52 protein-coding genes and 4 pseudogenes are annotated in these 50,087 nt (G+C 45.4%); 45 read left to right on the top strand and 11 right to left on the bottom strand.

The window, feature by feature from the left end; all coding sequences use genetic code 11:
• The first annotated feature begins 353 nt into the window (after positions 1-353).
• Genes JCM19039_RS18065 through JCM19039_RS18050 form a run of 4 tightly spaced genes read left to right on the top strand, consistent with a single transcriptional unit; the run spans position 354 to position 2,716 of the window.
• The gene (locus tag JCM19039_RS18065; protein ID WP_042429820.1) at positions 354-734 is read left to right on the top strand and encodes a DUF4440 domain-containing protein; all 381 of its coding nucleotides are present in this window, start codon (positions 354-356) and stop codon (positions 732-734) included.
• The gene (locus JCM19039_RS18060) at positions 695-1,591 is read left to right on the top strand and encodes a GNAT family N-acetyltransferase (protein ID WP_081834605.1); all 897 of its coding nucleotides are present in this window, start codon (positions 695-697) and stop codon (positions 1,589-1,591) included. The genes JCM19039_RS18065 and JCM19039_RS18060 overlap by 40 nt, the downstream gene beginning before the upstream one ends.
• Before the next feature lie 14 nt (positions 1,592-1,605).
• Positions 1,606-2,298, top strand: a complete 693-nt coding sequence (locus JCM19039_RS18055) for a peptidase E (protein WP_042429812.1) — start codon at positions 1,606-1,608, stop codon at positions 2,296-2,298.
• Between the two features lie 7 nt (positions 2,299-2,305).
• Positions 2,306-2,716 (top strand): GNAT family N-acetyltransferase, encoded by a 411-nt coding sequence (locus tag JCM19039_RS18050; protein WP_042429809.1) that lies wholly within the window; start codon positions 2,306-2,308, stop codon positions 2,714-2,716.
• Between the two features lie 86 nt (positions 2,717-2,802).
• Here the strand turns inward: JCM19039_RS18050 and JCM19039_RS18045 are convergent, their stop codons facing one another.
• On the bottom strand, positions 2,803-3,723 hold the full coding sequence (locus JCM19039_RS18045; protein WP_042429806.1) for a macrolide 2'-phosphotransferase: 921 nt from the start codon (positions 3,721-3,723) through the stop codon (positions 2,803-2,805).
• A 99-nt stretch (positions 3,724-3,822) separates the two neighbouring features.
• Between JCM19039_RS18045 and JCM19039_RS28190 the strand changes: the two are divergent.
• From JCM19039_RS28190 to JCM19039_RS17975, 16 genes and pseudogenes are all read left to right on the top strand, one after another.
• A pseudogene (locus JCM19039_RS28190) lies at positions 3,823-4,658 on the top strand (SDR family NAD(P)-dependent oxidoreductase).
• The gene (locus JCM19039_RS18035; RefSeq protein ID WP_052398922.1) at positions 4,645-6,156 is read left to right on the top strand and encodes a class I adenylate-forming enzyme family protein; all 1,512 of its coding nucleotides are present in this window, start codon (positions 4,645-4,647) and stop codon (positions 6,154-6,156) included. Before JCM19039_RS28190 ends, JCM19039_RS18035 begins: the two are co-directional and overlap by 14 nt.
• A gap of 91 nt (positions 6,157-6,247) precedes the next feature.
• Entirely contained in the window at positions 6,248-7,027 is a 780-nt protein-coding gene (locus JCM19039_RS18030) for a YncE family protein (RefSeq protein ID WP_042429803.1), read from the top strand.
• Positions 7,006-7,338 carry a YncE family protein gene (locus JCM19039_RS18025; protein WP_042429800.1) on the top strand — a complete coding sequence of 111 codons (333 nt, stop codon included), beginning with the start codon at positions 7,006-7,008 and terminating at the stop codon, positions 7,336-7,338. Before JCM19039_RS18030 ends, JCM19039_RS18025 begins: the two co-directional genes overlap by 22 nt.
• A gap of 65 nt (positions 7,339-7,403) precedes the next feature.
• The gene (locus tag JCM19039_RS18020; RefSeq protein ID WP_193744285.1) at positions 7,404-8,927 is read left to right on the top strand and encodes a helix-turn-helix domain-containing protein; all 1,524 of its coding nucleotides are present in this window, start codon (positions 7,404-7,406) and stop codon (positions 8,925-8,927) included.
• A 201-nt stretch (positions 8,928-9,128) separates the two neighbouring features.
• Positions 9,129-10,004: an ABC transporter substrate-binding protein gene (locus tag JCM19039_RS18015; RefSeq protein ID WP_238545129.1), complete on the top strand. Its 876-nt coding sequence runs from the start codon at positions 9,129-9,131 to the stop codon at positions 10,002-10,004.
• 8 nt (positions 10,005-10,012) lie between these two features.
• Entirely contained in the window at positions 10,013-10,513 is a 501-nt protein-coding gene (locus JCM19039_RS27525) for an iron chelate uptake ABC transporter family permease subunit (RefSeq protein WP_307190292.1), read from the top strand.
• Positions 10,468-11,022: an iron ABC transporter permease gene (locus JCM19039_RS27520; RefSeq protein WP_307190293.1), complete on the top strand. Its 555-nt coding sequence runs from the start codon at positions 10,468-10,470 to the stop codon at positions 11,020-11,022. The genes JCM19039_RS27525 and JCM19039_RS27520 overlap by 46 nt, the downstream gene beginning before the upstream one ends.
• Complete coding sequence (locus JCM19039_RS18005; RefSeq protein ID WP_042429797.1) at positions 11,019-12,059, top strand: iron ABC transporter permease; 1,041 nt, start codon at positions 11,019-11,021, stop codon at positions 12,057-12,059. The genes JCM19039_RS27520 and JCM19039_RS18005 overlap by 4 nt, the downstream gene beginning before the upstream one ends.
• Positions 12,060-12,071: 12 nt before the next feature.
• Positions 12,072-12,884 (top strand): ABC transporter ATP-binding protein, encoded by an 813-nt coding sequence (locus tag JCM19039_RS18000; protein ID WP_042429794.1) that lies wholly within the window; start codon positions 12,072-12,074, stop codon positions 12,882-12,884.
• 20 nt (positions 12,885-12,904) lie between these two features.
• Complete coding sequence (locus tag JCM19039_RS17995; RefSeq protein WP_042429791.1) at positions 12,905-13,627, top strand: IucA/IucC family C-terminal-domain containing protein; 723 nt, start codon at positions 12,905-12,907, stop codon at positions 13,625-13,627.
• Positions 13,628-13,772: 145 nt separating this feature from the next.
• Positions 13,773-13,913: a lmo0937 family membrane protein gene (locus JCM19039_RS23975; protein WP_152550267.1), complete on the top strand. Its 141-nt coding sequence runs from the start codon at positions 13,773-13,775 to the stop codon at positions 13,911-13,913.
• A gap of 60 nt (positions 13,914-13,973) precedes the next feature.
• Positions 13,974-14,915 carry a hypothetical protein gene (locus tag JCM19039_RS17990; RefSeq protein ID WP_042429788.1) on the top strand — a complete coding sequence of 314 codons (942 nt, stop codon included), beginning with the start codon at positions 13,974-13,976 and terminating at the stop codon, positions 14,913-14,915.
• 390 nt (positions 14,916-15,305) lie between these two features.
• Positions 15,306-15,797 carry a GyrI-like domain-containing protein gene (locus JCM19039_RS17985; protein ID WP_042429785.1) on the top strand — a complete coding sequence of 164 codons (492 nt, stop codon included), beginning with the start codon at positions 15,306-15,308 and terminating at the stop codon, positions 15,795-15,797.
• On the top strand, positions 15,794-16,306 hold the full coding sequence (locus JCM19039_RS17980) for a DUF402 domain-containing protein (protein WP_042429781.1): 513 nt from the start codon (positions 15,794-15,796) through the stop codon (positions 16,304-16,306). Before JCM19039_RS17985 ends, JCM19039_RS17980 begins: the two co-directional genes overlap by 4 nt.
• A gap of 328 nt (positions 16,307-16,634) precedes the next feature.
• A complete protein-coding gene (locus JCM19039_RS17975; RefSeq protein ID WP_238545128.1) occupies positions 16,635-17,093 on the top strand; it encodes an NUDIX pyrophosphatase in 459 nt (152 codons plus the stop codon).
• A gap of 7 nt (positions 17,094-17,100) precedes the next feature.
• Here the strand turns inward: JCM19039_RS17975 and JCM19039_RS17970 are convergent, their stop codons facing one another.
• Together JCM19039_RS17970 and JCM19039_RS17965 are read right to left on the bottom strand one after the other, a co-directional pair.
• Complete coding sequence (locus JCM19039_RS17970; RefSeq protein ID WP_042429777.1) at positions 17,101-17,826, bottom strand: sulfite exporter TauE/SafE family protein; 726 nt, start codon at positions 17,824-17,826, stop codon at positions 17,101-17,103.
• A gap of 54 nt (positions 17,827-17,880) precedes the next feature.
• Positions 17,881-18,120 carry a hypothetical protein gene (locus JCM19039_RS17965; RefSeq protein WP_238545127.1) on the bottom strand — a complete coding sequence of 80 codons (240 nt, stop codon included), beginning with the start codon at positions 18,118-18,120 and terminating at the stop codon, positions 17,881-17,883.
• Between the two features lie 85 nt (positions 18,121-18,205).
• On the opposite strand from JCM19039_RS17965, the gene JCM19039_RS17960 reads away from it, so the two are divergent.
• The 3 genes from JCM19039_RS17960 to JCM19039_RS24585 are packed head-to-tail and all read left to right on the top strand — an operon-like array spanning position 18,206 to position 19,721.
• Positions 18,206-18,742 (top strand): GNAT family N-acetyltransferase, encoded by a 537-nt coding sequence (locus JCM19039_RS17960; protein ID WP_042429774.1) that lies wholly within the window; start codon positions 18,206-18,208, stop codon positions 18,740-18,742.
• Positions 18,739-19,548, top strand: coding sequence for a bifunctional 2-polyprenyl-6-hydroxyphenol methylase/3-demethylubiquinol 3-O-methyltransferase UbiG (locus JCM19039_RS17955; RefSeq protein WP_042429772.1), 810 nt, complete (start codon positions 18,739-18,741; stop codon positions 19,546-19,548). Before JCM19039_RS17960 ends, JCM19039_RS17955 begins: the two co-directional genes overlap by 4 nt.
• 2 nt (positions 19,549-19,550) lie before the next feature.
• Positions 19,551-19,721 (top strand): hypothetical protein, encoded by a 171-nt coding sequence (locus tag JCM19039_RS24585; protein ID WP_193744284.1) that lies wholly within the window; start codon positions 19,551-19,553, stop codon positions 19,719-19,721.
• Positions 19,722-21,473: 1,752 nt separating this feature from the next.
• Here the strand turns inward: JCM19039_RS24585 and JCM19039_RS22545 are convergent.
• Positions 21,474-21,668 (bottom strand): glycine betaine ABC transporter substrate-binding protein, encoded by a 195-nt coding sequence (locus JCM19039_RS22545; RefSeq protein ID WP_152550266.1) that lies wholly within the window; start codon positions 21,666-21,668, stop codon positions 21,474-21,476.
• 17 nt (positions 21,669-21,685) lie between these two features.
• Positions 21,686-22,363, bottom strand: coding sequence for a glycine betaine ABC transporter substrate-binding protein (locus JCM19039_RS17945; protein ID WP_052398917.1), 678 nt, complete (start codon positions 22,361-22,363; stop codon positions 21,686-21,688).
• 280 nt (positions 22,364-22,643) lie between these two features.
• Between JCM19039_RS17945 and JCM19039_RS17940 the strand changes: the two genes are divergently transcribed.
• Positions 22,644-23,654 carry a PTS transporter subunit IIC gene (locus JCM19039_RS17940; protein ID WP_042429766.1) on the top strand — a complete coding sequence of 337 codons (1,011 nt, stop codon included), beginning with the start codon at positions 22,644-22,646 and terminating at the stop codon, positions 23,652-23,654.
• A gap of 869 nt (positions 23,655-24,523) precedes the next feature.
• On the opposite strand, the gene JCM19039_RS28185 is transcribed toward JCM19039_RS17940, so the two are convergent.
• On the bottom strand, positions 24,524-24,703 hold the full coding sequence (locus JCM19039_RS28185) for a nuclease-related domain-containing protein (RefSeq protein WP_081834602.1): 180 nt from the start codon (positions 24,701-24,703) through the stop codon (positions 24,524-24,526).
• Here JCM19039_RS28185 and JCM19039_RS24580 point away from each other — a divergent pair.
• Positions 24,617-24,841, top strand: coding sequence for a hypothetical protein (locus tag JCM19039_RS24580; RefSeq protein WP_193744286.1), 225 nt, complete (start codon positions 24,617-24,619; stop codon positions 24,839-24,841). The two genes, JCM19039_RS28185 and JCM19039_RS24580, sit on opposite strands and share 87 nt — an antisense overlap.
• A gap of 324 nt (positions 24,842-25,165) precedes the next feature.
• On the opposite strand, the pseudogene fmdA reads toward JCM19039_RS24580, so the two are convergent.
• Positions 25,166-26,349 (bottom strand): annotated as a pseudogene (gene fmdA, locus JCM19039_RS17925) (formamidase).
• 135 nt (positions 26,350-26,484) lie between these two features.
• Here fmdA and JCM19039_RS17920 point away from each other — a divergent pair.
• From JCM19039_RS17920 to JCM19039_RS17855, 16 genes and pseudogenes are all read left to right on the top strand, one after another.
• On the top strand, positions 26,485-26,808 hold the full coding sequence (locus JCM19039_RS17920) for a 2Fe-2S iron-sulfur cluster-binding protein (protein ID WP_042429760.1): 324 nt from the start codon (positions 26,485-26,487) through the stop codon (positions 26,806-26,808).
• A gap of 151 nt (positions 26,809-26,959) precedes the next feature.
• Positions 26,960-28,117: a Na+:solute symporter gene (locus JCM19039_RS17915; RefSeq protein ID WP_238545126.1), complete on the top strand. Its 1,158-nt coding sequence runs from the start codon at positions 26,960-26,962 to the stop codon at positions 28,115-28,117.
• The gene (locus JCM19039_RS25935) at positions 28,032-28,454 is read left to right on the top strand and encodes a hypothetical protein (RefSeq protein ID WP_238545125.1); all 423 of its coding nucleotides are present in this window, start codon (positions 28,032-28,034) and stop codon (positions 28,452-28,454) included. The genes JCM19039_RS17915 and JCM19039_RS25935 overlap by 86 nt, the downstream gene beginning before the upstream one ends.
• Before the next feature lie 17 nt (positions 28,455-28,471).
• On the top strand, positions 28,472-29,725 hold the full coding sequence (locus JCM19039_RS17910; protein WP_052398916.1) for an AGE family epimerase/isomerase: 1,254 nt from the start codon (positions 28,472-28,474) through the stop codon (positions 29,723-29,725).
• Positions 29,706-30,947, top strand: a complete 1,242-nt coding sequence (locus tag JCM19039_RS17905) for a neutral/alkaline non-lysosomal ceramidase N-terminal domain-containing protein (RefSeq protein ID WP_042429759.1) — start codon at positions 29,706-29,708, stop codon at positions 30,945-30,947. The genes JCM19039_RS17910 and JCM19039_RS17905 overlap by 20 nt, the downstream gene beginning before the upstream one ends.
• A complete protein-coding gene (locus JCM19039_RS17900) occupies positions 30,941-31,705 on the top strand; it encodes a glucosamine-6-phosphate deaminase (RefSeq protein WP_042429758.1) in 765 nt (254 codons plus the stop codon). Before JCM19039_RS17905 ends, JCM19039_RS17900 begins: the two co-directional genes overlap by 7 nt.
• Positions 31,706-31,791: 86 nt before the next feature.
• Positions 31,792-32,874, top strand: coding sequence for an N-acetylglucosamine-6-phosphate deacetylase (locus tag JCM19039_RS17895; RefSeq protein ID WP_152550265.1), 1,083 nt, complete (start codon positions 31,792-31,794; stop codon positions 32,872-32,874).
• A gap of 2 nt (positions 32,875-32,876) precedes the next feature.
• Positions 32,877-33,629, top strand: a complete 753-nt coding sequence (locus tag JCM19039_RS17890) for a sugar isomerase domain-containing protein (protein WP_042429755.1) — start codon at positions 32,877-32,879, stop codon at positions 33,627-33,629.
• Positions 33,630-33,696: 67 nt separating this feature from the next.
• Positions 33,697-34,758 carry an ROK family transcriptional regulator gene (locus JCM19039_RS17885; RefSeq protein WP_042429754.1) on the top strand — a complete coding sequence of 354 codons (1,062 nt, stop codon included), beginning with the start codon at positions 33,697-33,699 and terminating at the stop codon, positions 34,756-34,758.
• Between the two features lie 155 nt (positions 34,759-34,913).
• Positions 34,914-36,080: a Gfo/Idh/MocA family protein gene (locus tag JCM19039_RS17880; protein ID WP_042429752.1), complete on the top strand. Its 1,167-nt coding sequence runs from the start codon at positions 34,914-34,916 to the stop codon at positions 36,078-36,080.
• A gap of 1 nt (position 36,081) precedes the next feature.
• Positions 36,082-37,248, top strand: a complete 1,167-nt coding sequence (locus JCM19039_RS17875; protein ID WP_042429750.1) for a dihydrodipicolinate synthase family protein — start codon at positions 36,082-36,084, stop codon at positions 37,246-37,248.
• Between the two features lie 13 nt (positions 37,249-37,261).
• Entirely contained in the window at positions 37,262-38,068 is an 807-nt protein-coding gene (locus JCM19039_RS17870) for a sugar phosphate isomerase/epimerase (protein ID WP_042429749.1), read from the top strand.
• Between the two features lie 79 nt (positions 38,069-38,147).
• Positions 38,148-39,067, top strand: a pseudogene (locus JCM19039_RS28180) (TRAP transporter substrate-binding protein).
• Entirely contained in the window at positions 39,016-39,201 is a 186-nt protein-coding gene (locus JCM19039_RS25930; protein ID WP_238545124.1) for a hypothetical protein, read from the top strand. The pseudogene JCM19039_RS28180 and the gene JCM19039_RS25930 overlap by 52 nt, the downstream one beginning before the upstream one ends.
• Positions 39,202-39,229: 28 nt before the next feature.
• Complete coding sequence (locus tag JCM19039_RS17860; protein WP_238545123.1) at positions 39,230-39,712, top strand: TRAP transporter small permease; 483 nt, start codon at positions 39,230-39,232, stop codon at positions 39,710-39,712.
• Entirely contained in the window at positions 39,709-40,980 is a 1,272-nt protein-coding gene (locus JCM19039_RS17855; RefSeq protein WP_042429747.1) for a TRAP transporter large permease, read from the top strand. Before JCM19039_RS17860 ends, JCM19039_RS17855 begins: the two co-directional genes overlap by 4 nt.
• A 56-nt stretch (positions 40,981-41,036) precedes the next feature.
• Here JCM19039_RS17855 and JCM19039_RS17850 read toward each other — a convergent pair whose 3' ends face one another.
• Positions 41,037-42,095: an ABC transporter substrate-binding protein gene (locus JCM19039_RS17850; protein WP_052398914.1), complete on the bottom strand. Its 1,059-nt coding sequence runs from the start codon at positions 42,093-42,095 to the stop codon at positions 41,037-41,039.
• The gene (locus JCM19039_RS26735) at positions 42,095-42,637 is read right to left on the bottom strand and encodes an ABC transporter substrate-binding protein (protein WP_052398913.1); all 543 of its coding nucleotides are present in this window, start codon (positions 42,635-42,637) and stop codon (positions 42,095-42,097) included. Before JCM19039_RS26735 ends, JCM19039_RS17850 begins: the two co-directional genes overlap by 1 nt.
• Positions 42,638-42,858: 221 nt before the next feature.
• Here JCM19039_RS26735 and JCM19039_RS17845 point away from each other — a divergent pair, with 221 nt between their 5' ends.
• The 4 genes and pseudogenes from JCM19039_RS17845 (at position 42,859) to tnpB (ending at position 47,541) form a co-directional block, all read left to right on the top strand.
• On the top strand, positions 42,859-44,139 hold the full coding sequence (locus tag JCM19039_RS17845) for a Zn-dependent hydrolase (protein WP_042429745.1): 1,281 nt from the start codon (positions 42,859-42,861) through the stop codon (positions 44,137-44,139).
• 62 nt (positions 44,140-44,201) lie between these two features.
• Entirely contained in the window at positions 44,202-45,263 is a 1,062-nt protein-coding gene (locus JCM19039_RS17840) for a RapH N-terminal domain-containing protein (RefSeq protein WP_042429743.1), read from the top strand.
• Positions 45,264-45,533: 270 nt separating this feature from the next.
• Positions 45,534-46,160 (top strand): hypothetical protein, encoded by a 627-nt coding sequence (locus JCM19039_RS17835; protein ID WP_042429742.1) that lies wholly within the window; start codon positions 45,534-45,536, stop codon positions 46,158-46,160.
• 226 nt (positions 46,161-46,386) lie between these two features.
• Positions 46,387-47,541: pseudogene (gene tnpB / locus JCM19039_RS17830) on the top strand (IS200/IS605 family element RNA-guided endonuclease TnpB).
• 87 nt (positions 47,542-47,628) lie between these two features.
• Here the strand turns inward: tnpB and JCM19039_RS17825 are convergent.
• Both JCM19039_RS17825 and JCM19039_RS17820 read right to left on the bottom strand, forming a co-directional pair.
• Positions 47,629-48,309 carry a hypothetical protein gene (locus JCM19039_RS17825; RefSeq protein ID WP_152550263.1) on the bottom strand — a complete coding sequence of 227 codons (681 nt, stop codon included), beginning with the start codon at positions 48,307-48,309 and terminating at the stop codon, positions 47,629-47,631.
• Between the two features lie 196 nt (positions 48,310-48,505).
• Positions 48,506-49,690, bottom strand: a complete 1,185-nt coding sequence (locus JCM19039_RS17820; protein WP_042429741.1) for an MFS transporter — start codon at positions 49,688-49,690, stop codon at positions 48,506-48,508.
• Positions 49,691-50,087 lie beyond the last annotated feature (397 nt).

Genomic DNA, 50,087 nt, shown 5'->3' with positions numbered 1-50,087 from the left:
GATTGTTCCAACTTGCGCGCAGATTCAAGGCTGAAGTACCGACGACTCGTCGGCCCCTTCGGGGCCGAACCGAGTGCGGCCCGCGCCGACAGGATAATTAGATTTGGAAGATTTTAGGGTTTCGGCGATCTAGATCATGGCCTTTTCGAGGAAGTGCACGCAATCGACAGGGAAGTGCACATCACCGACACCGGAGCGCCCACTTCCGACAAAGCAACAACGCACGATCGAGCGCACCCTGTCCTTTATCATGTTGCAAAGTTCCAGCATCCGAATAGACAGTCGCTACCTCTCCGTATCGTTTTTCTGTAACTGGTGGATGAGGTATAATAACGACAAGAGGGGGAAAGCAGATGGAAGAGGTTTGGCAAGCGGTAGAGGCGTTTCGTAAAGATATGAATAGTGGTGATGTTGAACGGATCAATGCTTGGGTTTCGGACGCTTTTGTTGGGTATTTCGGTTATTACGATGATGTGGCTTATCGCATTTACAACGGTGAGGAATATCGGAGTGATAATATTCAAACCTTTCAATCATATGAAGGGAAACGTGTCGAATTTCGGTATACTGATTTGAAAACTAGCCTAAGAAAGCCGGATGAGCTGATTTTAACTGCAACGATTGATTTTCATTTAGATAGTCAGTTGTTAACGACGGTGCTTGCTGTCGAAGTGTTCAAAAAGGAGCAAGCGGGGTGGATGTTGTACCGTCAACATATGGAGCACTTTGCGTGAACAATTCATACAAAGTTGAGCGTTTAACTGAAACCGATGTGAAAGCGATTCACGCGTTTATCCGTGATTTTGATTGGGACTATAGTGAAAGTGACGTGCGGCAAATTCTCACTACGGGTCATGTGTTTGGGTGTAAGGACGAAAAGGGTGTTCTGTTAGGGTGTGCAGCACTCATTACATATGAAAAAGAAAACATTGCGACGCTCGGTCTTGTGATGGTCGACCCGACGGAGCGAGGGAGAGGCCTGGGACGACAGTTAACTGTCGCTTGTGTGGACGCTGTGCCAGAAAGTGCGTCTACGATATTGATTGCGACAGGGCAAGGGCAACCGCTTTATGAAAAATTAGGATTTGTTCCGGTATCTGAAGTGTCGAGCTACGTATGCCAGGACGTTGGTGTGTGGGGGCGTGTTGACGAACGCAATCATCCGAATATTCGTGCGTATGATGCCGATGACTTCGAAGCGGTAGTGCGTGTTGACGAACGAGCCTTTGGGGACTCACGACATGAATTTCTAAAGAGAAGGATCGCTGCAGCAAAGCGGGCGTTCGTGTGGATCGAAGATGAAAAAGTTGTAGGGTATGGACTGTCGGTAAGTGCGAGAAAAAATGTCATGCTTGGACCGATTGTTTGCCAAAACGTGCGCCAAGTGACAGATATGATTTGTTCCCTCGTTCATGGAGAAACGGGATCTTTTCGAATGGATACACCGCATTTTGAACCTGAACTTGATCACTGGCTACACAACAATCATTTCAAATTGTACGCCACTGCGCAAATGATGGTGAGAAATGGTCTAAGTAGTAAAGAAGAACCGAGCACGCGTTACGCCATTGCGGCGCAAATCTTTGGATAAAGAAGGTTTTGAACATGAAGCAAATTATTGCTCTTGGCGGTGGGGGATTCTCTATGGAGCCTGACAATCCGTTGCTCGATGAGTATATTTTGAACCAGTCGGATAAAGAGAGGCCGAAAATTTGTCTTGTTCCGACGGCAAGTGGGGACTCAGAAGATTATGTTGCCCGGTTTTATGCTGCCTTTGAACGTTTACACTGTGAGCCGTCGCATTTGTCGTTGTTTCGACCGCCGACGAGAGACTTAAGAGCGTGGATTTTAGACAAAGATATTGTCTATGTCGGAGGTGGAAATACGAAAAACTTACTTGCTTTGTGGAGAGAATGGGGCTTTGATAAGATTTTATATGAAGCATGGGAACAAGGAATTGTAATGGCAGGCCTTAGTGCCGGGTCAATCTGCTGGTTTGAACAAGGAGTGACCGATTCTTATGGGGATGGATTAGAGGTTATTGAAGGGCTTGGTTGGTTAGCTGGTAGTCATTGCCCCCATTACGATGGGGAAGAGAAACGTCGGCCGAGTTATCAGAAGTTCATCAACGACCATCAGCTCATCGCCGGTGTCGCCGCTGATGACGGCGTTGCCCTGCATTATACAGATCACACGTTATCAAAAGTAGTTTCTTCTCGACCCGATGCATCCGCTTATCACGTGTCATTAAATGCTGAGAAAAGCATAACACCGATTTTTTTAGGAGAGAAAGGATGAGTGAGTAATGAAAAATAAATATGAAGTCAGCTACGCTGCACCACGTCCAGAACAATACAACGAGTTGCGTCTTGATGGGGGATTGAGCGGAAAGTCAATTGAAGCGGCAGAAATTGGGCTGGAGAATTCACAGTTTGTCGTCTGTCTGTATGATCACGAGGCGTTTATCGGAATGGGCAGGGTGATCGGTGACGGGGCGACGTTTTTCCAAGTTGTCGACATTGTTGTGAAGCCGACTCATCAAGGACAAGGGCTAGCAAAAGTGATCATGACGGAGATTACGAATTATCTTGATGCTCATACATATCCAGGCTCGTATGTGAGTTTAATTGCAGACGGGCGGGCGAGTGACTTGTATGAGCAGTACGGGTTTCAATTTACGGCTCCCCGGTCTCAAGGAATGTACCGAAAATATTAAGGGGCGAATCGATCGACACAAAACAAGTGTAAAATGGCCTGTTTCGCGTCGATTTGTGATACATGTGTATGCACGCTAGTCTCATATTATGCCTCGTTTCCGTCATGTTCATATGGGTCTACTTGAAGTAACTGGGCGGTCATCTCGTGCATGTCCTTACTCTCAGAAGCAAGGGCGTATTCAGCGACGACGATCGCTTCTGCCTGATGCAATTGACGAATGTGCTCGTCCATTTGCATCCAAGTTTTGCCACCAGCGTTATCGTAAGCAGCGAGTACGTCTTGAAGCGCGGAATTACCAAAGAGTTTATAATGCCCAACGAAGTCAATGCTCACATCACCGACACCGGTTTCTGTCCAATCGATCATTCCTGTCACTTGTTTATCCGGGTTAATAAGAAGGTGACCTGGATGAAGGTCCCCGTGTTTCACGCCTGTATGTTCAGGCCATATCGCATCATTGGCGAGCCAAGCTTGCCAATACTCCCACCGTCCAGGATGAATGGAGAAATGTTCTTTCACCGTCATCATTCTTTCTTTCATTGAGCATCTCAGTTGCCCAGTTTCAACAATGGCTACGCCAGTGTTATTTAGTGATCCTGTCGGTACGGCGTGTAGTGCTGCGAGTGATCTTCCTAATGAGTCGGTAAAAGCAGGAGGGATTTGTGCGGTATCAATCTCCCACACATACGCTTGTTTTTCCATATCAATGGTGCCAGCAGGGGTACCGCTTAACTGCTCGTAAGCAATGAGTTCATCTGAAAATATTGACCAAACAGGAACTTGAAACGGGACATGTTCTGAAATAACGTCCAACGCCATTTTCTCTTGCTCGGCGTGTCGCATCGATTCAATTTTTCTCGGTATCCTTAGAATCCAATGACGCCCATGATTGTCATTGGCATGGGCGACCAGAAAATCGACACCAGATTGATTAAGTGTAATTGTTGACGATTCAATGTCTAGGCCCTTGTTTTTTGCTAACGTATAAATCTCATTTTTGTCCATCGCTAACCCCTCATTTTTATAGACGTTCTTATTTGTTTAAAATATCCAAAAGCCGTTTTCTTATTATACAATGGGAATATTCGATGTGGAGGAGATACGATGCGGTTGATCGAACGATTATTATATCCGCGACTCGAGCTAAATGACCAGAAACTTTATGACGAGGTGACGGGAAAAACCATTGTCATTACAGGGGCGAGTTCGGGAATTGGAGAACAACTCGTCAAGGTTCTCGCCAAATCAGATTGCCACCTCATTCTTGCAGCAAGAAGACTAGAACGGTTAGCGTCGCTCCAACAATCATTACATAAAGAACGAGCACACATAGACGTATACGGCGTCGACCTTCGCGAGGAGGTGTCACGGGAGCAGTTTGTTGATTTTGCTCGTAACGTTTCTCCACAAATTGACGTGTTGGTGCACTGTGCGGGGCACTCCATTCGGCGACCGGTTCGAGAATCCACGTCCCGCATGCACGACTTTACGAGGACGATGGCGATCAACTACTTTGCGCCGGTTCACCTGACGCTGTCATTCCTCCCTGAACTTGAGGAGAGTGGGGGCACGTGATTAGTATGTCTACCATTAACGCATGTTTGCCGCCGATGCCTCATTTCTCTGCTTATCAGGCGTCAAAGTCCGCATTCGACGCTTGGCTTAGAAGTGCAGCTGAAGAATTGGAAGGTGTAGGCGTTGCTGTGACAACGATGTATTTGCCACTCGTTCGCACCCCGATGATTGAACCAACGAAAGCGTACGGTAAAGCACTGGCGATGAGTGTTGACCAAGTCGCTGTCCGGGTTGGACGGGCAATCTACAAGCGCCAGACGTTTGTGCGCCCGTGGTGGTTATCCCCACTGCAGTACATCACACTTCATCGCAGGAATTTACGAGATTACTCAGCGGGACGGAGGGGAAACGATGCAGATCGTTAAATTATTTAACGTACTCCGTCATCTCGGAATGCGATCGCCAATAACGATCGTTCATTTAGTCATCACCATGTTTCGTTCAGGATCGAATCTCATGACACTTCTGGAAATCGCCGCAGTAAAGTATAAACATCGCGAGGCGATGACCGATGATGGGCAGACGGTTACGTACAATCAACTGCTCAACCTTTCGAGAAGGAAGTTACGAGCATTAAACGAACGTGTGCGGGACAATGACCGGGTGGCGTTTATGTGTGCCAATCATATCGATTTTGTGGCAACGGTGTTTGCGGTGTCCAGGCTCGGTGCTGATGTCTATTTATTACCATCTCGTTTAAGGGAGCCGGAGTTACAAGATTTGCATGAAAAACAAAGCTTTACCCTTATTGTTCATGACCATACTACGGCGCCAACAATCGCGGGCGTTACAGTTTGGAATTGTGAGAATCAGTTGAACGAAACCGCACCAGGTCGGCCTTCAGTCGGCCGCAAATCAAGTGGACGGTTAGTGTTATTTACAGGTGGGACGACGGGGACGCCGAAGTCAGCTGCTCATTCGCCGTCGCTTTTTCGCTTTCTCGACCCGTTTCTTGATTTCATATCCAAGCTAGAGATTATGAATAGGGAGCGGGCATACGTGGCCACGCCTCTTTATCATGGGTACGGCATTGCGGTGTTGATCCTGTTTCTAATCACAGGTAAACCGCTTTATTTTACGAAGCGATTTGACGCAACAACAGCTGGGAAGCTCATTTCCGATCACCGCGTGGATGTGATGACAGTCGTCCCGATGATCGTTCAGCGTTTACTTGATACGTGTCTCCCAGAGCAGTTAACAACGCTCCGTTGCATGGCTTCTGGTGGGGCAAGACTAGACGATTCAGTCGTTAGAAGAACAGAAAAAAACGCTCGGTATGGTTCTCTACAATTTGTATGGAACTTCAGAAACGGGGCTAAACTTCATGCTACGCCGAAGGATTTACAGGAGTCACCGGGTACAATCGGTCGACCAATCCGCGGTATGCGTGCTGTTGTCATGGATGGTGATAAGCAGCAACCAGTGGGTAGTACGGGTGAGATTCATATTGTAAACACATGGTCTAGTCAATCGTCGACGAGTGGCACGGGTGATGTCGGTTGGTTTGACGAACACGGTCGCTTTTATCTTTTAGGGCGAAAGGATGACCTCGTCATTGTTGGTGGTGTGAACGTATATCCCATTGAGTTGGAACAGGTGTTATTGCAACATGAGGCGATAAAGGCTGCAGCTGTAATTGGGGCTTCAGATGATGAGTATGGAGAGCGCCTCATCGGATTTGTGGAGATGGCTGACCACACAAAGAACACGGTAGATGACGTGCACACGTTTTTGGAAGAACGGTTGCAAACGTCGAAGCGCCCAAGGCAGCTCATTTCAGTGGACGCGCTTCCGTACACAAACGTCGGTAAAATCGATAAAAAAACGTTGGAATCACAATACAAAAGCTCCCGGTTTTCTTAAAAAACCGGGAGCTTTTTTTAGGGTTGTGACCTACACGGGCGATCAGCGTTTCGACATATTATATAAGAGTTTGAATGTAAGGAGGAATAGGATGAAAGATGGTCGGCGCTGGATTGTGCTTTACAACAATGTGATTAATGGTCCGCCTCGTCCCACTTCCCCGCTGTTACCAACCACTCCAACTGTTCCCACAGGCTTAAATAAAGTGTATACGCTTATGCCAACCACAGGAAATGCTTCAGTATTTGCAGGGCATACAGAAACACGTGTTGGAACGCTACCCGCGACCTTTTTATCACGTGCAATTGCCGTAGATCCAGTTCGAAACGTTGTGTACGTCGCCCCAGGGGAAGCGCCCAATATGGTCTCTGTATATTGTGCTGAGACGGAAAAGGTGATCAAGCATATCACGGTTAAATCGCTTTTCCCAAGTCCTGAGGCAATTGCCCTTAACCTCAAGACAAACCGTGTCTATATTGGAACGTTAACGGGACAACTGTTTGTCATTAACGGTCACACGTTTACACAAGAGAAGCTCATCGGGACAGGGCAGCTCCCGTGTCGATTAACAGCATTAGCTGTCAATGCAAAATCGAATGTCGTTTATGTCGTTAGTGGAGGGCAGCTTTCTAATGAACTGAATATCGTAAACGGCACGACGAATGAAGTGATAGGTCCCTTTACTGAAGGGCTCGCCAATCCGAGTGACGTGTTGGTCGATGAACGGACAAATTTTGTGTATGTATCAAATCATGACGGGGGAACGGTCTCAATCTATGATGGCGAGACAATGGAGTTTCTAGATGAAATACTCGTTGGAGGCAGCCCAAAACAAATGGAGTTGGACCTGTGGGTAATGAAGTGTATGTGACGAATGGTGAAGGATACATTACCGTTTTAGATGTAGTCACGAACACAATTGCAAACACGGTGATGACAAAACGTACAATCATAAGTGTTGCACTCAATCCGTATACGAGACGCGCGTATCTGGCACACAAAAACAGTAAATTTGTCGATGTAATCGACATGAATCAACAACAAGTCATTCGTATGTTCCCTCTGGAGACTATGCACTTCGAATCATTGCTTTGCCTTAACGTTTTGCCTGTGGTTGGTCGCATTTGTTCACATGCTCCAGCCCAGGTGGATGCGTCGTTCTCCACGAAGATGAGCATTTGAGATCGGAATTTGTTCATGGTATTATGTTGATAATGATTTTCATTTTCAATGGAAAGGAGAATCTTATGAGCAAAACGACTTTTCTACAGATGGTAAACGCATATACATTTCATTTTGTAACGGCGGTCCATTTAAAAAAGGGACAAGTCAGTAACGAGGACGGTTTTTACATAACGATCGACCGAGATACGTGTAGCGTAACGACGGTAGATCAATTAGGCAGTCGATCTGCTCATTATGTATTGGTTTGTGAAGCGTATGATAAAGATAAACACAATGCATCGATGTTAAAAGTTCCATTGGAAAAAATCAGCCTGACATTTCAAAAGAATGAGCAGTTTGTCCATAAGATTCAGCAATTGATTGCATTGGCTCATATGAAAGAAGTTCATGGATACAGACCCACATACACTTTTTATGAAATTTTATATATCATTTATGGAGAAATAAATGATGGCAATGATGACACATTGTCAAAACGGCTCGACGGGGTTAAACAATACATTGACCAATATTTCTCAACCTCCTTGACGCGAACACAACTTGCGCAAAAAGCTGGTCTAAACCGAGACTATTTTTCGAGAGTATTCAAAGAACGTTATGCACAGAGTCCGATTTCATATTTAAATCATGTTCGTCTCACACATGCGAAACGGCTCTTAGTACAAAACCGAGCAACGATTCGGGAAGTGGCCCTTAAAGTTGGTTATAACGATGAATTCTATTTCAGTCGACAGTTTAAACAACTAACAGGCTACTCTCCAAATCATTATATGAAAACGAGGGATAGAACAACGAAAGTAGCCTCGCTTCATCATCTCGTTACCGGTCACCTTTTAGCGTTGGATTGTTTTCCATATGCGGCAATCATGAACGATTCTTATCCGATTTCGCTCAAAGAAGCCGGTGTACTAGACATCGGTCGGGAACGAGCGGATGTGAATAAAATTTTAGATGCTCAACCTGATGTGATTATACAAAAGGCTTCCATTATGCAAGAGAGCGGCAACCGGCTTGATGTAATGAACAACATTGCTCCGGTTGTTAACTTACCGTATACATCGACGTGGAGAGATCACTTTCAACAAGTGGCTGATATCGTTCATCGGCAAGAGCATGCAAAGCAATGGTTAAAGCAATATGACGAGAAAGCAAAAACCATTCGAGATCGCATCAAACTTCAAATCGGAGAGGGTACGGTCGTTGTTATTGGGGTCGGTGAACAAGGCTACTGCATCTATGGGATGAGAAATATGGGAACCGTGCTCTACGATGACCTTCATATTCAAGCACCGAAAGAAGTCGAAAGAATTGCCCACTTACGACCAGTAGGGTTAGAAGATGTGCTACGAATGGATGCGGATTATATCATTCTTACGTTGTATCGAAGCCATGACCGTTTGCCTGATCAGAATGCGATCGAAAGACAATTGCGAACACTCAAGGAAACCAAGCAATGGCAATTGTTGAAGGCTGTTCAAAACGATCGCATATTCGCGCTTTATGATACGAAGCATTTATACACAAGTTATAATGCCTATTCTCATAACCTTTTTCTCAACAAGTTGGTCGAGTTTTTCGTCACTTAAATCAGAATAATGCAGGGTTAAGTCGCTTTCGTCTATGTTTCTCTCGTTCGTATAGTCATATAATCAGTAATGAGAATCATTATCAACGAAAGTGGAGGAAACTATGAAAAAAACACCATATATCATCTTCGGTGGGACTTACTTCTTGCAGGTTGCGGGGAAGATGAGGGAACTTCTACAGTGAGTACAGAGGCAGAAAGTATGTCTGCGTATGAAGTAGAACATCAACTTGGCGTTGCAGAGTTTGAGGAACCACCAGAGAATGTCGTTACCTTATTTCAAGGTGCGAATGATACAGCGGTTGCACTTGGATATGAGCCTGTAGGCATTGTCGAATCTTGGTTAGAGCAACCTGTATACGAATACTTACGAGATGACTTGAGCGAGAGTACGATTGTTGGTGATGAGATTCAGCCAAACTTAGAAGAAATTGCGGCACTTGAACCTGATGTAATTATCGCAACCCAATCCCGCCATGAAGAGGTATACGAGCAACTCTCAGATATTGCTCCTACGGTTGTGCTAGAAGAGTTGAATGACTTTAAGGCGACGTTAGAAATTATGGGAGAGACGCTCGGGGAAGAAGATCAAGCAAAACAGTTGTTGGATCATTGGGATGAACGTATTGAAGACTTTCAATCGCAAATGGAATCGACGCAAGACGAGTGGCCGATGACACGCTCTGTGATTAACTTTAGGTCAGATTCGTTGCGGCTGTTTGTTGAAGGGTTTCCGGGAAGTGTATTAAGCGATGCAGGATTTGAAATGCCTGACAATCAACAACAGGCGTATGAAAACGATGAAACATTTATTGAGCTTACGAACACGGAAAGCATACCCGAGCTTGAAAGTGACATGTTTTTTGTCTATTTGCAAAGCAACCAGGAAGCAGACGAGTTGGATGAAGCTTGGCAGTTATGGACTGGCCATCCACTTTGGGATGAACTTGAAGCCGTGGATCAAGAACAACTAGAGATGGTCGATGAAGTGATTTGGAGCATGGGTGCAGGTTTTATAGCTGCGAACGAAATGCTTGATGACCTATATGAAATCTTTGAACTTGAAGACGGAGAATAAGGGAAAGTATGCGTGAGTTGCTACGAACGTCGAAGGCGAAAATGCTAGGGCTTTTCGTCTTGATCGTTCTTTTTGTACTTTCCATGTATGCAAGCATACAAGTCGGCCAGCAATATGTCGCCCCTGGGGTGATATTTGAAGCTGTACGTAGCTTCGACGCTACCAATGCGGATCATGTCATTTTGTACCACCGGCTTTCTCGAGCAGCATCCGCTATTTTTATAGGGGTGAGTCTTGCGGTTGCTGGCGCACTTCTCCAAGCATTAACACGGAATCCATTGGCCTCTCCTGGAGTGTTTGGCATCAATGCCGGTGCTTTATTCTTTGTTGTGGCTGCCATTTCGTTTTTCTCCATTCAAGCGTTGCCGGCACTTCTTTGGTTTGCCTTTGCGGGTGCCCTCGCTGCAGCCATTATGGTTTATATTCTTGGAACGGTTGGTAGCCAGATGTATCACCAGTTCGCATCGTACTTGCAGGGACAGCGATCACGGCATTATTCGTTTCATTAACCCAAGGGTTGCTCGTCACCAATGAAGCGAACCTTGATCGCGTTCTTCTTTGGATGGCAGGAACGGTTTCCAATCGATCAATTGACATGCTTCTTCCAATTATGCCGATTGCTTTTATTGCCATTATACTCGCATTTTTAATCGCCAAGCCGATGGACTTGTTGCATACCGGAGATGATATAGCTCGAGGGCTTGGACAACGAGTATGGGTTGTGAAGCTGATGATCATTGTGGTTGCTGTGTTACTCGCTGGTGGTGCTGTAGCTGTGGGAGGCATGATTGGTTTTATAGGATTAATTGTCCCGCATATCGCTCGTTTTCTTGTAGGTCATCGGCACAAGTGGTTGCTCGTCTATTGCATGGTAATTGGTGCAATTCTTATGCTTTGTGCAGACGTTGTTGGCAGAGTAGCCATTCAGCCTAGAGAAATTCCGATCGGTGTCGTTACGGCGCTACTCGGCACACCGTTCTTTATCTATATTGCGAGAAAAGGATTTAAGCAATCATGAAAAAGGTCGTTAACGTACGTTCATCGTCAGGCACACTCTCTTTACAGCTTGAATTGAAGCCATGGCTCATGATGATGTTGTTGTTTTGCTCGATGATTGTCCTGATGACTATTGGGTTAGCGCTTGGTAGCACTTGGGTATCCCCAATTACGATTTTTCAATATGTAATCGGGATGGATGTCGGATCGGCAACGTTCATCATTGAAAGTTTGCGTTTGCCTCGAATGCTCGTTGCCTTGTTTGCCGGAGCGGCTTTAGGGGTATCCGGCTTAATATTGCAAGAAATGGTAAGAAATCCGCTTGCATCACCTGACATTATTGGGATTACAGGCGGAGGTACACTTGCGGCTGTGTTCTTTATCACAACGTTAGGCGGCATCGTGTCTCTGAGTTGGTTACCACTGGCCGCTATGGGTGGTTCAGCAGTCGTTTCACTGTTCATCTACATGCTCGCATGGAAAGATGGCATTTCTCCCATTCGTCTCATTTTAATCGGTATAGGAATTAATGCACTATTGAGTGCATTAACGACACTCATGATTGTGTTCAGCCCACTGAACACGAGTAGTCAGGCATACGTATGGATGACAGGCAGTGTGTACGGCGCTTCGTGGACCGATGTCGGGCAGATGTTTCCTTGGGTTATCGTCTGCATTCCACTCGCTTTGCTTTTGACCCGAGCGATGCACGTCCACCAGCTCGGTGAAGAGGTGGCGACAAGTCTCGGCGCGCGAATGCAAGTGCAGCGGTTCATGATGATTAGTATAAGTGTATTGTTGGCAGGTGTTGCCGTCGCATTTGCAGGTGGCATTAGCTTCGTCGGATTGATGGCACCCCATATTGCAAGGTTGTTGTTTGGCAAGTCCTTTGCCGTTCTTGTGCCCGCGGCTGCATTGATTGGAGGAATGATGGTCTTTAGTGCAGATGTAATTGGTAGAACGGCCTTTTTGCCTTTGGATGTACCGGTGGGTGTATTTGTATCGGCGATTGGTGCACCTTTCTTCCTGTACTTGCTCTATCGGAACCGTCATCAATAATGAGGTGAGAACATGATTCAAACAGAATCCCTGACACTCGGATATCGAGACAACGTGATTATTAATCACTTAAATATCGAAATTCCAAAGGGTAAGATCACAATATTTGTGGGCGCAAATGGGTGTGGTAAATCGACACTATTACGTTCGTTAGCTAGACTATTAAAACCGATGGCAGGAACTGTTCGATTAGCGGAAGATGAACTTCAGCAATTGTCGACGAAAACAATTGCCAAGAAATTGGCCGTTCTACCGCAAAGCGCAAGTAGCCCGGAGGGAATTACCGTTCAACAGCTTGTGAAACAAGGTCGTTATCCTCACCAGAGCTTATTGCAGCAATGGTCTGTTGAAGATGAGCAGGTCGTCAACGAGGCGATGGCCTCAACAGGTGTCAAACACCTTGCAGATCGGACGATTGCATCGCTCTCAGGTGGACAGCGGCAACGAGCGTGGATCGCGATGACTCTCGCACAACGGACGGAGATTCTCCTCCTTGATGAACCGACGACTTTTCTCGATGTTGCCCATCAGATAGAGATTCTTGATCTTTGCCACACGCTAAATGAAATGGAAGGGAAAACGGTCGTCATCGTGTTGCATGACTTGAATCTGGCAGCGAGATATGCTGATCATATGATCGCACTTAAAGATCAAACCGTTTATGCAGAAGGTAAGCCAGAACAAGTTGTGACACCAGAGATGATGAGAGCGGTATTTTCCCTGGAGTGTGAGGTGATTCCTGATCCAGTTACGGGTACGCCGATGACAATTCCGTACGGGAAAAAGGCGATTAGACGTAATGATGTACGTGCACTTGCACGCTGAATTCGAAAGGGTGAGACAAAATGAGTCATACCGTAACCATAGATAACCTGTCTTCATTCGGAATTGAACGATCCACCCAATCGACGGTTGGCTTTCGCATGGACGAAATGCTCGATCCTCAACGTTGTCGTGATTTTCTAACAGAGTATATGGAGAGGATTGAAGCACCGAACATTAAAGTTGCCGCCTCACTCTTTATTAAATATTATGCTCGTGTTTCCGTCGGCTCGTTGCTGTATAGCTTAGGCAACTACCATTGTGCACTTGCGATGCCGCTGAAAGGGTGTGTGTTTAATGGCGACCGAAAAAAGCTGTGTGTCCATGAAAACGAATGTGTATGGCGGATGTGTCATTCAGAGAACCGAGAAGCATGGAGACAAACCGTTTTACAGCAATTTTTTACAGAGCATTTTACCCCTCTCATTCAAGCGTTAACGAAAGTCCGGATTTCTTCAAGGATCCTTTGGGAAAATACAGCGATTCGTATTCATTCGGTGTATAGGAAGTTGTTACAACTTCCTTTGACAGTAGAGGAGAAAATTCTAATCCAATCTGACTTTACTTTTCTAAAAGAAGCAGACGGATCGCTCTTTGGGCTCGCACATAACCCAATGTCCCCTTACTTACGAGAAGAAGCGATTTACGGAACATCGTGTATGCGCAAGACATGCTGCTTATTTCATCGCATCGAAAATAAAAAAGAAGATTTAGAACGGTGTGTGATTTGTCCGTTAGAACGGTAAAGGAAAGCTTTTCATTCAGTTGGTAGTAATAATATGACTCATTCAATAGACCCATTTATTAATGGTTGGAACAGTTATCGGTTTAACTCCCCTGTAATACGGGCATGTTATTCATATGCCTCAAAATAACGGGAGGGAATCTACCATGCTATGGACGATTTTTATCGTTATACTTGTACTTTGGCTACTCGGTTTTATTAGTGGCTTTGGTGAAGGTCTCATACATTTACTTCTGATCGTTGCACTCGTTGTGCTTGTATTCCAATTAATTACCGGTCGAAGGTAGCAAAGAAGAAGGGAGACCTTCTTCTTTATTTGTCTGTGAACAATCTTAAGGAGGACCAGCATGGGAAGATGGGGTGCACTAGTTTTAGGTGTCGTTTTGTTAACCGCTTGTGGAAATGATGTAGAGGAAGCAGCATCTGACAATGATGGGGATCTTGATGAATCGACGGAACCGAGCGTGGAGCAAGAAGCGAATGAGGAAGAAGAGAATCCAAACGAAGAAAACGATGAGTTTGAAGAGAATGGAGAAGATACAGATCTAGCAGTGAAAGAACTCGTAGGAGAAGAGTATGCGTCTGCCACGACGAAAGAGGAGCAGTATGTGCAGGCAGGAACATTTACTGGTGGAGAAATGACAGATGGAAGAGTCGTAGGGAACATCGATTATGGTATTCATGATGAGTATGAACGGCTTGTGTTTGATATATATGAAGGGGTTTATGACGAGATCGAAGATCCCGTAGACATCCCAAATGACTTTGAAGTAACGAAAGAAACGTATCCTTCACGACTCGTGTACACATTAAGTGGAATTCGTGGTCAGCCAGCAGATGTCCCTGATTTATCGAATATGAACTTGTTTTCTCAGATGGAGACCGTACCTTATTTTGATGATGCTTCGATTCAATATGCAGTGTACGTTCAAGAAGCAATTGAATTTGAAATATTTGAAATGCACAATCCAGCGAAGATCGTCACCGATGTGCGACCTATGGAAACAGAAGAAGAATACGCAACTGTTTTCTCACTCCGAACAGCTTCCATACCTGAAGGTGAGACCGTCGAGGACATTCAAAGAGCGGAAACAGACTTTCGGGAGATGGGTGGAGAACAAGTCAGAATTTTGCACGCTGAAGACAGCAGTGTGTTTGTTGAAGAAGGGTACTATGTGACTTTTGAGGAAGCCGAAGAACGTAAGAACGAACTTGAAGACGACGGGTTCGACATGGGATTACACATTGAAGAACGTGGCGTATATGACATGCCGGAAGCGATTCAGTAGGGAGCACCTCAATGATCGGGCTGAGGTTGTAAGGCGCCGCACTTTTCTACGCTGAGGGCTCTGAAAAATAGCGTACGGTCCTTAAATATGAAATCAACAATTATTCAGTTATTCGTTAACAGTAACGGTGTGGGGGTCATCCGCTATGGTAAGGTTTTCTTGAATTTGCTAGCGTTTTCGGCTGAGATCTTACCATTGGTCATTCTATGGTACGTTTTCTCGTTTCTATAGTAGGATTTTTAATAAAACGTTTCAAAAAACAAAGAGAATCTTACCTTAGAATCATCTACGGTAAGATTTTTTTCCTGAATCGTGCCCCAGCAAACGATCCAAGGATAAAGTTGAGTTCTAGGACTACACTCATTATAATGAATAGTAAAATAATTAGAGGTGAGATCGATTTTCCGCGTTCAAAACATACCAGCCTATCGGGTTATCGGCCTTAAACTGGACGTCTTGTTCACAAGCATTGAAGAAATTCCCACGCTTATCGAGCAGTCCATACAAAGAAAGAAGGAGCTTGTGGACATTAAAGAGCCACACGTGAGATACGGGCTCTCTTACCATACGCGACCGGACGGATTCGTATACTATTCAGTGTTTCATGTGAGTGAAGAACAAGAGGTACCTCCAGGATTTGTAGAGTTCGTTATACCAGAAATGACCTATCTCGTAACCGCCCATGAAGGTGGGTCCATTGAAGCCACGTATATGCAGGTGAACGAATGGCTTGAATTTAGTGAGTATGTGCCGTATACAAGCGATGATCAACCGTATTATGATGCATTGCCGATTAAGCATGAGAAGTATGAAACAGATGCCGAGCGGTTTGAGATTCGCATACCCATCATCAATAAGAATTACAAGATAGTGCTTCGATGATTGAGAGAAAAGAGCGGTACGATGGTGTGATTGAAGAGTACACGTGTGTGCCGCTTTTGTTGCGACCTGAACGAGAAGCAGTATTGTACCATCACATCGAGAAGCCTTTTCGTATACAGTCGGATCCGTTCACACTTACCGTTCCTAAAGGTGGGTGTACGTGTGCTTTTTATTGGACCGACCGTCCGTACAACGTGTATGTATTTCGAGATACAAGAAACCGCCTTATCGGCACCTACATCAACATTGTCGGTCAAACTGAAATTACTGAATCCTATGTCTTGTATGAAGATCGCATTATTGATGTTGCGGTTTGTCCGGCTGGCAGGTTGGCTGTGCTTGATGAGGAGGAGCTTCCTGTAGCAATGAATGTTTTCGAGGGCGGGCGTGTCCAGCATGCGCTAAATCGTGTATTAACCGAACTGCCCACACTTGTTCCTGCTGTTATTCGAACATCTGAACAGATGCTAAAAAATATGGCCAAGGGGGAAGACAATGGGTTTGTTTGATTTCTTCAATAAGAATGACGAACAGATGCGAGATGAATGACAGGGGAAGTGAAAAGCTGATGCGGAGGCTACTCTTGATATAACGTTATTGGGTATATCCATTCACGAATTGAAGTGGAAATCATTCAAGTAGCAGGAGAAGAAGGGGCGTACGGGTTTGAGGCAATGCCACTCGAACAAGCCTCTGTGTGAATGATGGCATTTCTTAGGAAGAAACGCTACGGCTATGTGCAGACTTCTATTATAAGCAGAAGGTCGAAGGGTAACGTCATAGGCCGATGGAAAATTTGCTGAATGGAGCAAAGCTTTAGAAAGGATTGAAAGCATCGTGAATGTGCCGATCAACAGTTCAGGAATCGCAGCTGTGCTGCTAAAGAACAACCACGTATTGCTATTAAAAAGAAACGACGCACCCCTTCAAGGCGCGTGGTGCTACATTGGTGGAGGTATAGAGGAAGGAGAGCGGGCGTGGGAAGCGGCTCTTCGTGAAATTGAAGAGGAAACGGGGGTTACAGACGTTTCTCTGTACACGTCCAATACATTTGATCAGTTCTATTCACCGGAGCAAAATGAAATTTATATTGCCCCGGTATTTGTCGGACTTGTGAAAGAGGCAACACCCATTGTTTTAAATGATGAACATAGCGAATACCGGTGGTTAACGATTGAAGCGGCAAAAGAGCAGGCGACAATGCCGGGCAATGATCAGGTGCTCGAGTTTATTGAGAAGCATTTTGTCCAACAGGCCCCTCGAAAACAACTGCATATTGTTACGAGGAGCGAATGAGGTTTCATCAAATCATCGTGACAATGCTTTCAATGAGTAAGTATAGACCGGTTCCGCCGAGTATCACGTATAAGATTCGTTTGAATGTTTTTTGGTCAAGCCAATCAAACAGTTTTTGCCCGGCAAAGATGCCGATCAGTACAACTGGAATGGAATAGAGGATCGTTTCCCAAACGATGCGGTTCGTTCCTAAGAGTGACACGTGGGCAATGAGGCTAAACGTATTGATGAAAAGCGAGAACGCAATCGTTGTTGACCGGACCCGATTCTTCTCAGCGTCACCGCCAGTAAAATAAAGTAACATCGGGGGACCCGACATTCCGATGCTCGTCGTAAACAATCCAGAAAATCCGCCAATGATATAATCTCTATTTTTTGTGGGACGAATGGATACACGTGTGATGAGTAATACGGTGAGCAACAACAACACGACACTAATGCCCAGTTTAAACAGGTCAATGTTCACGGTGACAAATAAGAGGAAGCCAAGCGGCGCGCCGAGAACGCTACCGATAATGATTCGTTTTAACAAAGGCGCATGCAACGACTCGCGAATCTTGCCGATAAGAAATAGAGAAATGAAGATCGTTAAGATGATATTAATTTGAATCGCTTCTTGTGGGGGGAAGATGAGCAGAAGTAGAGGCATAGCCATGATGGAAAACCCAAACCCTGTGCTCGTTTGCAACACCGACGCCACAAAGATTAAACAGATAAAAAAGATGAGCGTCATTGAAAAGGCCTCCCAACGTTCAGTCTACATAAGCCTATCATGACTTTTTCTACTTTAATAGAAACGTTTACGTTTTCGGTAGGCGTCACCTAGTCCTAACTCGTCATTCATGAGCGTCTCCATTTGCGCAAGGTCTTCACGTGTTACATACAAATCGCGCTCTGACCAATCAATCATATACACAAAATAAAATGAGGCAATCGGTCGAAACGTCACCGTCGAGTCAGGAAATCGATCAAAGATCGCCCGAACTTGGCCCTTTCTCCAATACCCATAACTCATAAGTTTCAACACTGTCCACCTCCTGCTATGTATCGTCCCTATTCCCCAATTTTTCAAAGATTAATGATATCATTTGATAAAAAGGAGTGGTATTTCAATGTACACCGATGGAGAGATTACGATTCGGCCGGTTCGTGATGAAGATATGGAACGGCTATGGGAGTTGTTGTATCGCGAGGAGAACCCTGAATGGAAAAAGTGGGACGCACCGTACTTCACGCATCGTACAATGCCTCTTGATAGATTTTTGGAAAAGCGAGACGAGTGGGTCAATTCCGATGACGGTTGGGTCATTGAGGCAAATGGCATTGTCATTGGCACGGTCACGTACTATTATGAGGACGAGATGAAGAATTGGTTGGAAATGGGCATTGGCATTTACGATCCAGAGTGGTGGGGTGGGGGCAGTGGTTCAAAGGCGCTACGTCTCTGGATGGATCACCTCTTTTCGACGCTCCCGCTCGTCCGTGTCGGTCTGACGACTTGGTCTGGGAATGAGCGTATGGTTCGTGTTGCCGAGAAGCTTGGCATGAAGATGGAGGCGCGGATTCGGAACGTTCGGTTTTATAATAATCACTACTATGACTCCATTCGTATGGGGATTTTACGAGAAGAATGGGAGCAGCTTCCATGAGGGAAATCCGGTCTTACTATGAACAGTTTGACGAGTGGGGCAGATTGGACCGCGAACCCGTAGAGTTTCAAGTGAATCTTCACTATATGAGAAAGCACTTGCCGAAATCCGGAACGATTTTGGATAATGGCGCTGGACCTGGGAAGTATGCAATCGCACTTGCGGGCAGTGGTTACACTGTGACGGTGACGGACTTGACGCCCGGGTTGGTCGTACAAGCCGAGCAACACGCAAAGGACGCAGGTGTACATGCGTCGATGGACGGGTTTTATACGAAAGATGCGAGAGATTTGTCTGGCTTTCGGGATGGCAGCTTTGATGCAGCGCTCATGCTTGGGCCTCTCTATCATTTGCAAGAAGAAGCCGATCGGCGGTTAGCGGTTCAAGAATTCGCTCGTGTGACCCGTATCGGAGGGGTGATTTTCGTGGCATTTATGCCGAGAACACGGCACGTATTAAATGCGCTTACCGCCCCGCATAAATGGCCACCACATGATGAATTCGAGGCCATCAAGTCATTTAATGAAACCGGTGTGTTCAACCATGCTGAAAGCGGGCGGTTTACAGGGGCGTACTATTATGACATTGAAAACATTGTTCCGTTTATGGAATCTTTCGGGTTCGAAACGAAAGAATTGATCGGTTCAAATGTAGGGACAATGATGACCGAAGAGCAGTGGGCGTATTGGCGAGCACGGAAAGAAGATCGAGAAGTGACAGAGTGGCTCATTAAAGAAGCAACGAACCCTTACATGCTTGGCAGTTCGTCTCATCTCCTTTATATCGGGCAAAAAGGGAGGGTGTAACGTTGGACAAAGAAGAAGAAATACTCGAAGAAATTCGCGGGCTACGACAAGACCTTGCAGAAGAACGTAAGAAAAAAGGGTTGTCCCCCGTTTTGGCTATTGGTGCAGTGATTCTAGGCTTTACGATCATCGGACCGATCGTCGGCATGTTCATTACCAGCTTTTTTGGGTAGCCACACACGTCCAGGCGCAAGGGCCAAGTGACCCTTGCGCCTGGATACGTTTCTCGTGAGGCGTCGTCGGGCGGGCAGGTTTTCCCTCATTTAAGCCTATTTTCAGCTTCTATGGTGTGATTTTCATGAAAGTAACGATATAAGTTGAACGAAAGAACTTCACTGAATCCGATGACCGAAATCGGTCTTTACAGGCAAACGCCTACCGATTGTCTGGTGAAGTGCATCTCACTTCGATGTCGATCGTTGTTCGTTACTGCAAGGGTTGTTGGAAACACGGAACACGTTTGCTGAATGGTAAAAAGATGTGACCGATGGTCACTACCTGACGCAATCGTGTGATGACCTGGCACTTATGTGACAATCCAGCCTTTAAACCGTGCACTTTCGGCCGTCAACGATCACATATATCTCGATTTGTGACCGTTGACTCCGTTTATGTGCGCATCCACGTTTGAAATGATGATTTTTCTTTCTCAATTGTCACTTAAATGAATATATGGGGCATTTCGGCTTCTTTCCATACCATGACCAGTAGGCAGAAACGTGAACCGTTTCGTCGTTATGCTCTAGAGTGCCAAGAAAACACGGTGGACGTCTTTTGGCCACCGCGCTTGTAGTCTGGACTACATAGTAGACACGGTGGCAGGGGTTCGCCACCGATGTCGCCCTTGTGCTCTGGAGTGCAACCATCCGCCTGTAGTGAAAAGCAACAACAAACTGTGCAATCAGGAAAATGCTAAATTCATCCTATATAGAGCAATAGACTCCTAATATTTCCTAAAAACGCCTGCTGGTTGAGACGAGCGCGGGCGTCAGGAGTGAAAACGATCTAGATCGAAGATTTTAGGGCCAAAGCGCTTGATAGTGCGCGATCTAGATCGTTAAAGTAGTGATCTATATAAGTTGAACGAAAGAAATTTCATCAAGAACCAATGGTAAGCTTGGTAAAGTGAAAACTGTGCTCGAGTTGCGACCGAACTGTTCTCAAGTTGGGGGAAATCGCAGGAAAAGCGGTCTATTCTCATAAACTAGGGAACAGAATGAGTAAACTCGGTAACAGATTACGGGGTCACGTGTACATCCCGGCCCCGAAGTAGCAACAAGCTGTCGGCGCGAGCCACGCCGAACCGAATCCAATTTGGCTTCGGCCGCGCTCAGGCTGACAGGTTGCTCAGTAATGGGCATTGAATCTGCGCGCCAGTTGGGACAAACTGCGCGCAAGTTTGGAGAAATCGGCGCTAAAATCAGAGAAAAGCGCAAACTTGCGCGCAGATGGGAGGAACTTGAGCGCAGAACGGTCGTTCATCTTGCCTGCATGTGTCGCCATCCCCTGCGGCAATGGGTTCAGAGAACCATCCTTTGCATTTCAAACCAAAAACCTAGCAAGACGTCGGCGCGAGCCGCGCCGAACCGAGTTCGATTTGGCTTCGGCCGCGCTCAGGCCGACAGATTACTCGTTTTTGGGCATTGAATCTGTGCCCCAGTTGGAACAAACTGCGTAAAATAGCACCGCGCTCCCCCTCCAACCCAACATCCAACAGTGCAAATCAAGAAAATCTTAAGTTCATCCTATACAGACAAACAGCGAAAATCATTCCATAGACGATGCTGTGGTGCTACTTTCGCTGTTTTTCGGGCAAGACAACTTGGCTTATAAAGGGAGATGGCACACTCTTTCAGACGTTTACGCAAAACTTGAGAAACAAAAGGGAGGCGGTTTGTCACCACCCCTACTCAATGAACCATCTGTTATTCGTCTTGCAGTTCTTCAAAAGAGTCAATATCCATATACGTTGGCACTGCAACACCTGTCACAGCTCCGACCGAGTTCGGGCCGAGGTCTTCAAAATCGCCGTCAAACTCTTCGAAAAGCGGTGTTTGGTTTGGGTACCAAGCGGCAAGTAGCGCATCCGCTGAGTCAGTGGCAAGACCGCCGTACATCATGTTGACTGCAACTTCGTTCAAGTGTGGTGTGTAGCGAGGTCTTCAAGCATTACAGCGGCCATATTCGTCGCTGCTTGTGCGTCTGACCAAGCCTCAAGTACGAATCGAACTTCTTCACCGTCACCTTCGCCAACACCATCAGTCCATTCTTCTACACGTTCAGGGTGGTCTTCAAGCCAAGTGCGTGCCGCATCTTCCGCAGCCATCTCATCAACGTCCATCATTTCCATTACTTCTTGTTGTTCGTCCAATTCAAATTGGAATTGATCTAAAAACTGATGAACGTAGGGAAGATCTTCCTCTAATCCGTTACGCACAAGCGTATGTACATCGTTTTCAACTGTTACGACTTCCTCTGGGTCTTCAAGGAACTTAAGGTCGTAAGCATTAAATTTCCAGTGTGGTTGCCAAGCCGTAATAATGATCGGCTCTTCGTCTTGATATGCAGAATCCAGAGCAGCGACCATTGCGCCTTCCGAACTACTCGTTAACGTCCACTCATCCAACCCATAATGATCAAGTGCTTCCTCGGTTGTGTCCATCATCACTGAACCAGGGTCTATGCCAATAATCTCGTATTCGACTTGCTCGCCAATACTTGCAGACGATTCTTCACTATCTTCATCGGTGTCTCCACAAGCGGTAAGTACCATCGCTGTGCTTGCTGCTGCACACATGATTGCGAATTTCTTCATCCGTCGTTATCCTCCTGTTGTTTTGCGTCTAAAGTCTTTATAAAAGTTATCATGCTATACTAGATTGTACAAATCGACTCGGAGACGATTTCGTTGAGAATTCCGATGATTTCTAGAAATAAGTGAACAAACACACGAGTATTGGCAATCATGCTCATTGAAGCTGATGATTTGCATAATTTGTCGGAATTTCTGTAATTGGTTTTTTGCGCGTGTTGCAATACGTCTACACGCGTCCTAATATGTAATACATCAAATGGTTGAGGAGTAGATGCAGAGCATGCGAGCGTTTTTAAAGAGAAAAGGAATTCGAATATCGTGGCGTACATACATCATTACCGCCTTCAGTTACATGACGCTCGGTCTGTTTTCTACGCTACTTATCGGTCTAATTATTAGTACCGTCGGAGAACAGTTGGAGATCGGTTTTCTCGAAGATATGGGTCAGCTCGCCATGAGCTTATTAGGACCTGCCATCGGTGCCGCCGTTGCCTACGGCCTCGGCGCCCCTCCGCTCGTCATGTTCTCCGCAGTTGTATGCGGGGCAGCAGGGGTTGAGCTCGGTGGACCTGCCGGGGCATTTGTCGCATCACTCATCGCAATCGAGTTCGGAAAGCTCGTATCCAAAGAGACGAAATTTGATATCCTGCTCACCCCATTTGTGACGATTGCCATTGGTTATACCGTTGCCGCCCTCATCGGTCCCCCGATCGATAGTGCCATGCGTGAGTTCGGTGCGGTTGTAAACTGGGCAACAGAACAAGAACCGTTATTTATGAGCATGATTATTGCTGCCCTCATGGGGCTCGCCCTCACCGCCCCCATTTCCAGTGCCGCCATCGCCATCATGATTGATTTGGACGGCCTTGCCGCAGGGGCGGCAACGATCGGCTGTTGCGCGCAAATGATTGGATTTGCCGTGAGTAGCTATCGCGAAAACAAACTCAGTGGCCTCGTATCCATGGGCGTCGGAACCTCGATGCTGCAAGTGCCTAACATCGTCAAAAACCCGTGGATCCTCATTCCGCCGATGTTAGCAGGGATCTTAATCGCCCCTGTTGCCATCGTTCAATTCGGCATGATCAATAACGCCGAAGGCGCAGGTATGGGGACGAGCGGGTTTGTCGGCCAAATTATGACCTTCACATCGATGGGGTTCACCTTCGAAGTGCTCATGCTCATCTTGCTGTTCCACATCACATTGCCTGCCCTCGTGGCACTGCTCCTTTCCGAGTTAATGCGCAAAATGAAACTCATCAAGCCAGGAGATATGAAGCTCGAAGAAGAGTAGAGTGGGCGTTTTGGTGTCGAAAGCGTGCAGTTCGGTGTCGAAAGTGTGCACTTGCATGTCGAAAACGTGCACTTCCCTATCCACAGCGCCCTTATCCCTGTCTTTGCACAGAATAAAACACCGACATTAGTGTGCCGGTGTCGCAGCACCTCGGGGTAGAGGAGAGGTTGTCGAAAATGTGCACTTGCATGTCGATTGTGTGCACGCCCGTGTCGAAAGCGTGCACTTGCACTTCCTTCCCCATGTACCGGCTAGTTTACTGGCAGTTTCACCCACTTATCTGCCGTTTCGAAGTTGAATTTTTTTACGAATCGTCTTGCGGCAAAGCGGTCAGGGAGCTTGAGAAATGCCACGAGTTCATTCAAACGGATGTACGGTGCGAATAACCGAGCATAATCTTCGAGAACGCGAACGGGGGCACTTGCGTCGGGCTTCCCGCACGTCGGACAGTGCCACGTCCGGTGGAAGTAGTGCATTACTACGCGTGAGCAATGGGGACATAGCACTCCGGCATAAAGGTTGGAAGGCTGGATGACGTAGCGTTTAAATGGCTGCAGAACATAAGGTTGGTGGCTACATGTTAAGAGGTGAGCAAGTTGCTCAGCATGTGGGAAAAGGGGTTCGGAAGTAGGCTTAAGGTTGAATAGAAGATCAAGTGACGCCACCGGCCGGAGCACATGCTTGGCAAAAGGGTGGGGCGGTAGAGGATCAAGCATTGCATTTCTGTTCGTCAAAACGGTATAGGCTTCAATTGGTGGATGAGTGATGTTATGTTTTCCAAGACAATGTTCGAGCTGTGATTTTTGCTGAAATGCTTGCCGGACGGGGTCCGCGAAAATATCCGTATGTCCATCTTTTGAGCGAATCAGCTATTGACGATCAAAGTCAAACGACAGCTGACCTGTAATGTTCTTAATTTCGAAGATGATCATGGCATGAGGGTGAATAAGAAGTGTATCAATTTGAAAGAAGTCAGTGGACGAGTTGAGGCGAAGTTGATGGCTGTAACCGTGGGACGAAGTATTCTGCTGCCTGAAGTAGTACTGCATGTGCTGTTCGCCAGCAAAGCCGGCTCGTTCATGAGAAAGGTCTCGTTCAACGAGTGGATAGGCAGGGTGGTGGAAGTTGAAGCGTTCTTCCAGGGCGATGAGGGTTTGAATCGTGGGTGGTGTAATGAGAGGTTTTAAGATCAGTACAATCCCTACTTTCTAAGAAAATAAATCTGCGTGAAAAACGCAGATTTATTAAATTTGCCATGGTCGTGGGTTGTGCTTTGAAGATGAAATCTTTTTTCCTTGAAGCTGTGATGTGTTCGTGACGGTTGGTGTTGTGCCGCGATCAATTTTATTTTTAATGAGTGGGTTCATTGAAAAGGTATTTGGTTTAGTGAACACTCGCTTGGCGGTTTGCTGGCATTGTGGACATGATGATTTCGTTTTGTCGCCTGTAGAAGTTGTGTGTCTTTCTTCAAATTGCCCACACGTTGGCACGAAAAAGAGTAAATCATGGGATCATTCCTTTTGCGGTAAGATGTTCTTATTGAAAATCGCTGTTGGAATTGAGACTGTGCAGCATGCATTTGGAATATCTACAATACCTGCGACACGCCCTTCAACGGGTGCAGTGCCTAGAATCATGTAGGCTTGCTCTGCGGTGTAGCCGACGGTTTTTAGGTATTCAATGGCGTTGAGACATGCATTTTTATAAGCGATATTGACATCAAGGTAGCTTTGTTTACCTGAAGAGTCATCTACACTTACACCTTCAAATGTTAAAAACTCGCTATAGTTTGGATCCATAGGCCCTGGTTGGAAGATGGGGTTTTTTAGGATGCTATATTTATCCATCCCGCCTTTAATAACATCGACATGCAATTCAATCCACCCAGGCATTTCAATACCACCACAAAATGTGATCTCGCCATCGCCTTGCGAAAAGTGAAGGTCTCCGACGGAGAGTTTTGCGCCTTCGACAAATACAGGGAAGTAGATTCGTGAACCGCGAGAAAGATTCTTTATATCACAGTTTCCTCCGTTCTCTCTCGGTGGCACTGTTCGGGCTCCTTCTTTTGCGACGCGGTCAAAATCTTCCCCTTGTAATGTGCCGAGCACGACACTTTCAGGGTTTGGAAGGTTCGCAAGCGGTGGCACGCGGTTAGGATCTTCGTCTACGAGTGCAGATTCTCTGCGGTTCCATTCCGAAAGTAGTTCATGAGAAGGGCTACGCCAATGAGACCGGGGTGAATGATGCCTGCAAACTTCACATCTGGAATGTGCCGACTTGTAGCGTAGATGCCCTCAAAATCCCAAATTGACTTCTGTGCTTCGGGAAAATGATCAACGAGAAAGCTACCGCCATTTTCCTTGGCGAAAATGCCATTGAACCCCCATTCGTGATCTTGAAATGCCCCTACGTTAAGAATGTCGACAACGAGTAAATCCCCTGGTTCTACGCCGTTTACATAGGCGGGGCCACTTAATACGTGCACGCGGTCAAGGTCTACATGCTGAATGTCAGAAGGGTCGTCATTATTTGAAATTTGTCCATCTGTCCAGTCTAAGCACTCCATTCGGAATGATTCGCCTGGGTTAACACTGAATGCGGCTGGAATGTCTGGATGCCAACGGTTGTGGCCTGGAACGGCTTGCTTGTCCATCTTTTTTGATAAGTCAACGCTAAACAATGTTTTTGGCAATCGAATCTCTCCTTTTGAAATGTGAGTATTCTATATTTTTATATTAACTATTCTGAATTGTCAATCCTTGTCATTCTACACAATTTCCGAAACTAATGGTAGACTTTCAACTATAGATAGAAAGGGGATGTTGTTGTGCCACAAATTACAGTCGAAGGAAAAGGTACGTTTGAAGTAGAAGAGGGAAAGAAGCTTGTCTTAGCATTGGAAGACAATGGCATAGACATTTTGCACCGTTGTGGTGGAAATGCGAAATGCACGACGTGTCGATGTGAGGTGCTTGCAGGCGATCCCGGCCCGATTGGTGAAGCAGAGCAAGAGGTGCGAGAGCGAAGAGGGATTGAAGAAAATCACATTCGCTTATCTTGTCAAATTCGCGTCCAGTCAGACTTGACGGTAAAACCGATACGCACAGCGAGTGCGGAAGGTTTGGATGCAGGCCCACGTCCTGTAGATTAATTATTGGCTGTTCAGCTATACGAGCTGAGCAGCTTTTTATGTGATTAAATTTAACAAATAGTTTGCAAACTAACCTGCTCTGCTATAAGATAATTCTTAATTAGTCATAAACTAGGACTAATTAAGAATTCATTCGAGGGGAGGATTTGTCATGCATGTATTGGATTGGGTTGTGGTAGTGTTCTTCTTCGTACTCATGGTCGTCATTGGGGGATGGTCGTTTCGGAAAGTGCAAGGCTCAAAAGATTTTTTTGTAGCAGGGGGAAAGTTACCTTGGTGGTTATCGGGCATCTCTCATCATGTCTCTGGGTATAGTGGGGCAGTGTTTGTTGCTTACGCAGGGATTGCATACACTCACGGATTTACAATTTATGTCTGGTGGGCGCTTGTCATCGTTGCGGCTGTTCTTATTGGTGCATTTACGATTGCTCCGTTGTGGGCAAGATTACGTGTGAATTATAACATTGAGTCACCAACCGAGTATCTAGCTTTACGCTATAATGTTGCTTCTCAGCAAATGATGGCGTGGTCAGGGGTTATCTTAAAGCTGTTTGATGTGGGTGCTAAATGGGCAGCGATAGGTATTTTACTTAGTTTATTTACAGGAGTTCCGATTGAGTATGGCATCTTAATTTCGGGCGTGGTTTCTTTAATCTACATCACAATCGGAGGATTGTGGGCAGATGTGTGGACGGATCTTGCGCAATTGGTCATTCAAATGGTGGCAGCGCTTACAATGTTCTTCGTTGTCATGAGCATGATGGGTGGCGTGAGTTCGATTACTGGTATTTGGAGTGAACTGCCAGAAGGTCACACACAGGCGTTTAATGAACCGTATACGTTGTTATATGTTCTTTTGTATTTCTTCGTTGTTTTCCTTAGCTACAATGGGGGAACTTGGAACTTAGCCACTCGCTATATTTCATCGCCTTCACCTAAAGACGCGAAGAAAAGTGCATTGCTATCAGCAGGACTTTATTTAGTCATTCCGCTCATTTTGTTTTTCCCAATGTGGGCCGCACCACTAATATTACCGAACTTAGAAGATCCTCAGCAGTCATACGCACTTCTAACAATGGAGTTACTTCCGGTTGGTTTGGTTGGATTGGTGTTGTCGGGCTTGTTTGCAGCGACAATGTCAATGACATCTGCAGATGCGAACACGGTTTCAGCGGTAATTACGAGAGATATTTTACCTGTGATCTCAAAAAAAATTCCGAGGTATGGATCGAAAAAAATCTCTACGTTTAGCACGAATTACGACATTTATCTTTACATTTGCAACATTAATTATAGGAATACAACATGAGCAATTCGGTGGAGTATTTGGACTTATCATTGAATGGTTCGGTGCACTAATTGGACCGATTTCTGTGCCGATGATTCTCGGTTTGGTTCCAGCATTTCGATATTGCAACTCAAAAGCTGCGATTGCTTCTATTATTGCTGGATTAAGCATGTTCGTCGTAACAAAAATCGTAGACGTTCCCTTATCAATTGCGGTGGGCTCGCCGGTTGTTACATCGCTAATCGTATTTATTGGTCTAGGGATTTTGAGTCGTAATCAGCCAATCAAGCCTGAAGTGGCAGAGCTTTTGAATACAAAATCTGTGAAACATTCCGATTCATATTCTAAATCGTTGTAAAAGGTTGTGAATGAAAATTGGAAGATGAGCAATTAATCAAAAAGTATAAAGAAGAACTGATTGAGCGTATGCTTCCTTTTTGGGAGCGGGCTGTAGACCGTGACTACGGCGGTGTGTTTACTTGTTTTGTGAACGATCAAGAACAGCTAGTGAGTAAAAGGAAATACATTTGGTCACAAGGCAGGTTTCTATGGCTGAGCTGCTGGTTGCTACAATTAAAAAGAGAAGGTTCCATTTCGTTATCTGAGGCGTGGGAGGACTACGCAGACAGTACCTTCACATTTCTTATGGAGCATGCTTTTCTAGATAACGGCCACGCTGTTTTTGCGGTGGAGCAAAATGGAACAAAAGTTGATGATCTTATGGATACGAGTATTTTCGCCGATTGTTTTCTGTTGCTCGGATGCAATGCCTATGCAAGGTTAAAGCAAGACACATCCATTTTTTCGGATGTAGAAGTGATATACACCAAACTGTTAACTCGCATTGATAGTGGAAATTTTCAAACCGATCCTTATCCAATCCCTGAAGGCAGTCGGTCTCATTCTGTTCCTATGATTCTGTTGAACGTCGTAACGGAAATTTATGAGACGGCCACTTCTCTAAAGATTTCAAAAAAAGATCATTACCTTTCTCATATTCAACGGTTTATTGATGAGATTCTTTCTTTAATAGAGGAGAATCGAATTGTTGAGATGACTTCAACCAATCCCGAATCATTGCTGAGTCGTCACGTCAACCCAGGCCACACGCTTGAAAGCACTTGGTTTATCATCCACGGTTTAAAATACGTAAAAGAAGATGTACGAATAGAGACGTTAGAACAATTGGAAACTCTCTGTCTTCATGCACTTAAAAAAGGTTGGGATACCGAGTTTGGAGGGTTGCTCCGTTTTGTCGATGTGGACGGTTTAGAGCCGGAGGGTGAACAGTATGATACACATTATGAATGGTTAGTCGCGGCTACTTGGGATACAAAATTATGGTGGCCTCATGCAGAAGCGTTGTATACAACCCTTTTGCTCCGCAACCTTTCCGGTGATTGTATTTGGAAAGATTGGTATGAAAAATTAGAATCATATGTGTTCAAAACGTTTCCGCATCCTGATCAGTCAATTGGAGAGTGGATCCAAATTCGTAATCGCGGCGGGGAACCGTTAGACCAAGTTGTGGCGCTACCGGTAAAGGATCCGTTTCATATTATTCGCGCTTATATTTTGGTAATTCAATTATTGGAAGGTGAGATGCCTTATGCGTTTAGGGGTAAGTAAAAAAAACATTACGCCAACAACGCCACTCGAACTTGCTGGGTTTGCTCATCGGTTAGGGAATTATGATGACGTTTACCAAGATATTTATATACGTGCTTTCTGGCTAGAGACGAAAGCGAATGATGTACTTTTAATTGTTGGAGATTTCTTATGGTGGGACGATAATGGTGTTAAAACATTGAAGCGAAGAATTGAAGAAGAATACAACATTCCACAAGCGTCCATCGTATTCTCTGCAACACATAATCACTCAGCTCCTCAAACAAGTCAACGGTTCAGCATTGACCTTGGAAGGGCATCTCTAGACTACATTAATCAAGTCATGAGAACGACGATGCAATGTGTGCAACAAGCGAAATTCTGCAGTGAGCGAGTAGAGCTTTATACGTATGCAGGTGAGTCGCATATTGGTGTGAATCGGCGACGGTCGGTGGATGGTGAAGTTTGTATGATGCCAAACAATTCTGGCTCTATCGATCGTGACCTCACCGTTTCCCAATTCAAGACGTTGGATGGCAAACCGCGAGCAATGTGGATTCATCATACGTGTCACCCGACATCAACGGATGCGAATGTTGTTTCAGGAGAGTATACAGGTGTTTGTTGCGAGAAATTGGAGGAGCAATTCCCTAACGCTGTTGTAGCAATATTGCAAGGGTTTAGCGGAGATATTCGCCCGAACCTCGTTGACGAAGGAGAGTTTGTCAAAGGAACAATTGTAGAAATGCAAGATCTTGGGAAGCAATTTTTTCAAGAAGTCATCAATATTTGTGAATCAGAAGGGATGGCGTGTGACATTCAAGATGTACATACCGCCCACGAGACACTGCCAATGACGTTTGGACAACCAAGAGAAGACGTTGAGGTACCAGATTGGCCGGACATTGTTCAAGATCAATCAGCGTACAACATTGAATTACATTATATAGACTTCGGCTCGTTTCAATGGCTAGCTTGCAACGCAGAAGTCGTTCACGAGTATGGGTTATTCTTAAAACGACTGAAGCCCAATCTTCTGCCGCTAGGTTGTGCAAATGGGATGGTCGGGTACATTCCGACAGCGAATCAAATTCGATCAGGTGGGTATGAAGCAGACGAATCGGTGTACTACTTTGGCTATCCTGGTCCCCTAACGACGGATATTCAATCCCGCTTTGAAGATAAGCTACACTCGTTAATTGTGAAAATAAATGAAACAAAGGAGCAGGAGTCATCATGGTAGAGGTTTTAAAGGAAGGTAAAATTGAGAAACTAGCATTTGCTGTATGTTCGGATCGTGACACGATGGGAAAGAAGGCGGCCATTCATGCAGCCGAGTATATTAAACAACTTCAGCAAACAAAGAAAGAGATTCGAATCATTTTTGCATCTGCGCCATCACAAGATACTTTTCTTGCCTATCTAACACGTGATGAAGCGATTGATTGGACAAAAATTGTAGGTTTTCATATGGATGAATACATCGGGTTGCCTGCAGATTCAGATCAATGGTTCAAATCCTACCTACAATCACACTTAACAACCCAAGTACAGTTTAAACAGTTTCATTTTATTAATGGAGGGGTCGATCCTTCGGCAGAAATAAAACGGTATCAAACGTTATTGGGGGAGGAAGCGATTGACTTAGTGTGCATGGGCGTAGGTGAGAACGGCCATATTGCTTTTAATGATCCACCCATTGCAGACTTCCACGACTCAGAGGCAGTTAGAAAAGTAGAGTTGGATTCAGTGAGTAGACAGCAGCAAGTGAATGATGGATGTTTTCCTCGTATCCAGGCAGTTCCGACGCATGCTGTGACACTTACAATTCCAACGCTACTCTCCGGTGCAAAAATTGTTTGTACTGTACCAGGTTCACCCAAAAAGGAAGCTGTAAAAAAGATGTTAAACGGTCCAATACACGCATCGTGTCCAGCTAGTATTTTAAGAACTCACGACGATGCAACGTTGTTTGTAGATAGTGAAGCTTTTGGAGGGTAAGTCAAAATGACTCACAATAAACATGTCATCACGGGAAAGCACTTTGAGTCGAATGTACAGATTGAGGTTGAAATCGAGGGGGGGTTATCACAGCTATCAAAGAAGTATCCGATGAACTATCTAATGAGTCCATCATTGCACCGGGTCTTGTAGACCTTCAAGTTAACGGGTATCAAGGCGTTGACTTTAATCATAAACCATTAGATCAAACACAATGGTCACAAGTCATCAAATCTCTTGCAGAAGTTGGGGTAACTTGCTTTTATCCGACAATCATTACAAATTCAACTGAAGCCTTAACTGAGATTTTTTCTGGAAATATCCAACAACTGAAGTGTATAGAGCATCGTCATGTGGTTGGGGGATTTCATTTGGAAGGTCCGTTCATCAGCTGTCAAGACGGACCACGGGGAGCGCATGCGAAGGAGCACGTCAGGCCACCGAGTTGGGATGAGTTTTGTCGGTTGCAAGAAGTCGCAGAGGGTGAAATAAAAATGATCACCCTCTCCCCAGAATGGCAAGAGGCGACTGATTTTATTAAGAGAGCCGTTCAAAGCGGAGTGAAAATTGCCATCGGTCATACTGCAGCAAACTCAGAGCAAATTGCAGAGGCGGTTCATGCAGGAGCAACGCTGTCCACTCATCTCGGTAACGGTGCACATCCAGAGTTGCCGAGACATCCAAATTATTTGTGGGACCAACTGGCAGAAGATGAACTATGGGCATCGGTCATTGCAGATGGTCACCACCTCCCTGAGAGTGTAGTTAAAACCGTCCACCGAATGAAGATGAGAAAGATGATTCTCATTAGTGACAGTGTTGCATTGGCAGGTATGAAACCTGGAACATACCAGACACCCGTTGGTGGGGAAGTGACGTTGACGAGCGATGGGAAATTACACCTTAGCGAACATGAAGAACTATTAGCTGGTTCTGCCAGTCATCTTTTGGACGGCGTAAAACATTGCGTTCAGAAAGGAATTATGGAATTCCCAGAAGCTTGGTGTAGAGCGTCTGTTCAACCAGCCAAATACATGGGAGTCACGCAGGAAAAAGGGATTCAAATTGGCGCGCCAGCGGACCTTGTTGTTCTTCGAACCGTAACCAATGGCTGGGAAGTCGAGCAAACTTACAAAGGTGGAGAAGAAGTGTTTAAAAAAGGAGAGTGAAAATGATGCTAACATCGCAGTATTACACAAAAGTTAATGAAATACTTACACTGATACTGGAAACAGAAGAAACAGCGATACGAGAAGCAGCACACGCTGTGGCTGATCAAGTAACGGAAGATAAAGTATTCTATGTGTACGGGCCAGGGGGTCATTCGAATTTGGCAGCTCAAGAAATTTTCTTTCGGGCTGGCGGGTTGATGCATGCCAGTGCAATATTAGATGAAGGCACACTGCTTAGTAGCGGTGCTCTACGTTCTATGGCAATAGAACGCACTCCAGGTTACGGTCGCATTGTCATGGAGAATGAACGCCTACAGACAGGAGATCTACTCATCATTGTCAATGCATATGGAATAAATGCGGCAACGATCGATGCCGCATTATACGCTCGTGAAAAGGGCATTAAAACGATCGGTGTTTCATCGATTGACCATGAAAAAGGAACACCAGCTACACATCCAGCAAGACATCCATCAGAGCGAAATCTGCATGAACTCGTGGATTACCATGTGGACTCAAAAGTGCAAGTTGGAGACGCCGTAATTGGTATTGAAGGTCAAGACCAGAAGGTAGGTGCAATGTCAACTTTTGCCAATGCGTTTATTTTAAATGCAATAATGATTGAAGCAACAGGAATCTTATCAAGCAAAGGGATACAACCGCCGATCTGGAAGAGTGGAAATGCCGAAGGTGGAGATGAGTGGAACGCTCAATTTATCGAACGCTTTAAAAAAGAGATCCATCATTTATAGGGATATGGTACGATATGCTTGCCTTGACCAATAAGGTGAGCTTTTTTGATGGATGGGGGAGTGCAACATGTCAAAAGGTACGGGTATGTTAAGGGAGCGAAATAAACGAGCCATCCTATCGCTCATTCGAAAACAAAGAGAGACGACACGTCAGGATTTAGCAGATCAAACGGGTCTAAGCAAGAATACGATTTCTCTCATCGTTGATGAATTCTTACGAGAGAAGATAGTTAAGGAAAAAGGAATAAAACCAACGGGAACAAAAGGGAGACCGAAGATTGCAATTGCAATGCATGAAGACGGCTACCGGGCAATTGGAATTGGGATTAGTAAACGAACGATTGAATATGCAGTTGTAAATTACTATGGTGAGGTGTTAGAGAGCCAAGTATTCTCATTCGTTAATCATAACCCAGACGATACGAAAGCAGAAATCATGAAAATTTTAGAATATGTAGCAGCTTCGTATAACAATATACTGGGGGCTGCCATTGGAATGCCTGGAGTTGTTAATGATGAAAAGAGCATATTGTACAGCTCAACGCATTTAGGATGGAAAGATGTCTCATTTATAGATCTACATACCTTTACATTCCCAATTTACATTCAAAATAATGTTAATATGGGTGCGCTTAATGCGATGGAAAATGCGCCTCAAGAAATGGGACCGTATACGTTCTACGTCAGTATTGGCGATGGTGTTGGCGGGACAATGATGATTGATCACTACATTGTTAACGGTGCAAATGGAACAGCTGGGGAAATCGGTCATATCGCTGTGGATCCAGATGGGGAGCTGTGTCGGTGTGGACAGACGGGTTGTCTTGAAGTGTTAATCAATCATGAAGCCATGAAAAATCAGCATTCAGAAAAAGGAATGCACCGGTCGGGTCAACTTCTAGGGAAAGCGCTTGTTCAAGTGATCCATCTGTTTAATCCAGACCATTTGCTAATTGACAGCAGTTATCCGATGACCGAGCCATTTATTCGTGGGTGTATGAGTTACATGGAGAAGAATGCGTTAGCGATTCCATTCAATCAAGCTCACGTATTATTTAGTGAGAAAAAGTTCAGCACGTCAACGGGAGCCGGATTGTATTGTATTTTGCAGCATGAAAGCAATGTGTGACGTCGTGTTCAACAAGAGCTCCTCCAAGATTAGAGGAGTTCTTTTTTTGCGAGTACGCGTTCCAGTTCCTTTTTTGAGAACTGCTTTCCTCTATTAGTAAGACACAGGCGTCTGAATCGAATACAGTAGGTGTACTGTAGAGAGGAGGCTTCGTAATGGCGACAAAAACGTGCAAGATCATCATGAACGGAGTAACAGGCAGGATGGGGACGAGGCAGCATTTGATTCGATCAATTAAAGCGATCCGTGAGCAAGGTGGGGTTCGGTTAAAGGATGGAAGCTTCGTGATGCCTGAGCCTGTGCTTGTAGGTAGGAATGAAGACAAGCTGGAGGCTTTGGCGAAGTCGCACGGCTTCACGGAATGGACAACGGATTTGGACGTGGCGTTGCAAGATGTGAACAACACCATCTATTTTGATGCGCAAACGACGAATCTTCGCGCAAAGGCATTAAAAAAGGCGATAAATGCAGGCAAACATATTTATTGTGAGAAACCGACGTCAACTTCGTTTGAGGAATCATTGGCGCTTGCGAAGCTGGCGGATCGAAACGGTGTGAAGAACGGGGTTGTCCAAGACAAACTGTTTCTTCCAGGTGTACAAAAGCTTCGTCATTTGATTCGTTCGGGCTACTTTGGCGATATTCTATCGGTGCGCATGGAGTTTGGCTATTGGGTGTTTGAAGGGGATTGGCAAGAGGCACAGCGTCCTTCCTGGAATTACAAGCAGGAAGAAGGTGGCGGTATTATCGTCGATATGTTCCCGCATTGGCGCTATGTGCTCGATGAATTGTTTGGTTCGGTGGAAGCGGTGAATGCGTATGCGGCTACGCATATTCCGACGCGCGTGGATGAGCATGGGAACTCGTACAAAGCAACGGCCGAAGATGCGGCGTATGCAACGTTTAAGTTGGCGAACAACGTAGTTGCTCAAGTGAATTCTTCATGGGCGGTGCGCGTGAACCGTGATGATCTACTCACAATTCAAGTGGACGGTACGCACGGAAGTGCGGTTGCAGGATTACGAGGGTGTAAGACACAACATCGTGTCAATACACCAAAGCCGGTATGGAATCCGGATTTGGAAAATCCGTTCACGTTCCAAGATCAATGGGAAGATGTTCCGAGCAATACGGTGTATGAGAATGCGTTTAAGCATCAATGGGAATTGTTTTTGCAACATGTGTATGAAGATGCTGATTTTCCTTGGGATTTATATGAAGGGGCGAAAGGAACGCAGCTAGCGGATTTAGGTTTGCAATCTTCAAAGGAACAACGATGGATAGAGGTACCGTCGATTGAACGTGCTGGAGGTGAGCGTTAACGTGAGTCTAACGATTCAACTTCCTGCGGCAGGTCGCCATCTGAAGACGTACACCGTGAAAAGCCAACGATGGGCAGCGCCGACGGCTCCGATTTCTATCAAAAAAAGAAAGGTGTTTTCTGCGGTTCATGTTGTGGCCGATCCGTGGGCCGTTGATGATCCGCTTCGTGATGTAGGCATTGACTGGGAACATACGCTGGCGTATCGCCATCATATTTGGCGGTTAGGGTTGTCAGTGGCCGAGGCGATGGATACGGCGCAGCGTGGCATGGGGCTCGGGTGGCCGCATGCGAAGGAGTTGATTACGCGTTCGGTGAAGGAGGCGCGTGCGGTCGGGGGTGAGATTGCTTGTGGTGCGGGCACTGATCAACTGCTACCGGCGCCTGGTATTGGCTTGGATGATGTGGTGCATGCGTATGAAGAGCAGTGCGCCCACGTCGAGCGAGAAGGAGGGAGAATTATTGTGATGGCGAGCCGCGCGCTTGCGCGTGCGGCATCGTCTCCCGACGATTATGCTCGAGTTTATGAACGGGTGCTCGAACAAGTGGAACAGCCGGTCATCCTCCACTGGTTAGGGGATATGTTTGATCCGAATTTAGAAGGCTATTGGGGCAGTGACCAGCTTGATGAAGCGATGGAAAGTTGTTTGAACATTATTCGTCAACATGAGAGCAAAGTGGATGGGATTAAGCTTTCGCTTTTAGATGCTTCGAAGGAAGTGGATATGCGCAGGCGTTTGCCAGACTCTGTTCGGATGTATACCGGTGATGATTTTCATTATCCAGAATTGATTGAAGGAGACGGCAGGCATTATAGTGACGCCTTGCTTGGGATTTTTGATGCGATTGCACCGGCTGCGAGTCGTGCGCTTGTTGACTTGGATTCGGGAAATACGAGTGCGTACCGTGAAACGATGGACAAAACGGTGTCACTCGCCCGTCATATTTTCAAATCGCCAACATTTTCTTATAAAACAGGCGTCGTGTTTTTGGCATATTTGAACGGTTTTCAGCCTCATTTTCGAATGATTGCAGGTGCAGAGAGTCACCGTTCGGTGTTGCACTTGGCGAAGATCTTTGAACTGGCAGACGAAGGGGATGTGCTGTTAAATCCAGAGCTTGCTGTTCGGCGTATGAGGTTGGTGTTGCAACAGGCAGGCATTTCGTGAGGGGGCGATCGTCATGATTCAAAGGCTAAGTTTAAACCAAATTACGACGGAAAATTGGGGGCTTGAAGAAGCGATCAAAGGGTGTGAGCGCCATGAGATCTCGCACATCTCGATTTGGCGTCACAAGCTGCAAGCGTTTGGCCTTACGGAAACGAAAGCTTCGCTTCGAGATGCAGGTGTAAACGTGTCCAGCCTTTGCCGAGGTGGGATGTTCCCGGCGGAGACGACTAGCGAGCGCAAGGCGAATATTGAAGACAACAAGTGGGCAATTGAAGAAGCGGCAGAATTAGGTACAGACGTGCTCGTCCTCGTCTGTGGAGGTATGAGTAGCCATAATCTTAGTGAAAGTCGAAAGTGGGTACGAGAGGGGATTGAGCAAATTGTACCTTTCGCCGAGGAACATGGTGTGAAGCTCGGTATTGAGCCGCTCCACCCGATGTATGCGGCCGATCGCTCGGTCATCACGACACTTGGCGAGGCAAACGCACTAAAGCAAAGTATTGGCTCCGAACAAGTCGGTGTCGTCGTGGATGTGTTTCACGTTTGGTGGGATGTGAACTTGTATGAAGAAATTCAACGTGCCGCTAGCTCGATTCTCGGGTTCCACGTGTCAGATTGGAAAGTCCCACTTCCGGATGTGTTTAAAGCGCGAGCAATGATGGGGGATGGGGTCATTGATATTCCTCGCATACGCGCGGCGGTGGAACAAAGCGGGTATGGAGGCCCGATAGAGGTGGAAATTATTAACCAACACATATGGGACCAACCTGAAGATGAGACGCTTCAAGTGATGAAAGATCGGTTTACCACGTGTGTATAAGATTGTCGATCAGAAAGACAAACCGTCATTTTGCAAGCGCTCTCGTAATATATTGAATGAGAGAAGAGGGGGTTTTCGAATGAAAAAGTCAGTCATCATTGGGATGGTCGCGAGTGGTTGTCTGGTGTTGAGTTCATGTGGGTTAAGTAGTGAGAGTGATCAGACGGTTGAGGAGAATTCACAAGGGAATCAAGAAGGTACTACAGATGAAATTGCTATAGATAGTGAATACACGATTCAATTCGCACACGTCGTTAATCCATCAACCGCAAAGGGGCAGGCTGCTGATTACTTTGCTGAGCGGCTAGAAGAACAGACAGATGGGCGTATTGCTGTTACGGTCTACCCAGATTCGCAACTTGGGAGTGATCGCGAAATTACGGAACAAATACAATCGGGTACAATCCAGATGAATGCCCCGTTTACTGGAGTCATGCCAGCATTCGTTCCACAGTATCAGGTGTATGACTTGCCTTATCTATTTGAAACAAGGAAGATGCCTATACTATGTCCAACGGAGAACTTGGAGAAATGATGGATGATTACTTGCTAGAGGCAGGTCTTCGTGGTCTTGGTTTTTGGGACGGAGGGTTTAAGCAGTTAACCACATCAACACATGCTATTGAAAGTATCGAGGACTTGAGTGGGTTAACAATGCGGGTGTCACAAAGCCCGTTATTAATGTCGCAATTCCAATCCTGGGGTGCCACGGGTGTATCTGTTGACTTTTCTGAGTTGTACACATCGTTGCAACAAGGAACGGTAGATGGTCAAGAAAATCCGTTGTCCAATATTGTTTCTCAAAACTTATATGAAGCACAGTCTTTCCTCACCTATAGTGATCATGGATATATGGGTTATGTGCTCATGATTAGTGATTCGTTTTATCAAGATTTGCCTGGGGATTTACAAGTAATAATAGAGGAAGTGGCTGACGAAACGACAGAATGGCAGTTCCAGCAATCGCTAGCGTCGGATGCTCCTATGCTGAAACGTTAGAAGAAGACCGGATCGAGATTAATGAGCTATCTGAGGAAGTGAAGTTTGAGTTAAGAGAAGCCAGTGAAACTGTTTATGATGAGTTTGTTAATTCAGTTGAAGGTGCGGAGGATATGTTGCAACTCTTTGATTAGAAATGGCACATTACAAGGGGGGATTCCAGTGAATCGAGTACTCGATCAACTGGAGGAATACATTGCCATCTTTTCATTGTTTATTGCTACTGCGGTCATCTTTTTTGGCGTTGTTCTACGGTATTTTTTTGGGGAATCATTATCATGGTCTGGAGAACTGGCAAGGTATTTAATTATTTGGTTTATTTTCATTGGGAGTAGTATTGCAGTTAGAGAGCGAGCCCATGCAAAAGTAGATATTGTGATCTCCTATGTACCCGCTACTATAAAAAGAGCCCTATCCATTATCGCCTCAACGTTTGCCATCATCTTCTGTCTTTTCATTGTTGTTTCAGGTATACAGATGATTCAAAACACCATGATCTATTCTAACTACACCCCAGCACTAAACTTACCCATGTATATTCCTTATCTTGCCCTGCCAGTAGGCTCATCCCTTATGGTATATCGTTTTGTCCAATTAATAATTGAAGATATTAAAGGAGAAAATGAAGAGGTGAGTGAGCAATGATCGCGATCCTATTGTTTATCCTCCTCATGCTTACCAGCACCCCGCTAGCAGCAGCACTCGGTTTAAGTAGTATTTATGCAGTTCTTGATTCAGGGCATTCTCTTGACAATGTGGCAAGAACGATGTTTTCAGGTATAGATTCATTCACTCTTATGGCAATACCTTTCTTTATCTTTGCGGGCGACCTAATGCTTTCAGGTGGTACATCAAAAAGACTTATTAATGTGGCAAAAAAAGCGATTGGTTGGACAACGGGAGGATTGCCAATTGCAGGGGTCCTTTCCTCAATGTTTTTTGCGGCTTTATCAGGTTCCAGTCCAGCGACTGTTGCAGCCGTTGGAGGGGTGATGATTCCTTCGCTAAGAGAAGCAAACTATTCGGCAAAGTTTTCGGTCGGTTTGATGTGCGCAGCCGGATCATTAGGCATTATCATCCCACCAAGTATTACACTGCTTGTGTATGGTGTAACCGCACAAGTGTCAATAAGTCAACTATTCATTGCAGGTGTGATACCAGGGATTTTTATTGGGTTTGTGTTAATAGGGTTGAGTTATATCATAGCAAAGCGTCAAGGTCATAGACCTGGGGAGAGGAATTCCTTAAAAGAAGTGGGGATGGCTTCAATTGATGCGGTTTGGGGAATCATCATGCCTGTCATTGTTTTAGGGGGCATCTATTTTGGTGTTTTTACTCCTACGGAAGCTGCTGCTGTTGCGATTGTATATAGTTTAGTCATTGGGATGTTTGTATATAAGGAAATAACAATAAAAACATTGATGGTCGTTGCTAAGCGATCGGTTGTAATTTCTTCTATGGTTATGTTGGTCATATCAAGTGCACAAATATTTAGTTGGTATCTAACAATGGAACAGATTCCTTCTAAGCTAGCCGGGCAAATCTTGTCTTATGCCAACGATCCAATCGTTTTAATCCTACTTATCACACTCATTTTACTTATTGTCGGCATGTTTATGGATGCAAGTGCTGCCGTCCTAATTTTGACACCATTGTTTTTACCCATTGTTTTGGAGTTTGGTATGAGTCCTGTTCATTTTGGGGTTGTGATGATCGTGAATTTGGCCATTGGAATGCTTACGCCGCCATTCGGTTTAAATCTGTTTGTTGGTGCAGGGATTAGCAAATTACCCCTTTCAACCGTCATTCGGGCAACCCTTCCATTTATTCTTGTCCTCATTGGGGCTCTGCTCGTCATCACATTCACACCTTGGATGTCAACTTTATTACCATCTCTTATGATGCAAGACTAGACCAAAAAAGAGGAGCACAGGACGCTCTGCATCCTCGTACTCCTCTAGGTTTGTGATTAGTAGCCGCTCTCGACACCGTCGCCAACAATACGGGCTTCGCGTAAGTCGAACACGCCGTTTGGATAGTGTATAAATCCTTCAATCGTATCTGAGACTCCTACGCGGAAATCGTCGTGTACGGTAGGAACCATTGTGGCTTCATCAATAATGATTTGTTGTGCTTCTTTATAAATGTCCATGCGCTCGTCTTCATCCGTCGATCTCCTGCCTTCTTCAAGCAGCTCATTCACGTCTTCGTTCGTATAGAACGTACGGTTTCCTGAACCGCCGTGCATGTCAGAGTGGAAGACTGAATAGAGCGCGTAATCCGCATCGGCTGTTACGGTTGTCCAGCCGAGGAGCACCATGTCGTGCTCGCCATTAGCTGTAGCGTCAAGTAGGGAACCCCACTCTACCGTCTGAAGGTCTACATCGATATTAATTTCGCTCAATTGGTCTTGAATGACGACCGCTAATTGGTTGCTGACTTGGTCGCCTTCTTCATACCAAAGTGACGCGGAGAATCCGTCTTCGTAGCCTGCTTCTTCCATAATCGATTGTGCTTCTTCAAGGTCATATTCCAACGGTTCAATGCCTTCGCTATACCCATTTACGAGCGGGTTTACTGGGCCGACCGCTTCTGTACCGTGTCCTTGAAAAATCCCTTCAATAATGGTCGATTTATCAATCGCTTTCGTAATGGCACGGCGCACATCCACGTTATCAAATGGTTCAACCTCATTGTTCATGCCCAAGTAATCCAACCGCAAGCTTTCAACAGTAGAGAGTGAAGCTCCGTCTGTCGTTTCTAGTGTGCCGGCGTTTGTTGGGTCAACATCGTCAGCGATATGCGCCTCGTTCGTTTCTAGCATACCGATTCTTGTGAGTTGTTCACTTACGACAGAATAGGTTGCGGAATTAAGTGGCACAGAACCGCCCCAATAATCTGCATAGTTCGATAGTACAACTTCATTTCCTTGGTCCCAATTTTCTAATTCAAACGGTCCAGTACCAATTGGGTCGATATCTAAGTTACGCTCGCCGTTCTCTTCTTCTTCAATGGCAACGGCACTCATCATCCCACCACCGTCATGGGCAAGGTGGCAGGTAATGGCGCAAATGGATACTCAGTTGTAATGTGAACGGTATAGTCATCAACAACTTCTACGTCTTCAATCATTTCATATAGAAACACACGTGGGTTGGCCGTTTCTGGTGCGACCGCACGCTCAAGCGTTGCTTTTACGTCATCTGCAGTAAACTCTTCCCCGTTATGAAAGGTAACTCCCTCCACGAGTTTGAATTCCCAAGTATGATCGTCAATTTGTTCAAATTCTTCTGCCAAATGAGGCTGAAGTTCTGTATTTTCATCATGCATGACTAATCGTTCATATATGTTTGTGCGAATATGGCTGGAAGACGTGTCGTTAGAGCCATGCGGGTCAAGGTCGACAGCATCAGATCCCATGGCAAGCACGGCGTCGCCACCTTCGCTTGATGATTCTGAACCTTCTGATTCACTTGCATCGCTACTCGTTTCTTCTGGGTCGCTTGAACAAGCGGCGAGCATTGTTACGGCTAGAAATCCTCCAGCAATTGTTTTGTATGTTTTTTTCATCGGATCCAATCCCCTCTAGTAGTTTCTTCTAAGATGTTCGGAAAGCTCCTTTCTGTGAAATCTTTCATAATATTTGTTATCATAGCATTATATTAGAATAGAATCAAAAAAATTGAGAAAATAGGTAATAGATAAAGAAAAGCAAGAGCAAACGGGTATGATGTATGAAAATTCTTACAATAAATGCTAAAGGAGACGTATTATGAAAACTACGGGAGAGATTGTTATCAGACTATAACAAAAATGACAGTCGTGATGGTATATCAGGAACGAGAATGGCGGATCGGTTGCACACGTTATCTAAGATTGGTGAGACAGACGAAGGGGGCAGTCACCGACCTGGATTTTCTGATGAGGAATGGGAGGCAAAGCAACAAGTTGCCGAATGGATGAAAGCAATTGGTATGGAAGTTCGTTTTGACGGAGCAGAAAACGTCATTGGAAAGGTAGTAGGGAAGAATCCGGCCCTTCCTGCGGTGCTCAGTGGTGCCCACTTGGATAGTGTCCCGAATGGCGGACACTTTGATGGACCACTTGGTGTTTTATCTGCACTAGAAGTCGCTGAGTCTTGGGTGGAGGCAGGGGTTACCCCTCTTCGCACATTTGAAATTATCGTCTTTACAGAAGAGGAAGGAAGTCGATTCCAAAGCGGTTTGCTCGGCAGCCAAGCAATGATCGGTGGTACAGATCTTGATGTGCAAAAACAACTGAAAGACGGGGCGGGTCAATCATTTGAAGAAGTGTTACACGCGCGGGGAAGTTCAATCGAAAAATTTGTGCAAGCGAAAAGAGATTTCAAGGACGGAACGACTTACATTGAACTTCACATTGAACAAGGAAAAGTGTTAGAGCGAGAAAACCTCCCCGTCGGTATCGTTTCTGGAATTGCCGGGCCGAGGTACTGGCGCATTTCTTTTCAAGGAACAGCAGGACATGCTGGCAACACGCCAATGACTGATCGGCAAGATGCTTTAGTTGCTGCTTCGCAGTTTGTACGAGCCGTTTATGATTTACCTACTAGAGTGAGTGATACTGCTGTGGCTACTGTCGGCAAGCTCGATGTGTCACCGAATGGGTCGAATGTAATCCCTGGGGAAGTTACCCTTGTTGTTGATGTCCGAGATATTCACCGTGAACCAAGAGACCAACTGTTTCAAGCTGTAAAAGAGGTTGCACAACAAGCAGGGGATGAGCTCGATGTACGTGTCACGTTTACAGAAACGTTGAACATTGCGCCAGTTCCTGTTGCCGAGGAAATAAAAGAAAACATTGGGTCAGCGATTGAATCGGAAGGGTATCGAGCGATTGAAATTGCAAGTGGTGCTGGACACGACGCAATGGTCATGGGTGCAAAGATGCCCGTCGGGATGATTTTCGTGCGGAGTCTAAAAGGGATTAGCCACCATCCTGAGGAATGGACGTCACTAGAAGACTGTGTCATTGGTGCTAGAGTATTAAAGCGGTATGTAGACGGCGTGATGAGTGAGAAAAAAATGGTATAGGACGAGAAAGAACATTGTGTTATACTATTCTAAACTTTTAGTGTTTTCTCGGAGGGCTGAACATGCCAGAGGCATATGCACCACAAGAAGTAGGTGGAAAGATCAACAAGTGGTATCAAGCCGTTACTTCGTACCAGCTAAACAAATCGATTAAATGGAAAGCGACGATTTCCCCTTTACTAAAGCAGATGGAACAAGACCATAAGGTTATTACATTTTATCAGCTCGTTTCGTACAAACATGAAATGCTCGTGAAACAATTTCATGAAAAAAATCCATACTATTCTTTCGCCATAGCTGAGCATTCAGAGCTGGATTACTTTTTGAAATTCTTATCTGAATTTATGATGGCAGACTTCTACTACTATAAAGAACAATTTGAAGATGCTTTTGACCGTTACCGCAATGCGGAGCGGATGCTCATGTATGTTGAAGACAAGATTGAACGGGCGGAATTTAAGTTTCGGTTAGGGAAATCGTATGATGCTCTTGGAATGCATCGATTTGCCAAGCGGGCTTTTCAGCACGCGGTTGCCTCTTTTGAACAAGAAAAAGCATACTTACGCAAGACGATTGAGTCAAAGCTTTGTCTAGCGGATAGCCACGTACATGTGGACGAGCACGAAGAAGCAAGTAAAGTTTTAAAAGAAGTGCTCATCGATGCTGAAAAGCTCCCTCATACGAAACCGATCGTCAGACGATCCATTGCTCTATACTGGATTCGAATACAAAACTACGAAAAAGCAAAACCGCACCTAGAACTTGCCCTCGTTGATGATCACTATCGTCAATCAGCAGCTGGTGCGAATACGGAAGCCATGTTAGCAAAAGTTTGTTATATGGTTGATGATCATATTGTCGCTAAAGAGCGCTTGCTCGGGGCGGAAGCAAGAGCAGACGAACTCGGTTGTTCGGAAACAAAAGCGGTATGCTCAATTATTCGTGGGCTGTACGAGCCCGCTAGTGAACCGCTCGTTGATGACGGCATTAATGCTCTGAAAGATGTGTCAGATACAAATGCATATGTCGATGCACTGAAAATGCTCGTTAATCATTATGAAAAGAAGCGAGCTCATGAACGAGCGTTGTTTTACATGCGGAAAGTACTTGAAGTGAGAGGTTAAAGAAGTGATAACGAGATAAGAGGGGAATCGATGAGGGGCACCATACAGCCTCTCATCGTTTTTTCGGTATACTTTCTTGATGAGTTAAGGTTAATTTAGGTGTGTTTGCTTCGCCCACCAGCTCGCTCTGTCTACTTTTGCCAAATGAGAAGGTGAGAGTCTCGTGCATGCAGGGTTCGGAGGAGTTTGAATTGGCTTACTGGCTGGGATTGTTGGTCCAGGTAAAGACTTATGCTGTTTTCGTATTCTAAATAAAAAGGGGGAGCTGTTATGCGTATAAAAGCTTTATTCATCATCACTTTATGTATAGTAATGGCTTCATGCCAAAGTGCCCAAGACGATTTAGCACAATTAGAAGAAGAGTATGGAGTGTCCTTTACCTACAATGAGCCTCAAGATCAGGATAACTCAATTGTACAATTAGAGTATGATCAAATCGAAGCACTTGTACAGCAGGTATCACAATTTCCAGATGGCGAAAGCGTTGTTGAAGGTGTTGAATTGGTTGATTTTGCTGTAGGGGAATTGCCGTTGATATTTGAACTAGATGCAGTTGGTGAATCTTCAACAGCGATCGGTCGAATAATAGATGGTTCCATCGGTTGGGAAGGCGAAAGGGGGAAGAGTGCATGGGCGGCGATCGATGATTATGAGGAAGCGCTAGATTGGTCATTACTTAATGAAGCAAATTCCTATAATGTTGGTATGGCGGGCGTTGCTTGGCAACAACAATCCATTTCGTTCTCAGAGGATAGCGAAGAAGTCGCGTTAACGATTACTGGTTCGTGGCTTGGGCAATTCCGATACCGAGATTCAATAGTGACTTTCAATCATGTTGATGATTGGATGATAACAATAGAAAAACATGCGTTAATTACTTTTTTAAATACTCTGTAGAGAGGTTATATCGTTTAAGAATAGGCTGATACGTTTGAATTAACGGCTCAAGCAAAAACGATGAGAGGCACTAATCGCCTCTCATCGTTTTTATGATCAGAGAGACAGAACATTTCGCGACTTCAGTCGTGAGATGAATGGCTCTCGGTTTTGAATTATCGGACGTTTCAATCCATTCATGGTATACTGAACATAAGAATATACGTTCCCAGAATGGAGGTTCGCTATGTTGACGTACAAAGGCATCCAGTTTCGGTTGTACCCCGACGCGAAGCAACAAAAGCAGATCGCTGAGACATTCGGCTGTTGCCGGTACGTCTACAACCATTTCCGTGCCTCCTGGGAGCACACCTACACCGAAACAGGTAAAGGTCTTTCCTATAAGGCGTGCGCGAATGAGTTGCCATTGCTAAAGGTCGATTTTCCATTTTTAAAGGACGTGGATAGTACCGCTTTGCAAAAATCGGTGCGATCGCTTTCCGATGCCTACCAACGATTCTACGCAAAGCTAGGCAAGTACCCACGGTTTAAAAGTAAGCGGAATCCTGTGCAATCGTACACGACGGCCATCCAAGGAAACACCCAGGTATTTACTACCACGGTCACGAACAACCGAATCAAGCTCCCGAAACTCGGCTGGGTGAAGATTCGCGGAAGTCGTACCATTCAAGGACGGATCGTCAGTGCCACGATCACTCGAAAAGCGAGCGGTCGTTATATCGTATCGCTTAAGGTCGAAGCCGGTGTACAGCCCCTGCCGTCCACAGGGCTATCGGTGGGTGTTGACCTTGGGATCACCGACTTCGCCATCCTATCGAGCGGTGAAAAAAAGGACAATCACCGCTTCACAAAGGCGATGCGACAAAAGCTCGCTCGAGAGCAACGCAAATTGTCACGTCGAGCCGAAGGAGCTAAACGCCTTGGGGTCCCACTTCACCAAGCGAAAAACTATGAAAAGCAAAAACGTGTTGTCGCTCGCCTCCATGAAAAAGTGGCCAACCAACGAAAGGACTTTTTGCATAAGCGATCCACCGATCTCATCAAAAACCACGATGGGATCGTGGTGGAAGACCTCCATGCGAAAGGAATGCTTTGAAACCGCAAACTAGCTTCGGCCATTAGTGATGTCTCCTGGTCGATGTTTGTGACACAGCTCACATATAAAGCTGACTGGTATGGGAAACAACTCATTAAGGTTGACCGGTGGTTCCCATCTTCCCAGCTCTGCTCGAGCTGTGGGCACCACGACGGAAAGAAAGGACTACACGTTCGTGAGTGGTCCTGCTCAGCCTGCCACGCTCATCACGATCGCGACATCAACGCAGCGGTTAACATCCTCCAAGAGAGACTCAGAACCGCAGGAACTGCGGGGATCGCCTAGCCATGAACGAAACCCGCTGTCCAGCATCAATGATTCTCGGTCAAGGTTTGTACTTCTAGGAATCTCGGTACTTTAGTGCCGAGTAGTTCAATTCGTATGATCGGACCGCTTTCTTTCATCGCGGTCGCGGTTGATTTTCGTTTTTTCCTGCGTTTCGGTGTGTGATCGGTGCGCGTGATGCGCATCGCTTTGTTCTGGATTCGTGTGATCTCCTTGCATTTGTTCATCGCGATCACGATTTTGCATCGTTTCTTCTTGCGACGCTGTATAAGAACGTTCGGCGTCTTGTTTTTTGAAATCCGATCGTTCTCCGTGCCGGATTAAATCGTAGATTGCCCGGCCGTTTGTCGGCTGACCGTCGGGCAAATAGACGGGTACGATGTCAAAGAAAACATAATAGAAACAGTAGAAGATAAATGTGCTCCAAAAGATGTTTTCTTCAAGTACTCCTTCCAGTACGAGTGCATTCAAAACTATGGCACAAACTCCTGTCGTGATAATAGGGGAAGCATAGATAAAGCCGTGCCAAAAGCGGCTGTTCAGCGTTAGTTCTTCGTATTCCATCCATGAATACATAAAGAAGTATCGCCGGACTTCTACGGTTGGGATCGTGAATAATACGGGTCCGCTCCCGATAATGAGTTTCTTTTTCTTACTCCGTAAAAGGGTCGCCGCTAAATAGTAGCCCATCTCTCGAATGGTTGTTGCAAGTGGTAGGATGATTAACACAGCCATAAACAAGCGAATCCAGTCTGTTGCATTAAACATGATTCGTTCTCCTCAAATGCTCTCAACAAATGAAGATGAAGATATCGTTATGAAATTGTGGATCATACTCAACTTCAAAAGGAGAAACCTTGTATTTCAAATGACATATGGGACAGGTTTTCTCTTTTGAATAGTAATTGTTTGACGGATGAATCACTTTATCTGAATTTACACGTCAGGAGAAGAGTCTTTAAGACTAGTTTCTCGCAATAAGTTGACGTTGATCGTTAATAAGGTAGAGGGTAATCATACTACCTAATACTGCAACAATACTTGCGAAAACAAATACCGCGTGTAGTTGAAACGTTTCTGCGACCATCCCGGCAATCCACGGTCCTAAAAAGATGCCTGCGGCATAATACGATTGGAAAAACCCCATCACCGATGTTTTTAAGGAAGCTGGTGCAAGTCTTGCAACTTGTGAAAGACAAATTGGAAGAACGAACCCAAGTGCTAGCCCGATCAAGAAATGGGTTGCTGACAGTGTCCATAAGCTATTCGTAAAGGGTACAAGGAAGAACATGACAGCAGCTAATACCATACAAGATAAAATGACAATACGTTCTGTGTGCGGGTTCAAATGATACGCGGTCACAATAAGTGAAGCAACGGCATGTGGTAGAAAGAACGCTGTCATTAACAAGACAATGGATTGTTCTGAAATGCCGAGGGTTGCTGCATAATTCGGTGTAAAACCAAAGATGGAAATAAACATGAGTCCGTGTGTAATGAGAGCAATTGTGCTGATGGGGAATAGTTGTTTCGTTTTCAGTGTACGAGTGACATACTCTCCAATTGAATACCGAGCGTTTTCTTCATTAGAAGCAGGGAATACTTTTATTGATGCAGCTAAAAGCAGTCCGATGAAAGAGGCGGCAACCCCTACCCGAAATGGCGAAAGCCATCCGAGTGCTTCAACGAGAAAGCCGGCAGTTAAAATGCTTGCAAACTGGGGCAGGACGGTAAACAATTGCATAGCACCCATTGCTCTTCCTGCATTCTCTTTTTTCACATATTGAGCGTACATGATCGTTGCCATAACCCACATCGCTGCGGTCATGCCTGCTAAAAGTCGACCGATGAGTACCATCGTAAACGATTCAAAGAATACGAGGATCAGTCCGCTAACAATCGCAACCGCAAAGCTAGATACATACAACCATTTGCGTAAAAATAACAGCCGATCAGCGAGGATGCCGAGGGGGAAGCGTAATGCCACTTGGAGCACACCGTAGCTGCCGAGAATGATGCCGATGGCTTCATATGAAAAACGAATATTTTCTAAATATAAGCTAAACACAGGTACATAAATATAAGTAGCTAACCAGAAACAAAAAACAGAGGCAAGATAAATAAGATGATCTCTTCGGTATACGGTCATGTTGAACACTCCTTCCTCACAGTTTAGCACGTATGAATTCTTTAGATGTTGAAAAAATGGAAGCAAAATTTGCACACATGTTTAGCGTTTGTGCGTACCCCATCATGGTCATAAAACGTCGATCAACCTCAGCCGGAATTGAATGTAAAAAACATCAGTGTGTGAAAGGTTTCGTCACGAGGCGTTAGGGCACGATTATTAAAGAAAATTACTTGGCTTACGTTATCTACATAGTGTAAGCTTTCGTTTTCCTGATTTGCGCTGTTAGTTGTTGCTTTTCACTACAGGCGGATGCTTGCAGTCCAGACTACAAGTGCAACATCGGTGGCGAAACATCTGCCACCGTGTTTTCTATGCAGTCCAGACTATAAGAGCAACATCGGTGGCTAAAAGACAG

The sequence above is a fragment of the Geomicrobium sp. JCM 19039 genome, from assembly GCF_000698145.1.
Taxonomy (GTDB): domain Bacteria; phylum Bacillota; class Bacilli; order Bacillales; family Marinococcaceae; genus Geomicrobium_A.
This window is presented reverse-complemented; position numbering and strand designations above follow the sequence as displayed.

Excerpts from the sequence above, each read along its gene's own strand:
- JCM19039_RS23975 (WP_152550267.1), top strand. The coding sequence starts at position 13,773 with ATGCTATGGACGATTTTTATCGTTATACTTGTACTTTGGCTACTCGGT.
- JCM19039_RS17835 (WP_042429742.1), top strand. The coding sequence starts at position 45,534 with ATGCGTATAAAAGCTTTATTCATCATCACTTTATGTATAGTAATGGCT.
- JCM19039_RS17855 (WP_042429747.1), top strand. The coding sequence starts at position 39,709 with ATGATCGCGATCCTATTGTTTATCCTCCTCATGCTTACCAGCACCCCG.
- JCM19039_RS17890 (WP_042429755.1), top strand. The coding sequence starts at position 32,877 with ATGATGCTAACATCGCAGTATTACACAAAAGTTAATGAAATACTTACA.
- JCM19039_RS17880 (WP_042429752.1), top strand. The coding sequence starts at position 34,914 with ATGGCGACAAAAACGTGCAAGATCATCATGAACGGAGTAACAGGCAGG.
- JCM19039_RS18055 (WP_042429812.1), top strand. The coding sequence starts at position 1,606 with ATGAAGCAAATTATTGCTCTTGGCGGTGGGGGATTCTCTATGGAGCCT.
- JCM19039_RS17970 (WP_042429777.1), bottom strand. The coding sequence starts at position 17,826 with ATGACGCTCATCTTTTTTATCTGTTTAATCTTTGTGGCGTCGGTGTTG.
- JCM19039_RS17885 (WP_042429754.1), top strand. The coding sequence starts at position 33,697 with ATGTCAAAAGGTACGGGTATGTTAAGGGAGCGAAATAAACGAGCCATC.
- JCM19039_RS17840 (WP_042429743.1), top strand. The coding sequence starts at position 44,202 with ATGCCAGAGGCATATGCACCACAAGAAGTAGGTGGAAAGATCAACAAG.
- JCM19039_RS25930 (WP_238545124.1), top strand. The coding sequence starts at position 39,016 with ATGGCAGTTCCAGCAATCGCTAGCGTCGGATGCTCCTATGCTGAAACG.
- JCM19039_RS17960 (WP_042429774.1), top strand. The coding sequence starts at position 18,206 with ATGTACACCGATGGAGAGATTACGATTCGGCCGGTTCGTGATGAAGAT.
- JCM19039_RS17870 (WP_042429749.1), top strand. The coding sequence starts at position 37,262 with ATGATTCAAAGGCTAAGTTTAAACCAAATTACGACGGAAAATTGGGGG.
- JCM19039_RS17905 (WP_042429759.1), top strand. The coding sequence starts at position 29,706 with ATGCGTTTAGGGGTAAGTAAAAAAAACATTACGCCAACAACGCCACTC.
- JCM19039_RS17825 (WP_152550263.1), bottom strand. The coding sequence starts at position 48,309 with ATGTTTAATGCAACAGACTGGATTCGCTTGTTTATGGCTGTGTTAATC.
- JCM19039_RS17900 (WP_042429758.1), top strand. The coding sequence starts at position 30,941 with ATGGTAGAGGTTTTAAAGGAAGGTAAAATTGAGAAACTAGCATTTGCT.
- JCM19039_RS18020 (WP_193744285.1), top strand. The coding sequence starts at position 7,404 with ATGAGCAAAACGACTTTTCTACAGATGGTAAACGCATATACATTTCAT.
- JCM19039_RS18050 (WP_042429809.1), top strand. The coding sequence starts at position 2,306 with ATGAAAAATAAATATGAAGTCAGCTACGCTGCACCACGTCCAGAACAA.
- JCM19039_RS18035 (WP_052398922.1), top strand. The coding sequence starts at position 4,645 with ATGCAGATCGTTAAATTATTTAACGTACTCCGTCATCTCGGAATGCGA.
- JCM19039_RS18065 (WP_042429820.1), top strand. The coding sequence starts at position 354 with ATGGAAGAGGTTTGGCAAGCGGTAGAGGCGTTTCGTAAAGATATGAAT.
- JCM19039_RS18030 (WP_042429803.1), top strand. The coding sequence starts at position 6,248 with ATGAAAGATGGTCGGCGCTGGATTGTGCTTTACAACAATGTGATTAAT.
- JCM19039_RS18015 (WP_238545129.1), top strand. The coding sequence starts at position 9,129 with ATGTCTGCGTATGAAGTAGAACATCAACTTGGCGTTGCAGAGTTTGAG.
- JCM19039_RS22545 (WP_152550266.1), bottom strand. The coding sequence starts at position 21,668 with ATGATGTACGGCGGTCTTGCCACTGACTCAGCGGATGCGCTACTTGCC.
- JCM19039_RS18045 (WP_042429806.1), bottom strand. The coding sequence starts at position 3,723 with ATGGACAAAAATGAGATTTATACGTTAGCAAAAAACAAGGGCCTAGAC.
- JCM19039_RS17995 (WP_042429791.1), top strand. The coding sequence starts at position 12,905 with ATGAGTCATACCGTAACCATAGATAACCTGTCTTCATTCGGAATTGAA.
- JCM19039_RS17980 (WP_042429781.1), top strand. The coding sequence starts at position 15,794 with ATGATTGAGAGAAAAGAGCGGTACGATGGTGTGATTGAAGAGTACACG.
- JCM19039_RS26735 (WP_052398913.1), bottom strand. The coding sequence starts at position 42,637 with ATGAAAAAAACATACAAAACAATTGCTGGAGGATTTCTAGCCGTAACA.
- JCM19039_RS17940 (WP_042429766.1), top strand. The coding sequence starts at position 22,644 with ATGCGAGCGTTTTTAAAGAGAAAAGGAATTCGAATATCGTGGCGTACA.
- JCM19039_RS27525 (WP_307190292.1), top strand. The coding sequence starts at position 10,013 with ATGCGTGAGTTGCTACGAACGTCGAAGGCGAAAATGCTAGGGCTTTTC.
- JCM19039_RS28185 (WP_081834602.1), bottom strand. The coding sequence starts at position 24,703 with ATGCAGTACTACTTCAGGCAGCAGAATACTTCGTCCCACGGTTACAGC.
- JCM19039_RS17915 (WP_238545126.1), top strand. The coding sequence starts at position 26,960 with ATGCATGTATTGGATTGGGTTGTGGTAGTGTTCTTCTTCGTACTCATG.
- JCM19039_RS17850 (WP_052398914.1), bottom strand. The coding sequence starts at position 42,095 with ATGAGTGCCGTTGCCATTGAAGAAGAAGAGAACGGCGAGCGTAACTTA.
- JCM19039_RS17945 (WP_052398917.1), bottom strand. The coding sequence starts at position 22,363 with ATGAAGAAATTCGCAATCATGTGTGCAGCAGCAAGCACAGCGATGGTA.
- JCM19039_RS17990 (WP_042429788.1), top strand. The coding sequence starts at position 13,974 with ATGGGAAGATGGGGTGCACTAGTTTTAGGTGTCGTTTTGTTAACCGCT.
- JCM19039_RS17955 (WP_042429772.1), top strand. The coding sequence starts at position 18,739 with ATGAGGGAAATCCGGTCTTACTATGAACAGTTTGACGAGTGGGGCAGA.
- JCM19039_RS18005 (WP_042429797.1), top strand. The coding sequence starts at position 11,019 with ATGAAAAAGGTCGTTAACGTACGTTCATCGTCAGGCACACTCTCTTTA.
- JCM19039_RS25935 (WP_238545125.1), top strand. The coding sequence starts at position 28,032 with ATGGATCGAAAAAAATCTCTACGTTTAGCACGAATTACGACATTTATC.
- JCM19039_RS17820 (WP_042429741.1), bottom strand. The coding sequence starts at position 49,690 with ATGACCGTATACCGAAGAGATCATCTTATTTATCTTGCCTCTGTTTTT.
- JCM19039_RS18000 (WP_042429794.1), top strand. The coding sequence starts at position 12,072 with ATGATTCAAACAGAATCCCTGACACTCGGATATCGAGACAACGTGATT.